This is a genomic window from Pseudoxanthobacter soli DSM 19599 (genome assembly GCF_900148505.1).
Lineage (GTDB): Bacteria > Pseudomonadota > Alphaproteobacteria > Rhizobiales > Segnochrobactraceae > Pseudoxanthobacter > Pseudoxanthobacter soli.
The window spans coordinates 1-56,346 of the sequence record NZ_FRXO01000016.1 but is presented as its reverse complement, the minus strand read 5'-3'; the positions used below and the strand labels follow the sequence as shown (position 1 = coordinate 56,346).

Sequence of the window (56,346 nt, the reverse complement as noted above, 5' to 3'; positions counted from 1 at the left end):
GGCGGATTTCCCCTTCGAGGCGGTCGGCGAGCTCCACCTCGGCGGCCATGATTCCGACACGGACGAGACCGGCGCGCCGCTCCTCATCGACGCCCACGGCAGCCCTGTCGCCGATCCGGTGTGGGCGCTGTTCGAGGAGGTGATCGGCCGTACCGGCCCGCTTCCGAGCCTGATCGAATGGGACAACGACGTGCCGGAGTGGCCGGTTCTGAGCGCCGAGGTCGCGCGCGCCGGCGCCGTGCTCGCCCGTCATTCCCGCAGCCGGGCGGCCTGAAGCATGACCCGGGCTTCGACCCAGACGGGCTCAAGCGATGATGGGGCGCGATCGATGACCGGGCTCGCGACGTTCGCCGCCGGGCTGACCGCGCCGGACCGCCGTCTGCCGGACGGTCTCGCTGGCCCCTCGGAACGCCGCTTCGCCGTTTATCGCAACAATGTCGCCGTCGGCCTGATCCGCGCGCTGGAGACCCGCTTCCCGGCGGTGCGCGCCCTGGTGGGAGAGGAGTTCTTCCGCGCGACCGCACGCGATTTCATTCGCCGCCATCCACCCGCCTCGCCGCTGCTGGCGCAGTTCGGCGACGCCCTGCCCGGCTTCCTCGCCAGCTTCGGGCCGGCGGCCGAATTGCCCTATCTGGCCGATATCGCCCGCATCGAGGCGGCCAGAACCCGCGCCTATCACGCCGCCGATCTGCCGCGGCTGCAAGGCGAAGCCTTCGCCGGGCTGCCGCCGGGGGCACTCGAACGGCTGCGCATCCGGCTGCACCCGGCGGTGACCGTGATCGGCTCGCCCCATCCGGTGTGGGACATTCTCGCCGCGGCGAACGGCGCGGAAGCGGAGGTGACCGGTTGGAGACCGCAGGCGGTGCTGATCGACCGGCCGGGCCTCGATGTCGTTCTCCGCCCCCTCCCGACCAGCACGGCGACGTTTCTCCTGGCCCTCGCCGGCGGCGATCCGCTCCCGGATGCCGCCGCGGCGGCCGGCGCCGACGATCCGGATTTCGACCTCACCGCAGCGCTGGCCGAACTGATCGGCGGGCGGCTGGCGATCCATCTCGACCCCACGGAAGGAGACCTGCCGTGACCGCCGATCTGACGACCCCGCACCAAGCGTCGTCCTCCCGCACCCGCGACCCCGGCCTCGTCGCGATCGCGCTGCATCTGCGCGACCGGCTCGACGCGATCCCGCTGTCGCTGCTCACTTTGTGCGCCCGCGTCTTCCCGGCGGCCGTGTTCTGGCAATCCGGCCAGACCAAGGTGGAGGGCTGGCATGTCACCGATGGCGCGGTCGCTTTGTTCAGGGAGGAATATCGGCTGCCCCTGGTCGATCCGTGGCTCGCCGCCCATCTCGCGGCCTTTGCGGAGCACGCCTTCCCGGTTCTGCTGGTTCTGGGTCTCGCCAGCCGCCTTTCCGCCGCTGCGCTTCTGGGCATGACGCTGGTGATCGAAGTGCTGGTCTATCCCGATGCCTGGCCGACCCACGGCGTGTGGGCGACCTGCTTCCTCATGGTGATCGCCCGAGGACCGGGCATCCTGTCCATCGACGCCCTTATCGCCCGCCGCTACCGGCACCTGCGCGGATGGCCTGCCGGGAGATGAACGGGCGGCGTCCGGCACGTCACCGGGTGCCGCGCACCGTCGCCGCCGGGGGGGCGGGCAGCGTCCGCAAGGGATCGTCGAGGGCGTGATCTTTGTCGATCGGATGGGGTTACGATCGGAAGGCGCTTCAGCCGGAGATGTCGCGCGCGCCGGCGATGAGTTTTGCGGCGATTTCGGGAATGGTGGCCTCGTTCAGTTCCGTGCGGGGCACGACGAGGACGAGGCACCCGAGGGCGCGCTTTTCCGGGCTCAGGATCGGCGCGGCGATGCCGGCGTTGCGCTCGTCCACCTCGCCGACGCTGACGGAATAGCCGCGCTTGCGGATGGCCTTCAGCGTCTTGCGGAACTCCGCCCAGTCGCGGCCGAGGCCGGCGGCGGCGATCTCGGCGGCATTGGCGAGCATCAGGCTGCGCAGGCGGTGGTCCGGCAGGTGGGCGAGGATCGCCTTGCCGGCGGCGCCGCGCAAAAGCGGCATCGGCCGTCCGCGGTCGTAGCTCGTCAGCACCGTGCGGTCGGGCCAGGCCTGCGCGATGCAGACGACGTTCTTGCCGTAGGACGCGCAGACCATGAGGTTGCCGTGCACCTCGCGCACCAGCCGGTCCATCACGTCGCCGGCGCGGTGCAGCAGAGGGTCGTTGAGGCGGATCTGCCGGTCGAGCTGGATGATGCGGGCGCCGAGCCCGAAGCCGCCCTCGATGCCCGGCGCGATGAGACCGGCCGAACTCAGCGTCTTCAGATAGCGGTAGGCGGTCGGGACCGAGCAGTCGAGCGCGGACGCCACCTCCTCGACAGTGACGACCGTGCGGTCCCCGTCGAAGAGATCGAAGATCCCGATCATCCGGCTCAGGCTGTCCATCAGCCGCTATTCCTTCGACAAACCATCAGAAGACCCTGCGCCGGAACCGTTGAAGAGTTGGGCCCCGGCGCGGCGATGGTCAAGCGACACCCCGTCAATGGATGTGCATACCGCCGTTGATGTCGATCGCGGTACCGGTCAGGTACCCCGATTGCGGCGACGCGAGGAACAGGCAGACATCGGCGACGTCCTTCGGCGTGCCGAAGCGGCCGAGCGGAATCTGGTCGAGCAGGCGCCGCTTGGTCGCCTCGTCGAACGCGGTGGCGTTCATGCCGGTGATGATCACGCCGGGATTGACGCAGTTGACGCGGATGCCGCGGGGGCCGAACTCGCGCGCCATGCTCTTCGCCAGCGAGAGGACGCCGCCCTTCGAAGCCGCATAATGCGGGCCACCGAGCAGGCCGCCGCCGCGCTGCGCCGCGATCGAGGCGATGGCGACGATCCGCCCTCCGTCGGAGAGATGCGGCAGCGCGGCCTGGGTGAGGTTGAGCATCCCGCGCAGATTGACGTCGAGCGTCGCCGACCAGTCGTCGGCGCTGATGTCCATCACCTTGCGCGGCTGGGCGATGCCCGCATTGCTGACGAGGATGTCGAGCCGGCCGAACCGGGCGAGCGTCGCCGCCACGACCCGCTCCAGCGCGTCGCGGTCGCGCACGTCTGCGGCCAACGCGAGCGGCGCGACGTGTTCCGTCCCCTCCCCGGCGAGCGCGGATGAAAGCCGGTCGGCGGCCGCCTCGCACGCGTCCTGCCCGAGGTCGACGATCGTCACCGCCGCACCGGCCGCGAGCAGGGCACGCGCGATGGCAAATCCGATCCCCGCGGGATGAGCGGCGCCGGTGATGAGCGCGACCTGACCGTCAAGCTGTTTCATATTTTCCTCCAATTTATCATAATGAGAGAACTCATTGAAATATCGGATTGTCAAGCGCCCGTTCACAAAGGGCACGACAGAGCGACCTGTGGTGGAATGCTGCACCACAACAACACGAATCCGGTGAATTTCCGCCTGAGACCGCGATGCGTGCGCCAGCTGCCCGGGAGGCGACAGGGCTGCGCTGAGCCGCCGCCCATACCCCCCACTTGACAGATTGATAATCGTCAAATTTATTGGATTACAATAATTCGTCGAAATATGACGGGAGGAAACCCATGGACGATCAAGAACGCAACATCGTTGCGACGGCTCTCGCGCTGCCGTCCGGCCTGAGCCGGCGCGTGTTCATGCAACTGGCCGGCGTCGCCGGCATCTCGCTGGCGATGACGCCCGCGATCACCCGCATGGCCGAGGCGGCGGAGATCGTCCGCGGCAAGATCGCCAATCAGGTCTCGACGCCTGCCAACGATTACTGGGCGGTGTGGACGCGCGCCTTCGACGAGGCCGCCAAGGCGCTCGGGCTCGAAACCCAGGAGCTGTTCCATCAGAACGACACGGCGCGGCAGCTCGCCCAGGTGCGCAGCCTGCCGGCGAGCCAGGCCAGGATGCTGATCGGCTGCGTCGAGCCGGCCGGCTCGCTGCCGACGGTCGCGCGCTTCTGTGAGGACAACAAGATCTTCTATGTGCCGAGCTGGGAATCGCCGGCCTGGTTCACCCCGCCGGACGTCGGCGACTACTACGTCTCGTTCGTGACGCCGAACTCGATCGAGGGCGCCTACGAGGTCGCCAAGGCCCTGTTCGAAAGCATCGGCGGCGAGGGCAAGGTCGTCCACATCGCCGGCATGGCGACGCCGACCGACACCTACCGCACGCTCGGCCTGATGCAGGCGGCCAAGGAATATCCAGGCATCCAGATCGTCGGCGGCCTGCGCGCCAACTGGGACCGCGAGCAGGCCCGCAAGGTCATGCTGTCGATGGTCACCGCCCACCCGGACATGAAGGCCGTGTTCGCCCAGAACGACAACATGGCGCTCGGCGTGCTCAGCGTGCTGCGCGAGCGCAAGCTGACCAACGTGAAGGTGTCGGGCGTCGACGGCCTGCCGGAAGGCCTGAAGGAGGTCGCCAAGGGCGGCCAGATGGTGGCGACCCACACCTCGCTGCCGCCCTACGGCGCCGGCTTCACCACCGTGCTCGCCTTCGATGCGCTGAACGGCTGGAAGCCGACGCTGGGCGAGCGGCTGCTCTTCACCGGCTCGGCGCTGGCAACGGCAGAGAACGCGGCGAAGATCGAGGAAGCGATCTACGGCAAGGGCTCGAAGCCGTTCGACTGGGCGCTGATGAGCCGCGCGCTCAATCCGGAGACCTGGGATCCCCAGAACAAGATCACCGCGATAGACCCCGACATCTATTGGGGCCCCTTCCCCGACGGCAAGGACCGCCTCAACCCGATCTACAAGGGCGCGGCGGAACGCGGCGAATTCTCCAAGGTCGACGCCCTCTATGCGGCGCACTACAAGACCGGCCCGGTCAAGGCCTGACGCGTCCCGGCGATGACCATCTCTCCCCCTGCCCTTGAACTGAAAGCCGTCACCAAACGCTACGGCCCGGTGACGGCGCTCGACGGCGTCGACCTCGTTCTGCCCCGTCACGGCGTGCTGGGGCTGGTGGGGGAGAACGGCGCCGGCAAGTCGACGCTGATTTCCGTCATCAACGGCACCGCGCGACCCACGGACGGGCAGTTGCTCGTCAATGGCCGCGCGGTCCATCTCGGCAGCCCCGCGGAGGCGGCGCGCGCGGGCATCGCGACCGTGTTCCAGGAACAGGGGCTGGTTGCCAATCTCCGCGTCTACGAGAACATGCTGCTCGGCCGCGAGCGCCAGTTCACCCGCGCGGGCGTTCTCGGCGCGGGCGCGATGCGGCGGTTCGCACGCCGCGTGCTCGACGAACTCGGCATCGCCATCGACCCGCAGGCGGTGACCGGCACGCTGACCTTCGGCGAGCGCCAGCTCGTCGAGATCGCGAAGGCCTTCGCCCTCGGGCATCTCTACCCGGTCGAGCCGATCGTGCTTCTCGACGAGCCGACCAGCGCGCTCTCCGATCGCGAGACGGAGATCCTGTTCGATTCGATCCGCCGCTGGCGCGGCAAGGCGTCGATCGTTCTCGTCTCGCACCGCCTCGCGGACGTGTTCGCCGTCTGCGATGCGGTCACGACGCTCAAGGACGGCCGCGTCAGCGGCCATTGGTCGATCGGCGAGGCCACCGCCGACCTGCTGCACGAGGCCATCGTCGGGCGGCCGCGCTCGGCCGGCTACTACAAGGAGCACGAGCAGCGCGACACGCCCGGCGACGTGGTGCTCGAACTCGCCGGCATCGAGGTGCCCGGGCAGCTTCGTTCCGTCTCGCTCTCGGTGCGGGCGGGCGAGATCGTCGGCGTCGCCGGCGTGCTCGGCTCGGGCAAGACGACGCTCGGCCACGTCATCACCGGCGCGCTCAGGCCGAGCCGCGGCGACATCCGCGTCCACGGCCGGCCGCTCGCGCCGGGCTCGCGCGCGGCGGCGCTCGCGGCCGATATCGGCTCCGTGCCGGCCGAGCGCAACCTCGCCGGCGTGATCGGCATGCACTCCGTGCAGTCGAACCTCGTGCTGCCGAGCATCAGGACCTTTCGCCTGCCGCGGTTGCCCATGCTCTCGGCGCGCCGGCAGGCGGAGACGACCGACCGCTGGATCGGGCGCCTGCGCATCAAGACCGCCGGACGAGGCCAGCAGATCCGCAATCTCTCCGGCGGCAATGCCCAGAAGGTGGTGTTCGCGAAGTGGCTGGCGCGCGGCGTCCGCGTCTTCGTGCTCGACGATCCCGGCCGCGGCCTCGATGTCGGCGCGAAGGAGGAGATCTACACCCTCCTGCGCAGTCTCGCCCGGGAGGGCGTCGCCATCGTGCTGATCTCCGACAACCTGCCCGAGATCATCGGCCTCTCGAACCGGATCGTCACGTTCCGCGGCGGCGCGATCTCCGCCGAGGTCCCCGCCCCGGCCGACGGCAAGCCGTCTGAAACGGCCGTCGTCACCAACATGGTCTGAAGGCCGAACCGGAGCCTCGCATGTCCTCAACCGTCCCCCACACGGCATCAGGCGCCAACACCATGCAAACCTTCCTCGCGAGGCATGCGGTCTCGCTCTACCCGCTTCTGGTGATCCTGGCGCTCATCGTGTTCTTCGCGGTGCAGAACCCCTATTTCGCGACCTTCGACAATGCCATGAACATCGGCCGGCAGTCGTCGGTGCTGCTGCTCGTCGCCCTCGCCGGCACGATGGTGATCATGATCGGCTCCATCGACCTTTCGGTCGGCTCGATCGTGACGCTCGCCGGCATCGTCACCGCGCTCGCCATCGACCCGTTCGGGCCGGCTGTCGCGATCGCCGCCGGCATCGGGATCGGCATCGCCGTCGGCCTCGTCAACGGGCTCACGCTGATCGCGCTCAAGGTGCCCTCGTTCCTCGTCACGCTCGGCATGCTCTCGGTGCTGTCCGGCATTGCCAACATGATCTGCGGCGGCTCGTCGATCATGTTCATGGACCAGAGCCTGAGCGAGTTCGTGAACTCCGAACTCGTTCCCGGGCTGCCGAACATCATCCTGATCGCGCTTCTGACGGCCGCGGTGCTGAGCTTCGTCGCGTTCAAGACCGTGCTCGGCCGCTATCTCTACGCCATCGGCGGCGGCGAGGTCGTGGCAGCCAACACCGGCGTGCCCGTCAACCGCTACAAGGTCTACGCCTTCATGCTGTCGGGCGGGCTCTGCGGGCTTGCCGGGGTGCTGCTCACCGCACAGGTCGGCGCAGGAACGCCGGCCGCCGGCGCCAACATGCTGCTCGATTCCATCGCGGCCATTGTCATGGGCGGCACCGCGCTCTCGGGCGGCATCGGCGGCCCCCAGCGCACCATCCTCGGCGTGCTCGTCATCGCCATCCTCTCGAACGGCATGGACGTGACCGAGGTGTCGAGCTTCACCCAGGAGGTCGTGAAGGGCCTCGTCATCATCCTCGCGGTCGCCTCCACCATCGACCGCAAGAAATATCTCTTCATCAAGTGAAGGCCGGCGCGCGGCGCCGTCCCACAGGGAGCAAGATCATGTCGGAGAAAGTCGTGCCCGTCGTCACCCGCGCGGGCAAGGAGCACACGGGAACCGGGCAGTCGGGCGGCGCGGTTCGCGTCTCCGGCGTCAGCCCGCAGCATACGCCGGCCACGAAGATCTGGTTCGGCCGCGTCTCCAACGAGCCGGGCTACCGCTCGTTCCCGCATCATCACGGCGCGGCCGAGACCGGCGGCTACGTGCTCAAGGGCCACGGCCGCATCTATTACGGCGAGAACTATGGCGAGTTCATCGACATGACCGAAGGCGACTTCGTGTTCGTGCCGCCGTTCATGCCGCATGTCGAGGTGAACATGAGCACGACCGAGGAACTCGTCTGGCTCACGGCCCGCACGCCGGACAACATCGTCGTCAACCTGCCGGACGTGGACGACGAGATCCTGGTCGGCTATTCGCCCGCCTGAGACCAAGAAAGCCGGGCGGGACCCAAAAAGACCGCCCGAGACCAAGAAAACACGCGGGAGGAAAGATGACCGACGTTCGCCTCTACATGTTCGATACGGGCATTCTCAAGTGCAAGTATCACGACATCTACCTGAACCAGGGCGGGGATTCCGATCTCGACATCCCCGTCCCGTTCTTCGTGATCACCCATCCGAAGGGCAACGTCGTCATCGACGGCGGAACGCCGGTCGAATGCGCCACCGACGCCATGGGCCACTGGGGCAAGGTCGCCGAGTTCTTCACGCCGGTCATGACCGCCGATCAGGGCTGCGTCGCACAGATCGAGGCCGCCGGCATCGCGCCCGAGAGCGTGCGCTATGTCGTGCTGTCGCATCTCCACCTCGACCATGTCGGGGCGGTGGGCCGCTTCCCGAACGCGACCCACGTCGTGCAGCGCACCGAATACGAATACGCCTTCGCGCCGGACTGGTTCGCCGTTCTCGCCTATGTCCGCAAGGACTTCGACAATCCGGCGCTGACGTGGCTGCTGCTCGAGGATAGCTGGGGCGACTTCTACGACCTCTATGGCGACGGCTCGATCATCCTGATCCGCTCGCCCGGCCACACCTGCGGCCATCAGTCGATCCTGGTGCGCACCTCCGCGGGGCAGCACGTGCTGCTCGCCGTCGATGCCGCCGACACCATGGACCACTGGGAGGAGCGCGCCCTGCCCGGCGCCCTGCATTCGGCGATCGATGCCGTGCGCTCCGTCCGCAAGCTGCGCGCGGTCGCCGCGAAGACGGACGCCCTCGTCGTCGCCGGTCACGACGGGCCGCAATGGGCGGCACTGCGCAAGGCGCCCGAGTTCTACTGAAGCCGCGAAGGAACCGACGCGATGAAACTGCTGCGCTACGGCGCCCCCGGCGCCGAGAAGCCGGGCCTTCGCCATGACGACGGCACCCTGCGCGACCTGTCCGGCATCGTTCCCGACATCGCCGGCGCGGTGCTGGGCGAGGCTGGCCTCGCCGCGCTTCGCGCCGTCGATCCGTCGGGCCTGCCGGTCGTATCCGGCGAGCCGCGCATCGGCGCCTGCGTCGGGGCGGTCGGCAAGTTCATATGCGTCGGCCTCAACTATGCCGACCACGCGCGCGAGACCGGCAAGGCGCCGCCGGAGGAGCCGATCCTGTTCATGAAGGCGACGAGCGCCATCTCAGGCCCGTTCGACGACGTCGAGATTCCCGCGGGATCGGCGAAGACGGACTGGGAGGTGGAGCTCGGTGTCGTCATCGGCACGCGGGCGAAATATGTCGCCGAGGCCGACGCGCTCGCCCATGTCGCCGGCTACTGCCTCATCAACGACGTCTCCGAGCGGGCGTTCCAGTCCGAGCGCGGCGGGCAGTGGACCAAGGGCAAGAGCCACGACACCTTCGGCCCGATCGGCCCGTGGCTCGTCACCCGCGACGAGATCGCCGATCCACAGGACCTCGCGCTCTGGCTCGATGTCGACGGCATCCGCCGCCAGACCGGGTCGACGCGAACCATGATCTTCGGCGTGGCCACCCTCGTCAGCTACATCTCGCGGTTCATGACGCTTCAGCCCGGCGACATCATCGCCACGGGCACCCCGCCCGGCGTCGGCCTCGGCCACAAGCCGCCGCTCTTCCTCCGGCCCGGCCAGACGATGCGCCTCGGCATCGACGGGCTCGGCATCCAGAACCAGCGCACCATCGAGGCCCGTCCGTGATCGCGCCCCCCGCAACCGCCGCCGCCATGACCGATCTTTCCGGCCGCCTCGCCATCATCACCGGCGGCAGCCGCGGCCAGGGCGAGGCGGAGGCCCGCCTGCTCGCCCGCGCCGGCGCCGCCGTGCTGATCGCAGACGTGCTCGATTCCGAGGGAACCGCCCTCGCCGATGCGCTCGCCGCAGACGGTCACGAGGCGCGGTTCGCGCATCTCGACGTCGCCAGCCCGGAAGACTGGGCGGCGGTCATCGACGAGGCCCGCGGCTGGAAAGGCCGCCTCGACGTGCTCGTCAACAATGCCGGCATCATCAACCGCAAATCGACCAGCGACACCACGCTCGACGGCTGGAACCGGCTGATCGGCATCAATCTCACCGGCACGTTTCTCGGAATCCAGTCGGCGGCGCCGCTGATGCGCGCGGGCGGCGGCGGCAGCATCGTCAACATCGCCTCCAACAGCGCCTTTTCCGGGCACTACGACCCGGCCTACACGGCAAGCAAGTGGGGCGTACGCGGCCTGACGCGCAGCGCGGCGATGGAATATGTCACCTGGGGCATCCGCGTGAACAGCGTCTGCCCGGGCCTGATCGTGACCGGCCTGAACGCCAACGCCAGCCACCTCCAGCCGATGATCGGGCTGACGCCGATGGCGCGCAGCGGCACGCCGGACGAGGTCGCGCAGCTTGTGCTGTTCCTCGCCTCGGACGCCTCATCCTTCATCACGGGCGAGGACTTCACCATCGACGGCGGCTTCACCGCCGGCGCCGCCTACCGCCGAGTCGCCGTCGAAAGCGGGCTGCTGCCGACGGCGGGCGGGGGCGGCTGAGGTGCGCACCGCCCCGACGTGCCGCCGGGAAGCGAACCCAGTCAGACTTGCGATGTGCAGAGGCGCTCTTCTGCCTCCGCCCCCGGCTCGGTTTCCTGTGCCGCCCTGCGCCCGAGGAAGGCGAAGACGACGACAGCGGTGACGATCGTGATGGCGCAGAGCATCAGGAGCAGGGTCGCGAAGGCGTCGCCATAGCTCTGGACGAGCGCGGCGCGGCTCATCTGAGGCAAGGCAGCCGCCGCGCTCCCGATATCGCCGGTGACGAGCCGCTGGGCAGCCGGACCTGCATGCGCCGCCGGGCCGCCGGCCGCGAGATGGTTCGCCGTGAGCGCGGACAGCACGGCGCTGACCACGGCGAGCGCCACCCCTTCGCCGGCCACCCGCGTCGTGCTGAAGATGCCGGTCGCCATGCCGGCGCGCTCCTTGGGCACGACACTGACGGCAAGCCCGTCCATCAGCCCCCAGGGCAGGCTGATGCCGATGCCGATCAACGCCATGGGCAGGGCGACGCCCATCGCCTCGCTCCCGAGCGGAACGCGGCTCAGCCAGAACAGGCCGGCGGCGCAGATCAGCAGGCCCGCACCACAGATCGCCGCCGGTGCCAGACGGCGCGTCAGCAGTCCGGCCGCGATCGGCAGGACCAGCAGCGGCGCAGAAAGCGCGATCATCAATCGGCCGGCGGCAATCTCGCCCATCCCCTCGACGCCGATGAAACGCACCGGCAGCAGGATCAGCAGCACGACGAAGGCATAGGCCGGCGCCGCCGCCAGCAGTTGCACCCCGACGAACCGGGGGTAACGGAACAAGGTGAGATCGAGCATCGGCCGCGTGACATGCCGCTCGATCACGCCGAAGGCGATGAAGAGCACGACGGAGCCCGCCAGCACGCCGAGCACGGTCCGGTCGGTCCAGCCGCGCTCGGGCGCCAGCAGGATGCCGTAGGTGAAGAGCGCCAGGGCCAGCGTGAAGCTGAGCGCGCCCGGCCAGTCGAGGCCGGCGGCGTTGGGATCGCGTGTCTCGCGCAGGAAGCGAGCGCCCAATGCCAGGGCGAGCACGGCCAGACCGACCACGAGCGCAAAGATGCTGCGCCAGCCGAAAGCGTCGATCATCAGCCCCGACGCGATCGGCCCCAGGGCGAGGCCGACGCCGAAACTCGTGCCGACGATGCTGAAGGCACGGGTGCGCGCGGCGCCCTCGAACTCCTGCGCGAGCGCCGCCATGCCACTGGAAAAGGCGGCGGCCGCCGCGCCGCCCTGCGCCGCCCGCCCCAGATCGAGCCAGAGGAGGTCGGGAGCAAGGGCCAATGCCAGCGAGAGCAGGGCGAACGCACCGACGCCGGCGAGGAAGACGCGCTTGCGGCCGTAAGCATCCGCCAGTCCCCCCATTGCCATCAGGCTCGACCCGAATGTCAGCATGAAAGCGTTGGTGACCCAGTTGAGCCCGATCGGACTGCCGCCCAGCACCTTGCCGATGGCGGGAAGCGCCACTGCCGGCCCGGTGAAGGTCAGCGGCATCGCGGCAGCCGCGAGGCAGACGGACAGGAGCACGAGCGCCTGTTCGGCCGCACGCGGCCGGGAGGTGGTTTGCGTCATGAATCAAGGCCCTGTTCCGGCGGCGCCGCTACCTCAGCCCGCGCTCGCCTTTCTGTGGAAACAGGATAATCTGGAGGGAATATCTGCCAATGAGCCGCCTATTCCGGTCTTATCGGAACAGAACGCTCGAATATCCCGGCGTCGAGAGGGCTTGAATGGACTCGCTCAGCGGCTTGATGGCCTTCGTCCGGACCGCCGATCTCGGCAGCTTCGTCGCAGCCGGGCGCATGCTCGGCCTCTCCGCGTCCGCGGTCGGCAAGGCCGTCACCAAGCTCGAACAGCAACTCGGCATCCGCCTGTTCCAGCGCTCCACCCGCAGTCTGCGGCTGACCGAAGAGGGCCGTGCCTTTCACGAGCGCTGCCGGCGCATCCTCGATGATCTCGACGACGCCCGCGCCATGCTGGCCAGCACGACGGACGCGCCGCGCGGGCGCCTGCGCGTCAGCACCCCGATCGTGAGCTATCACCTGCTCCTGCCGGTCCTGCCGGAGTTCATGACGCGTTATCCCGAAATCGATGTCGATCTCGACTTCAATGACCGCCTCGTCGATCTGATCGACGAGGGCGTCGATGTCGCGATCCGCAGCGGCGACCTTCCGGATTCGCGGCTGATGGCACGGACCCTGCGCCCCTTCCAGATGCTGCTCTGCGCCGCGCCCTCCTACCTTGAACGGCACGGCACGCCGGAATGTCCGCGCGACCTCGACGGGCATCACGGCATCCGCTTTCGCTATCCCAACAGCGGCAAGATACAGGACTGGCCGCTCACGCTTGCCGCCGGCGAACCGGATCTGCGCACGCGCACGGTGTTGACGTGCAACAATATGGAGGCGCTGCGCGGCGCCACCATCGCCGGGCTCGGCATCGGCTGCATGCCGGATTTCCTGGCGCGCGATCCCCTCGCGAAAGGCGCGCTTCGCACATTGCTCGACGACCGCATCGATGCTCCCGGCCATTTCAGCCTGATCTGGCCGTCCAACCGCAACCTCTCGCCGAAGGTCAGAGTGTTCGTCGACTTCATCGGGGAGCGCCTGTTCTCTACCCGTTGCGAAACGCCTGGTGAGACGGCCGCCCCGACGGATTGAGCCGGCCTTCACGCGCCGCGCTTTCCGCGGTGCGCGGACGCGCGTTCGATCGCCGGTCCCGCGAGACAATCCCCCCGTTCGGCCTCCATCGCCGCGCCGTTCGTTGGCGGTGCGAGCAGCTTCTTCGGCAGCCTGTCAGACCGGGCTCGCTCGCGATCCGACAAAGACGATGTCGGCCGGAGCCAATTCCGGGGAAACATATTTTTCGCGAACGCGCGCCGCTCTCTGCCCCGCATCTGTCGGTCGGCATCGGGAGACTTATAGTAACGTGATCGGCGAGCCGGCCGGCGTGCGCGCGCCGCGCCCTCTCCGCTTCCTTCCCGCCACGCAAGGATGAGGCAGGCCCATGGATATCCGGCTTCTTACCGGCTTCGTCACCACGGCGGAACTTGGCAATGTCACGCTGGCAGCGGAGAAGCTGCATATCACCCAATCGGCTCTGTCGCGCCAGATCAAGGCGCTGGAGGACATGCTGGGCGTGTCGCTGTTCCAGCGGGTGGGCAAGCGGATGCGGCTGTCGGCGGAGGGCGCGGCACTGCTGCCGCGCATGAACGCCGTGCTGCAGGCGAGCCGCACCCTGCAGGCCAGCGCCGGACAACTGCGCAAGGGCGAAAGCGGGCTTTTGCGCGTGGGGGCCTGCTCGCAGGTCATCGAACGCTTCCTGCCCGATTTTCTCGCTCGCTGGCAGCGAGACAACCCCTCGATCGCCGTGCAGATCGTGGAAGGCGGCGGCGCCGACCTCAACGCGCGCCTTGGCGAAGGCGCCATTCAGATCGCGATCAACGCAGCCAGCTTTCTGGAAGACCATTATGAGGCCACCACTCTGGGGACGCTTTCTCTGACCGCCGTTGCCACACCGGAACTAATCGGCGACGGCGACGGACTGATCGAGATCGCCGACATCGCTCGCCATCCCCTGCTTCTGCTGAACCACCGCCATGCGTCGCGAGAGATGCTGGACGCCGCCTGCCGGCTGGCGGGCGTCAGTCCGCAGGTGGCGCTGGAGAGCAACGCCCCGCATACGCTGCTGGCATTGGCCGAGGCCGGCAGCGGCATCGCCGTGGTACCGGCGGCGGCCCCGCCGGCCACAGGGCGATTGCGCGCCCGCCCGCTCGGCTATGGCGGCCGGGTGCTGTCGTTCGATATCTGCGCGATGTGGCGCATCAGCGAGGGATTGCCGCCCTATGGCCTGCGGTTCGTCGACCTGTTGCGCCGGCACATAGCGGACGCCGCCGAACCGGCAACCGGCAGTGAGAAAGTGGTGCTGATGCGCCGCGTCGGCGCTTGAGGCCGCCGGATCCCGAAGCCGGCATATTCACGATCGGCATGAATTTCGATCGCAAATCGGCATTGGACCTGCGGCCATCCGTTCACCCATCATGAGGCTGGATTTTCAGGCTCGTGAGGTGTCTGCGCCGGAGGGCTCGTCCGCGCGCACCGTTCCGCGCCCCCATTCGCCTCAAACCGAGGGTCCCGCTCCATGGTGGCCAAGCCGTTCCGCGTTGCCGCGCTTCCCGCACTGTCGCAGGAACGTATCGTGCTGGTGTTCGCGGTGGCGCTGTTCGCTCTCTATGCGCTCATCCTGCCGGGCTTTCTGGCGCCGGGAAACCTTGTCGCCATCGTCCGCTCGGTCGCCGTGCTCGGCATTCTGGCCGTCGGCATGGGTATCGTCGTCATCGGGCGCGGCATCGACCTCTCGATGATCGCCGTCATGGCGATGGCTACCGCGTGGCAGCTCCAGCTCATGACAGACGGCACCGGCGCGCTGGCCGCGACCGTGCTCGTGGGAGCGGCCGTGGTGGGGATCGGGCTGTTCAACGGCCTGCTGATCGCCTACGGCAACGTTCCGGCGGTTTTCGCCACCATCGCCTCGGCGGCAATGGTGTTCGGCGTGATACGCTCCCAGCTCATCACTCAAGATACCATTCCGGTACCGGCGGAGGGTGGCTTTCTCCTCGCGTTCGGCCAGTGGCGCCCGGCCGGCCTCCCGGCGGAGGTGGTGACGTTCGCCGTCGTCGCCCTGCTGGCGCTGCTGCTGCTGCGCTTCACCCGCGCCGGCCGGTACATCTACTACAGCGGCGACAATGCCGAAGCCGCGCGCATCACCGGCCTGCCGGTGCGCCCGCTGGTGATGCTGCAATATGTGCTCTCCAGCCTCGCCGGCTGGCTCGCGGGCCTCGTCACAGCGGCGGGCCTGCAGACCATCAACACCCGCATCGTCAATTCCACCCTTCTCTACGATGTCATCCTCGTGGTGGTGATCGGCGGTATCGGCCTTTCCGGGGGCCGCGGAGGGGTGCGCAACGTGGTGGTCGGGGCGCTGTTCATCGGCATCCTGCTGAACGGCATGATCATCCTCGACCTGCCGCACATCTGGCAAAACCTCATCAAGGCCCTGATCCTGCTTGCCGCCCTCATCGTCGACGGCCAGCTCAACCCGCGCGACGAGCAGGTGGGCCAGCAAGGCGATATCTGAAACCCGATTTCCGCCGGCCGCCCGCACGGTCCTCCCCGTCCCGCTCCGCGTGGCACGCCCCTCGCCAACCTTCTCGCAAACAATCAGGAAACGGAGACGCCATGACCCTTATCCCCGCACAGCAGACCCCGACCGCCACGCGCGGCAGCCTCAACCGAGCCCTGCGCCGGACCGGCGCGCTGCTGGCAGGCGGCCTTCTCGCCGCCGGCCTGCTGGCGGGCCAGGTCGCCGCCGAGGAAACCGGCGATCCGGGACCGGCGGCCTACAAGTCCGCGCTTGAAGGCAAGCGCGTGGTGCTGGTGCCGATGTCGATGGGCTTCGATCTTGCGCAAGGGTGGGCGCATTATATCGGCAACGAAGTGAAGGGCTTCGGCGGCGTGTTCGAAACCCGCGATCCCAACTGGGACGTGGCCGCCGGCGCGCAGGCCATCACCGACCTCATCTCCTCGTCCAACAAGCCCGACGTGCTGATCGTGCAGCCGCCGGACCTGCAGTCCTATACCCGCCTGTTCAAGCGCGCGCAGGAAGCCGGCATCTTCGTCATTCAGGTCGACAACCGCACCAACTATCCCACCGATGCCTTCGTCGGGTCCGACTGGGAGCGGCTGGGCGAGCTCGAGGCCGAAGCCGTGATCAAGGGCTGCGGGCCCGACTCCTCGAAGAAGATCGGCCTCATTCAGGGCGATCAGGTCAACGCATCCAGCCTCGACCAGTATGCCGGCATCGCCAAGGTGCTGAAGGCCAACCCTGACTTCAAGATCGTCGGCGAGCCGGATTCCAACTGGGATGCCACCACCGCCCGCAACGTGGCCACCACGCTGCTGCAACAGCACCCGGACGTGTGCGGCATCATCGATTTCTGGGACAGCACCGCCAAGGGCACGGCCGCGGCCATCCGCGATGCCGGCAAGACCGGCAACGTGTTTCTCGTCACCACCGGTGGCGGCGAGGAGACGGATTGCACCGCGCTTGAAGACGGCACCTTCGGCGCCGTGGTCATGACGGAAGTGAAGAACCAGTCGCGCGATGTTTCCGCCCTGATCAAGTTCCTGCTGCAGAGCGGGCTGAAGCCGGGGCAGTCGAAGACCTGGATCTACACCCTGGAGACCGCCGCCACGAAGGCAGACGTGAAGCCCGGCACCTGCTGGAGCCTGAAAGAAACCCAGGCCGCCAAGTAAGCCGGCCGAACGGCTCAGGCGAAGCCCGCCTCCGTCCGCGGCGGTGGGCTTCTCACCCTTTTTTTCCTTAAGCCCTATGCCGTGAAAGCCCGCCCCATGCGCCTTACCGAAGCGGTGCAGCGCCTGCGCTACAATCTCGTTCCCGACCATCTCGTCGGCGAACTGCTGACCAAGCGCTGGGCCGACAATCTGGTGCCGTTCCTGTTCGTGGGCGCGGTGGTCGCCATTTTCGGCACGGCCATCGACGGCTTCTTCACGCCCGCGAGCCTGATCGACACCCTGCGCCAGCTCGGCGAGTTCCTCGTGGTCGTGGTCGGGCTGACGGTTGTCATGCTCGGCGGCGGCATCGACCTTTCGGTCGGCTCCATCTATGCGCTGGCGGTGTTCTCCGCGATCTGGGTCATCTATGTGGGCGAGGGACCGGCGTGGCTGGCGTTCGCGGCGGCGGTCGCTACGGGGGCGGCGTTCGGGGCCCTGAACGGCTTTCTCGTCGGCTACCTGCGCCTGCGCGCCTTTCTCACCACGCTCGTCACGCTCATCATCGGCCGCTCGCTCTACGACATCCTCATCATCGCCTGGGGCAAGGCATTCCAGCGCTCGACGGTGATGAACGACAACTTCGACTGGATCGGCACCGGCGCCTTTCACGGCGTGCCGGTCAGCGTAATCGCCGCAACGCTGTTCGCGGTTCTCGCCCATGTCGCACTGTCACGCTCGCGGGCCGGCTGGCATGTGGCGGCGGTCGGCGGTTCGCGCCGCGCGGCCTACAATGCCGGCATCGCGGTCAGGCGCACGGTGTTTCTTACCTACGTGTTCTCCGGTTTCGCCTGCGGCGTGGCGGGCTTTCTGTTCGCCGCCCGCCTCTCCGGCACGGGGCCCGGCACTGGGGCGGGGCTGGAACTGATGGCGGTGACGGCGGCGGTGGTGGGCGGCGTGGCGCTCGGCGGCGGGCGCGGCTCGGTCGCCAAGGGGCTGATGGGCGCCGTGGTGGTGCTGATCCTCGTCAACGGCCTCATCCGCCTCGGCTTCGGTACCGGCTATAACCAAATGGTGCTCGGCGCGCTGCTGGCTGTGGCGGTGCTGCTCGACATCCGCTGGCTGAGAAATCGCCACAAGGTGCTGGCGGAAGTCTACGTTTCGCCGGTGTTCCACCTCATGGGCGAAACGCCGCCGGCCACCCCCGGCTCCAGCTCGCCTTACGCCTTGGACAACCGCCTGTCCGCCGCCGCTCCGATCGCACTCGGCGAGGTGGAAGGGCCGGAGGACGTCATCCTCGACCGCGACGACAACCTCTATGCCGGCACACGCCACGGCGAAATCGTGCGCTGGCTCGCCCCGGACTATTCGCGGCAGGAGGTATTCGCCCACATCGGCGGGTTCCCGCTCGGGCTGGCGCTCGACCGCGACGGCAGCATCGTGACCTGCGTGGGCGCCATGGGGCTCTATTCCATCGCTCCCGACCGCACGGTGCGGGCGCTTTCCACCGAAACCCGCCGATCGCTGACCTCCGTCACCGACGACGCCCGCCTGCGCGACCCGAACGACTGCGATATCGGCCCCGACGGGCGTGTTTGGTTCACCGATTCCACCACGCGCTACGATGCCCATGACTGGGCGCTCGATTCCATCGAGAGCCGGCCGACCGGGCGCCTTCTGGTCTATGACCCGAAGACCGGGCGCACCCGCACCGTGCTGGAGGGTCTGCGCTATGCCAACGGCGTCTGCCTCGCCCACGATGCGAAATCCATCTTCATCGCGGAATCGTGGGCCTGCCGCATCCATCGCTACTGGCTGGAAGGGCCGAAGGCCGGCCGGCTGGAATGCGTCATCCGTGACATGCCGGGCTACCCCGACAACATCAATCGCGCCTCCGATGGCCGCTACTGGATGGCCTGGCTGGGCATGCGCACCCCGAGCTTCGACCTGGCGCTGCGCTATCCCGCCTTCCGCAAGCGCATGACGCGCCGCCTGCCCAAGGACGAGTGGCTGTTTCCCAACATCAACACCGGCGGTGTGGTCAAATTCGACGAGACCGGCGCCATCGCCGACACGCTGGGCGACCTGACCGGCGAAAGCCATCCGATGGTCACCTCGATGCGCGAGCACAAGGGCTGGCTCTATATCGGCGGCATCCTCAACAACCGCATCGGGCGCTATCGCATTCCCGGTGCCGATCCCGACTGGACGGGCTGGAACTCGTACTGGGGAGGAACGCGCTGATGTGGTGGGACCGCTTTCTCGATCCCCTTCGCGGCCGGGCCATCACCATTCCTCCGCTCGACGGCGGACTTCGGCCAAACACCGCGCTGGAGACCGCCCCCGTTGTGGCCGCCGTACCGCGCCCGGCGGCGCTGGCCGTCGCCGACGGCCGGCTGCTTGTGGCGACGGGCAACGAGGTGCGCGAGATCGGACCGGGCGATGATGTCCCTGTGTTCGGGTTCGCCCGGCCGGTCAGCGCGCTTGCAGGCCTCGCAGACGGTGGCTTCGCGGCTGCTCTGGAAGACGGCACCATTGCATTCTGCGGCGGACGGCACGACGGGCGCACACTGGCCGGAATCGGGCCGGACCGCCTCACCTGCCCCACGGCGCTTGCCGAGGTTCCGGATGGCAGCGGCCACCTTCTCGTCACTCAGGGCGCGCCCGGCAAGGCGCCGTCCGATTGGGTCGCCGACCTGATGGAGCACGGCGCCGCCGGCAGCCTGTGGCGGCTCGATCCCGCCAGCGGCGAGGCGCAGTGTCTGGCCGGCGGACTGGCGTGGCCGGCCGGGGTCCTGCCGCTGGCTGATGGCGGGGCCATCGTGGCGGAAAGCTGGCGTCACCGGCTCGTGCGCGTCGCAGCCGGCCGTGCGCCGGCTCCGGTTCTGGAAAAGCTGCCTGCCTATCCCGGACGCCTCGTGTCCATCGCTTCTGGCGGCGCCTTGATGGCGCTGTTCGCCCCGCGCAACCGCCTGGTGGAACTGGTGCTTCAGGAACACGGCTATCGCCGCGCCATGATGGCGGAAGTCCCCCGCCCGCTGTGGATCGCGCCCGCACTCGATCCACCCGCGAGTTTTCTGGAGCCGCTGCAATGCGGCGGCGTCCGCACCATGGGCGTGTTCAAGCCGTGGGCACCCAGCCGCTCCTGCGGGCTGGTGGTGGAACTCGATGCCACCTTCCGCCCGCTCAGGAGCTGGCACAGTCGCGCCGACGGCCGCCGCCACGGCATCGTCGATGTCGCGGTCCACGGCAGCCAGGCCATTGCAGCCAGCCGGGGCGGTGACGCGGTCGTGGTGCTGGAACCGGAGGACCACCCGTGAGCACGCCCGCACAGAGCTCACCTCCGCTTCTGGAAACCCGCGGCCTTGCGAAGGCCTATCGTGGCAACGTGGCGGTGGCGGCGGTGGATTTCCGCCTTGCCGCCGGCGAGATTCACGCATTGCTGGGCGAGAACGGTGCCGGCAAGTCGACCCTGGTGAAGATGATCGCCGGGGCGGTCGCCCCCTCCGCGGGCGAGATCCACTTCGAGGGTGCGCCCGTCGCATGGTCCGGACCGGCCGATGCGCTGCGCAACGGCATCGCCATGGTCTTTCAGGAGACCAGCCTCGTGCCGTCCATGACGGTGGCGCAGAACCTGTTCCTCGGCGACGAGAAGCCGTTCAACCGCCTGCGCGGAGTGGCCATCGCCGCTCAACAGTTCCTGCAATCGCTGAATTTCACGGTCGATCCGGGCGCGCTCGTCTCCAGCCTCGGCGCAGCCAGACGGCAGATGGTGGAAATTGCCCGCGCGGTGCGGCTCAACGCCCGCATCATCATCTTCGACGAGCCCACCGCGACCCTGACGCCGGAGGAAAAGCGCCATTTCTTCGCCCTCGTTCGCCGGCTGAAGGCACGCGGGGTGGCGATCGTGTTCATCTCCCACGCCCTTGAGGAAGCGTTGATGCTGGCCGACCGCATCACCGTGATGCGCGATGGCGCGGTGACGGCGGAGGGGCCGGCGGCGGGCTTCACCCGCGAAAGCATCGTCCGGGCCATGGTCGGGCGCACCACCGATGTGGAAGGCGGTCCGCGACGGGCGCCACGGCCGGCCGGTGCGCGCATTCTGACCGTTGAAGACGTGTCCATGGGCGCCATGGTCAAGAACACCGCTTTCTCGGTCTTTTCGGGTCAGGTGACCGGTCTGTTCGGTCTCGTGGGTTCCGGACGCACGGAGACCGCCAAGATCATCGCCGGCGTCATGAAGCGCGATTTTCGCCTCGGCGGCACCATTACCCTCGATGGTCGGCCGGTGCGCTACAACACGCCTCGCCCCGCCATGCTGGACGGCATCGTCTATGTCACCGAGGACCGCAAGACCGAGGGCTTCTTCGAGACCATGTCGGTGGCGGAAAATCTCTATGCCGGCTTTCTGGCCGGCGGGCAGGCGAGAAGCCCGCTGCTGGTCAGCCGTGCCGAGATGAGCGAACTGGCCGCCGGCTGGCGCGACAGGCTGGCGATCCGCTCCATCAGCGACGACGCCCGCGTGATCGAGCTTTCCGGCGGCAACCAGCAAAAGGTCGTCATCGGCAAGACGCTGGTGCAGAAGCCGCGCCTCGTCATCTTCGACGAGCCGACGCGAGGCGTGGACGTGGTCGCGATCGCCGAGATCCACCGCCTCATCAACCAGCTCGCGGACGACGGGCTGGCGGTGATTGTCATCTCCTCCTATCTGCCTGAAATCCTGACTCTTTCCGACCGTATCCTGGTCTACCGGCAGGGCCGCATGGTGGAGGAGTTCTCACCCTTCGAGGCCAGCGAGGAACGCATTCTCTACGCTGCCGTGCACTAGAGCATATCCCGTTCAGATCGAACCGATCTGAACGACAAGGATAGGCTCAAGCTCTTGAATCGAGAGCGATTTCTAGTCGATCTGATGAGTCCGTCAGATCGGAAAGCGCTCTAACCGAAGGATAGCCCGCCATGACCACCGTGAAGCTCTGGAACGACGCGGAAGCCGAAGCCGATCCGCGCGTGAAGGCCGTGTTCGACGACATCCGCGCGACCCGCAAATCGGATTTCGTCAACAATTTCTGGCGCGGCCTCGCCGGCCAGCCTGAGTTGCTCGCTGCGACATGGAACCGCCTGAAGGCGGTGATGGTGGCGCCCGGCAGCCTCGATCCTCTGACCAAGGAGCTGATCTATGTCGCGGTTTCCACCGCCAATGGCTGCTCCTACTGCGTCCATTCCCACACCGCCGCCGCCCGCGCCAAAGGAATGACCGAAGACCAATATGCGGAGTTCCTCGCCGTCGTCGGCATGGCCTTCCAGACCAACGGGCTGGTGACGGCGCTGCAGATTCCCGTCGATCCCGCATTCGACGCCAGCACCGGGGCATCGTGACGAGCCAAGAAAATGAGCGTGCAGGAAAAGCCAAGAACGGAACAGATTTCGGGCGCACGCGATCGCGCCGTCGTCGCGCGCGTAGCGGGCGGGCCGGACGTGCTGGAGGAGATCGAGGTGCCGGCCGCCATCGCCGGCCCCGGTGAAGTGCTGGTCCGCCACGAGGCGATCGGCGTCAACTTCATCGACACCTATTTCCGCTCAGGCCTCTATCCCTGGCCGCAGACGCCGCTCATCCCCGGCGCCGAGGCGGCGGGCGTCGTGGAGGCGATCGGCCCCGGCGTGACAGGTTTCGCCGTCGGCGACCGCGTCGCCGCCGTCACCCCGACGGGAGCCTATCGCACCCGGCGGGCGCTGCCGGCGGACCGCCTGGTGAAGCTGCCGGACGCACTCGACCCCGCCACCGCCGCCGCCGCGTTGCTCAAGGGCCTGACCGCCCACTACCTGCTGCACGACAGCTACCCCGTGAAGTCCGGCGACATCGTGCTCGTTCATGCGGCCGCTGGCGGCATGGGTCAGCTTCTCGGGCCATGGTTGGCCGATCTCGGCGCCATCGCCATCGGCACCGCCGGCGGCCCGCAAAAGGTGGCCGTTGCGAAGGCCTGCGGCTATGCCCACGTCATCGACTATCGCAGCGAGGATTTCGTCGCCCACGTCGGCGCGATCACAGGCGGACGTGGATGCGATGCGGTCTATGACAGCGTCGGCGCAGATACGTGGCGCGGCTCGCTGGCCTGCCTGCACACGCGGGGCACCTTCGTCAGCTTCGGGCAGTCCTCGGGGCCGATCGAAGGATTCCGTTTCGCCGATCTGGCGCGCGGGTCGCTGACCGCCACAAGGCCGATGCTGTTCGACTTCATCGCCGATCCGGCGGAACTGGCCCGCCGCAGCGCCGCCCTGTTCGCCCGCCTCTCCGTCCACCCGGCGACGGCAGACGGGCAGATCCGCCTGCTGCCGCTCAGCGACGCCGCTGCCGCCCATGCGGCGCTGGAACGCCGCCAGACCGCCGGCCCGACCGTTCTGGTCCCGTGAACGGCAGAGCTGGCGGCTTGCCGGCCGGTCGGATTGCCGATGAGCCCGTGAGCCCCTTGGGACAGGCCGTCGAGGCGGCCGGCATCGGGCACCGGTTTCCGCGGCTCCGTTCGTCAGACCTGAACCCGATGAAGGAGACCGTCCCGGGGTCGAGGAAGGTCTGCAACGGATCGCCCCCCGCAAACGCAAAGGGCGCCCGCAGGGGCGCCCTTGGTCGTTCTGGAATGGTCCTGCCAGTCGGCGCCGTCGGATCAAGCGATCTTGAGGCGGACGTCGAGGTTCTTGCGGGTGGCTTCCGAATAGGGGCACACGATGTGGGCCTTCGAGACCAGGTCCTGGGCGACGGCCGGGTCGACGCCCGGCAGCTTCACGGTCAGTTCCACATCGAGCCCGAACCCGGTGCCGTCGTCGCGCGGGCCGATGCCGACATCAGCGGTGACGGTGGCGTCCGCAGGAATCTGCACCTTCTCCTTGCCGGCCACGAACTTCAGGGCGCCGAGGAAGCAGGCGGAGTAGCCCGAGGCGAACAGCTGCTCGGGGTTGGAGCCCTCGCCGCCGGGGCCACCGAGTTCCTTCGGAACCGAAAGCTTGACCGAGAACTTACCGTCGGCGCTGGTCGCGGAGCCGTCGCGGCCGCCGGTGGCGGTGGACTGGGTGCGGTAGAGAATGGCCATCGTGGCCTCCTGTCGGTGTGCTGGAGCGACCACATTCCGGCAAGGCCGGGCACGGGCGACCGCTCGCGGTGAAATTTCGTCAACTCATCGGCCCAGGCACGCGCCGCCCCGGCGGATTCCCGCTCCGGCAAGCCCGCGCCAGCATCGAAGCCGGCTCAAGCGCCTTCCCGCCGGATGCATCACCCGACCGAAGGCCATCGCTTCGGCGGACACTGGCCGCCGCCGCTTCGACAGGAATTCATATCGCACACGATTTAATCGTTTGCAATCATTTTCTGCGATGCCAGCCATGCAATCTTGGCGCTGGCGATTCAGTCGCGCGATAAATATCATCGCCACTGTGGCGCTTGTGTCCGCTGCCGACCGAACCTGCCCCTCGGGGAACCCCCGCCAAATGGCGATCCTTTGTCCGGTGCGGGTAACCGGCATGGCGGTTGCCGTTGCACAGGTGGGCATGCGCTCCCGTCGGAAGACACATCGCTCCGGAGTTTCACCAATGGCTGCGTCAGGAAAGTCCGCGTCCGTGAAGTCCCCCTCCCCGCGCAACGCGGTGCCCGGTGCCCGTGCCGGGGAAGCAGCCGAAGACCGCGCCGCCGATCTCCTGCGACTCGACAACCAGCTCTGCTTCGCGATCTATTCCGCGGGCCATGCGCTGACGCGCACCTACAAGCCGCTGCTCGACGCGCTCGGACTGACCTATCCGCAATATCTCGTGATGCTTGTGCTGTGGGAGGAGGACGACCAGACCGTCGGGCGGATCGGAGAGCGGCTGTTTCTGGAATCGAGCACGCTGACGCCGCTGCTCAAGCGGCTGGAGGCGACCGGCAAGATCCGCCGCACGCGCGATCCCGAGGACGAGCGGCAGGTGCGCATCCGCCTCACCGAGGCCGGCCGGGCGTTGCGCGAGGAGGCGAAGGCGCTGCCGAAGGCGATCCTGAAGGCGAGCGGCCGCACGCCGGCGGCGATCGAGGTTCTGAAGAAGGATGCCGCCACCCTGCGCGACGCGCTCTCCGGCACGCCGAAATAACGGCTGCGGAAAGACCGGCGCGCAGGCGGTGCGGCGGTCGCAGCCCGTTGCCCGCCGCACTGTGCCGGCGAGGATGATCGGCTGACCGATGATCGGCCGCTTCACGTCGCGGCGTGCTTGGCCAAGTTGGCTTCCGGATCTCCCGGCTTGCTGATCTCCCGGCTTCGGGGTGTACCGGCTTGCGGGTTCGGCGGCGGCCGCAGCGGGGTCCCGGACGAGCCTCAGTCCGCCAGACGGGCCACGGCGTCTAGCGCCAGCGGGTCGAGCCCCGCTCCGCCGGCCGCGAGGTGGGCGCGGATCTGGCGCCGCATCCGAGGATCCCAGAACTTCACCAGATGATCGGCGATCGCGGCGACCGCCTGCTCCCGAGCTTCGGCATCCTCCCCGCCCTGATGGGCGAAGAAGGTCGCGATCTGGTTCGCCATGCGGGTCAACTTCACCGCCGGATCGAAGGCGTGCGCCGCCGCATCCGCCGCTTCTCCCGCCGTCGCCTCAGCCGGCATCGCCCGTCTCCCGTTCACGTGTGGCACCGTCGTCCGCCGTGTCGCCATCGCCGAGGCCGTGGATGCGGCGGGAATGGGTGAACACCTCGAACCCGTCCGCGCGCGCCACGGCGACGAGCGTCAGCCCCGCCGCTTCCGCCGCCTCGATCGCGAGGCTCGTCGGCGCGGAAACGGCGACGAGGATCGGCGCGCCGATCGCGGCGGTCTTCTGCACCATCTCGATGGAAACCCGGCTGGTGACGATCACTATTCCGGCGCGGCCGGACTCTCCCGCCCGCGCGAGTGCGCCGCCGAGCTTGTCGAGCGCGTTATGGCGGCCGACATCCTCGCGCAGCGCCACGAGCCCGCGCCCGGGCACCACGAAGCCGGCGGCATGAACCGCCCGCGTCAGCGCGCCGAGACGCTGCGCGGGGGCGAGAGCGGCGGCCGCGGCGGCAATATCCTCCGGCGCGACCTTCAGCACCGTGCCGCCCACCGAGGCGACCGGCCGCACCGCCTCCTCCAGGCTCTCGATGCCGCAGAGCCCGCAGCCGGTTGGCCCGGCGATGCGGCGGCGTCGGGCGGAAAGCGCCGCGGCCGGTTCATCGCCGATCCACATCCGCGCCTCGAAGCCCCGGCCGGAAACCCCGATCTCCGTCTCGATGATCTCGATGTCGAGAATCTCCGCCCGCGCCGCGACGAGCCCCTCCGACAGGGCGAAGCCGACGGCGAAATCCTCCAGATCCGACGGGCTCGCCATCATCACCGCGTGGGATGAACCGTTGAAGGTAAACGCGACCGGCACTTCCTGCGGCACGATGCGGGCCGACCCGTCGTGGCCGGCGGGCCATCGGATGCGCTTCGCCCGCGCCGCTGGCAGGCCTGCCAACGGCCCGGAAACCGGGTCGGCGCCCGCGCCATCTATCGCCTCGCCATGCCGTACCATGCCACCTCGCCTCGAAGCCGCCTCGCCGCCCGCGTTGCTCTACAGGCTGGCGGATGGGCCGGATCCTACAGCCTCATTCCGCCGCTTCGTTTCCAATGCGCCGGCTCGCCTGCGAATGGGCGCGATATTCCGTCTGCCATTCGCTCGGCCCGTTGGAGGCGCCGACCTGCACCGCCGTCACCTTGTATTCCGGGCAGTTGGTCGCCCAGTCCGAGAAATCGGTGGTGATGACGTTGGCCTGGGTCTCCGGGTGGTGGAAGGTGGTGTAGACCACGCCCGGCGCCACGCGGTCGGTGATCCGCGCCCGCAGCGTGGTCGCGCCGGCGCGGCTTTCGAGCTTGACCCAGTCGCCGTCGCGGATGCCGCGGTTCTCGGCGTCGTGGGGATGGATCTCCAGCACGTCTTCCGGATGCCACACCACGTTCGCCGTGCGGCGCGTCTGGGCGCCGACATTGTATTGCGACAGGATGCGGCCGGTGGTGAGCAGCAGCGGGAAGCGGCCGGTGGAGCGCTCCTCCGTCGCCACATATTCGGTGATCATGAACTGGCCGCGGCCGCGCACGAAGCCATCGACGTGCATGATCGGCGTGCCGTGGGGCGCGGCTTCGTTGCACGGCCACTGCACCGATCCCTCGGCCTCCAGCCGGGCATAGGAGACGCCGGCGAACGAGGGCGTCGTCGCCGCGATCTCGTCCATGATCTCCGAGGGATGGGCATAGGGCATCGGCCGGCCCATGGCGGCGGCGATGGCGAGCGTGATCTCCCAGTCCGCCATGCCGGAGCGCGACGGCATCACCCGCCGCACGCGGTTGATCCGCCGCTCGGCATTGGTGAAGGTGCCGTCCTTCTCGAGGAAGGTGGAGCCCGGCAGGAAGACGTGGGCGTAGTTCGCGGTCTCGTTCAGGAAGATGTCCTGCACCACGACGCATTCCATCGCTTCGAGACCGGCGACGACGTGGTGGGTGTCGGGGTCGGACTGGGCGATGTCCTCGCCCTGGACGTAGAGGCCTTTGAAGCTGCCTTCGACGGCCGCATCCAGCATGTTGGGGATGCGCAGCCCCGGCTCGTCGTCGAGGGCGACGCCCCAGAGCTTCTCGAACACCGTGCGGGTGGCGTCGTCGGACACGTGGCGGTAGCCCGGGAACTCGTGGGGGAACGAGCCCATGTCGCACGAGCCCTGCACATTGTTCTGGCCGCGCAGCGGGTTCACGCCGACGCCCGGCCGGCCGAGATTGCCGGTCGCCATGGCGAGGTTCGCCATCGCCATCACCGTGGTGGTGCCCTGGCTGTGTTCCGTGACGCCGAGCCCGTAATAGATCGCCGCGTTGCCGCCGGTGGCGTAGAGCCGGGCGGCGCCACGGATCGCCTCCGGGTCGAGGCCCGCGATCGGACCGATCGCCTCGGGGCTGTTGCGCGGCTCGGCGACGAAGGCGGCCCAGCCCTCGAACGCGGAAAGCTCGCAGCGCTCACGCACGAAGCGCTCGTCGATCAGCCCCTCGGTGACGATGACGTGGGCGATGGCGTTCATCACCGCGACGTTGGTGCCGGGCCGCAGCGGCAGGTGGAATGCCGCCTCCACATGGGGCGAGCGGACGATGTCGGTGCGCCGCGGGTCGATCACGATCAGCTTCGCGCCGGCCCGGATGCGCCGCTTCATCCGCGCGCCGAATACAGGGTGGCCGTCGGTCGGGTTGGCGCCGATCACCACGATCACGTCGGCCTCGTCGACGGAATCGAAATCCTGTGTGCCGGCGGAGGTGCCGAACGCGGTCTTGAGGCCGTAGCCGGTTGGCGAGTGGCAGACGCGCGCGCAGGTATCGACATTGTTGTTGCCGAACACCGAGCGGATCAGCTTCTGGACGAGATAGGTCTCCTCGTTGGTGCAGCGCGACGAGGTGATGCCGCCGATGGCACCCCTGCCATATGTCTTCTGGATGCGCGCGAACTCGGAGGCGACACGGGCGAGCGCTTCATCCCATGAAACCTCGCGCCAGGGATCGGTGATCCTCTCGCGCACCATCGGATTCAGGATTCGGTCGCCATGGTTGGCGTAGCCCCACGCGAACCGGCCCTTGACGCAGGAATGGCCGTGGTTGGCCTTGCCGTCCTTCCACGGCACCATGCGCACCAGTTCGGTTCCGCGCATTTCCGCCTTGAAGGAACATCCGACGCCGCAATAGGCGCAGGTGGTGACGACGGCGTGCTCCGGCTGCCCGATCTCGACCACCGACTTCTCGATCAGCGTCGCCGTCGGGCAGGCCTGCACGCAGGCGCCACAGGAGACGCACTCGGAATCGAGGAAGAGTTCGTGCGCGCCCGGCGATACATGGGATGAGAATCCGCGCCCCTCGATGGTGAGAGCGAAGGTGCCCTGCACCTCCTCGCAGGCCCGAACGCAGCGCGAGCACACGATGCACTTCGAGGGATCGAACTGGAAATAGGGGTTGGAAACGTCCTTCGGTTGGCCGAGGTGGTTTTCGCCGTCGTCGCCGTAGCGCACCTCGCGCAGGCCGACCGCGCCGGCCATGTCCTGCAGCTCGCAGTCGCCATTCGCCCCGCAAGTGAGGCAGTCGAGCGGATGGTCGGAGATGTAGAGTTCCATCACCCCCTTGCGCAGCCGCTTCAGCCGCTCGGTCTGGGTCCTGACCGAGATGCCCGGCGCCACCGGCGTGGTACAGGAGGCCGGCGTGCCGTTGCGGCCCTCGATCTCGACGAGACAGAGCCGGCAGGAGCCGAACGCATTGAGCGTGTCCGTCGCACACAGCTTCGGCACGCCTATACCGGCTTCCCGCGCCGCCCGCATGATCGAGGTGCCTTCGGGAACGGTGACCGGAAAGCCGTCGATGGTGAGCGTCACCGTCGCGGTCGCGCCGGAGGCAGGCGTGCCGTAATCGGGTTCCTCGATGGCGCCCCCCGGGCCGGCTTCGAAGCCGCGTTCGTGGAAGGTGTCCATGGCGGGCCTCCTCATTCCGCGGCCGCCGGCAGCGCCGGGCGGTCGAAATCATCGGGGAAGTGGCGCACGGCGCTCATCACCGGATAGGGCGTGAAGCCACCCAGCGCGCACAGCGAGCCGAACTTCATGGTGTGGCAGAGATCCTCGACCAGCATCAGGTTCTCCGCGCGGTCGATATCGGCGACGATGCGGTCGATCACCTCGACGCCGCGGGTGGAGCCGATGCGGCAGGGCGTGCACTTGCCGCAGCTCTCGTGGGCGCAGAACTCGAAGGCGAACCGAGCCTGCGCAGCCATGTCGACGCGGTCGTCGAACACCACCACGCCGCCGTGCCCGATCAGCCCGTCGCGAGCGGCGAAGGCCTCGTAGTCGAACGGCGTATCGAACAGGGCCGGCGGGAAATAGGCGCCGAGCGGCCCGCCGACCTGCACCGCCTTCACCGGGCGGCCGGTCGCGGTGCCGCCGCCGATCTCGTCGACGAGCGCGCCGAGGGTGATGCCGAACGCCGTCTCGTAGAGCCCGCCGTGACGCACGTTGCCGGCGAGTTGCACCGGCATGGTGCCGCGCGAGCGCCCCATGCCGAAATCGCGATAGAACGCCGCTCCCCGCGCCAGGATCACCGGCACGGTGGCGAGCGAGATCAGGTTGTTGATGACCGTCGGGCAGCCGAACAGCCCCTTGTGCGCCGGCAGCGGCGGCTTCGGCCGCACGGTGCCGCGCCGGCCCTCAAGGCTTTCGAGCAGCGCGGTCTCCTCGCCGCAGACATAGGCGCCCGCACCGACGCGCACCTCGATGTCGAAGGCCGGGCCGCGGCCCATCAGCGCCGCACCGATCAGCCCGGCCGTCCGCGCGATCTCGATCGCCCGGTTGGTCATGGCGATGGCGACGGGATATTCCGAACGGCAATAGATGTAGCCCTGCGTCGCGCCGACCGCGAAGCCGGCGATCGCCATGCCCTCGATCAGCGCGATCGGGTCGCCTTCCATCAGCATCCGGTCGGCGAAGGTGCCGGAATCGCCCTCGTCGGCATTGCAGACGATATATTTCCGCTCGCCCGCGGCGTCGGCCACCGTCTTCCACTTCACGCCGGTCGGGAAGCCCGCACCGCCGCGCCCGCGTAGGCCGGACTCCGTCACCGCCTGCACCACGGCAGCCGGGCCGATCTCGAGCGCATGCCTCAGGCCCGCGAGACCGCCGTTCGCCTCGTAGTCCGCGAGCGAGACGGGATCGATGATGCCGCAGCGCGCGAAGGTCAGCCGCTGCTGGCTCTTCAGCCAGGCGATGTCCGCGGTCGGTCCGTGGAACAGGCCGGCGAGCGCGCCGGCCGGCGCCAGTCCGTCGAACAGTCCGTCGGCCGCAAGCGCCTCGACGTCCCCCTGCGCAACCGGTCCGTAGGCGACGCGGCCGGCCGGGGTCTCGACCTCCACCAGCGGTTCCAGCCAGAACAGGCCGCGCGAACCGTTGCGGACGATCTCGACCGACCGGCCGAGGCGCGCCGCCGCCGTCGCGAGCGCGGCGGCCACCTCGTCAGCGCCGACGGCGACGGCCGCGGAATCGAGGGGCACGAACACGCGGACGACATCACCGGCGGCGCTCATGGTACGTCGCTCCGAACGGCGGCGACGGCCCGGTCGAGCCCGGCGGCGGTGGCGCGCCCGATCAGCCGGCCGTCCAGCATCGCGGCCGGGGCCGTGGCGCAGAGCCCGAGACAATAGATGGGTTCGATCGTCAGAGAGCCATCCGGCGTGGTTCCACCCCAGTCGAGCCCATGACGGGCGAGCACATCGGCGTGCAGGGCATCGCAGCCGACCGACTGACAGGCTTCGGCCCGGCAGAGCTTCAGCACATGCCGGCCGGCGGGCTCGGCGCGGAAGTCGTGATAGAACGTCACGACGCCGTGGACCTCGGCACGCGACAGGTTCAGCGCCTCGGCGATCATGCGCACGGTGCCGGCGGGAACGTAGCCGAACGCCTCCTGCAGTGCGTGCAGGATCGGCAGGGTCGCGCCAGGAACGGCCTTCAGTCCTTCGATGATCTCGGCCGCACGGGCGACATCGAAGCCGGCCTCACGCGGGGCCGCAGCGGTGCCGGCGGGTGCGTCGCGGCCCCGCATGTCCCTCGCCACGGTTTCGATAGCGGTGCTCATGGCGGCGCCAGTTCCCTCCGGCCGCGCTTCCAGAAGCGTGCGCGGCGCTACTTACTGGAGCATACCTGCCGTCTGATCGCTCGATCCGAACGGACATTGCTCACGGATCGCTGTTTCGATCCTTTCCAATTAAAGCCTCCGCTTGCAGCGCCATCAAGGCGAGCGCGCCGTGTTGCGATAGAACATTTCTATCGGAAACCGGGTGGCGCGCATGGATGTCGGCGTTTTTCGTTCGGCAAGCCTGGCGATGGATCGCAAGTCGGCGGCATTGCCGCCAGCAGGGCTTCGCGGTCATCGCGCGGCCGAACCAGCCACGGCGAACGCGCGGGCGAAGCCGTCCGAGGAGAGATGGTCCAGCGTCGCGCGCAAGGCCTCCGCCTCCTCCTTGCCGAACACCGCATCGAAGCGGTCCTGGGCGTCCTGCCAGAGGGCCAGCGCCTCCACCTGCCGTGCCTTGCCGGCCTCGGTCAGCCGAACACGCTTCGCCCGGCGGTCCTTCTCGTCCGGCACCAGCTCCACCAGCCCGTCGCGCAGCAGCGGCCGCAGCGTATGGCCGAGCGCCGACTGGTCCATGACCATCATCGTCGCCAGCGCCTTCAATGTCGGCGCCATGTGGTAGGCGATCTGCGTCAGCAGCGTGAATTGGGTGGTGCGCAGGCCGGACGGTTCGAGGACATCGTCATAGAGGCGGCCAAGCCGGCGCGATGCCCGCTTCACCGCGGCGTTGGAGCAGAAGTTCCAGGTGTTCAGGCTGTCGATCTCGGTCTCGTTCATCTCATCCTCGGTGCGTCGGGGGCCGGCTCATCCGTCGGCCCGCGCCTTCCTATGTAGGCCGCCGGTCCGGCGCGTCATGTTCGGACGGCCCCGTGACGGGGGCGGCGCGTCCGGAAAGAACACCCTCCGCACCCTGACGTCGGCACGAGGCGCTCGTTCGCACTGACCGCGTCGCGGGCCGCCGTTCGGCATATGACCTTCGGCCCCTTGTCGTCATCCCAGTTGCATCCATATAGTGGCATATACCGATATTTTCCATTGCGAAGCCATGCGGCGACGCGACCGACTGCTCCCGGAACGGAGCCAGATCAGGAGACCACGATGACCAACCCCATCAAGGCCGGAACGGCCCTCGTCACCGGCGCCTCGTCCGGCATCGGTGCCACCTACGCGGAGCGGCTCGCGCGGCGCGGGCACGACCTCGTTCTGGTCGCCCGCGACAAGGCGCGGCTGGAGACGCTGGCGGAACGCCTCGCCGCCGAGACCGGCGTCAAAGTCGCGATCCTTCCGGCCGATCTGGGCAGCGAGGCCGGCGTGCGAACCGTCGTGGACCGCATCGTCGCCGATACATCGATTTCGCTGATCGTGAACAATGCCGGCATCGGTCCGGACGGCCCGGCCTTGAGTTCGCCGCCGGACTATCTCGATAAGATGGTCAGCCTCAACGTCACGGCCGTGAACACCCTGACGGTGGCGGCGGCGAACGCCTTCCAGGCGCGCGGCGGCGGCACCATCGTCAATATCGCCTCCGTGGTCGCCCTCATCCCGGAACGGGTCCACGCCACCTATGCCGCCAGCAAGGCATTCGTGCTCGCCCTCACCCAGTCGCTCGCTGCGCAGACGCCGGACAGCCGCCTGCGCTTCCAGGCCGTGCTGCCGGGATTGACGCGCACCGAGATTTTCGAGCGCGCGGGCGTCGACATCAACGGGCTCGATCCGTCGATGGTGATGGAGGTCGGCGATATGGTGGACGCTGCGCTCGCCGGGCTCGACCAGGGCGAGACCGTCACCATTCCCTCCCTGCCCGACCCGGCCAAGTGGGATGCGATCGGCGGCGCCCGCGCGGCCATCGGCCACGATCTGTCGAAGAACAAGCCGGCGGCGCGCTACGGCGTCGGCACGGCCTGACGGCGTCGAACGCCGCTCAGTCCTCTTCGTCGGCAAGCCGCCGCGCTTCGTTCACCAGCGCGGCGGTCAGCGGCGCCATCGGCTCGCGATGCGGCACCACGAGGCCGATTGTCGGCGTGACCGGTGCGCCGAGGATCGGGATCGCCCGGATCTCGCCCTCTAGGCCCACGGTCTCCGCCAGCCTCTCCGGCAGGATGGTGCACCAGTGGCTGGTGCGGACGTGACTGATGAGGACGACGATGGAATTCGACTCAAGTTGCGGATCAGACTTCAGCCCGGCGCCGCGCAGCAGCCGGTCGACGATGCGCCGGTTCTGCATGTCGGGCGTCAGCAGGCACAGCGGCACGTCCGCGAAATCCGCCCACGACACGCTCTCCCGCTCGGCCATCGGCCCGTTCCTCGCCGCGGTGAGGAAGCGATAACGCTCGCGATAGAGCGGGATGGTGCGGGCGCGGCCGACCGGCTCGTTGTCGACATAGGTCAGCCCGGCATCGATCTCCAGATTCTCCAGAAGATCGAGAATGTCGGCGGATGGACGCGACTGCACGGAGATGCGGACGTGGGGATGCCGGGTGCGGTAGGGCGTGGTCAGCGCGGTCATCAGGCCGAGGGCGGTCGGCACCGCCGCGATGCGCAGGTGCCCGGCAAGGCCGTGGCGCAGCGCGTTGACCTCCTGGCGCATGGCGCGCGCGTCACCAACGATGCGCCGCGCCCATTCGAGCACCCGCTCGCCTTCCGGTGTGAAGCCGATGAAGCGGCTGCCGCGGTTGACGAGCACGGCGCCGAGTTGTTCCTCCAGCGCGCGGATACCAGCGGAAAGCGTAGGCTGGGTGACGCCGCAGGCTTCCGCCGCGCGGCCGAAATGCTTCTCGCGGGCGAGCGCGATCAGGAAATCGAGCTTGTCGATCACGCGGCCGCCCTCCCGGCGCCGGAAGCGCCCCGTTTTCTCCGGGGTAGCCGGCCGTAAGGCCGGCCGGCACCGCCCCGTCTCCGCGCGTCAGCCAGCGGAACGCCCCGCGCGCGTTAGTTTGTCCCGTCCGTCCGGCCGGTACGTCCGGTTCGGCTCAGGCCGCGCCGTAGACCTCGTCCGCCCGGCTCTCGAACGCCTCGGCGAAGCGGCGGAACGCCTGCTCGAACACCGCGCCCATCAGCGCGCCGAGCGCGCGGCTCTTGAACTCGTAGGAGATGAAGAAGCCGACCTCGCAGGTCTCCTCGCCCGTCTCCCGGAAGGTCCACTTGTTCTCAAGCGACCGGAACGGCCCGTCGAGATAGGAGACCTGGATTTCCCCCTTCGCGCGGTCGAGTACGACCTGCGAGGTGAAGGTCTCGCGGAACATCTTGTAGGCGACCGTCATGTCGGCGACGAGCACCTCGCGACCGTCGGCCAGCGCGCGGCGGCCGCGCACGGCGAGGCCCTGGCACAGCGGCACGAAGCGCGGATATTTCTCCACGTCCGCCACGAGATCGAACATCGAGGCGGCCGAATGGCGCACGCGCCGCGACGTCTGGAAAGAAGGCATCCGAAATCCGCCGGTCAGTTGCCGAGGCGGGCGAGGCGCGCCGCCTTCAGCCGCTCGAAGTCCTCGCCGGCATGGTGCGAGGATCGGGTCAGCGGGCTCGACGAAACCATCAGGAAGCCCTTGGCGTAGGCCACCGTCTCGTAGCCCTTGAACTCGTCGGGCGTAACGAAGCGCATGACTTCGTGATGTTTGCGCGTCGGCTGCAGGTACTGGCCGATGGTGATGAAGTCGACGTCGCCCGAGCGCAGGTCGTCCATCAGCTGGAGCACCTCGTTGCGCTCCTCCCCGAGGCCGACCATGATGCCGGACTTGGTGAAGATGGTCGGATCGAGTTCCTTCACCCGCTGCAGCAGGCGGATGGAGTGAAAGTAGCGCGCCCCCGGCCGCACCTTCAGATATTTCGACGGCACGGTTTCGAGGTTGTGGTTGAACACGTCCGGCCGTGCAGCGACGACCACCTCCAAGGCGCCGTCCTTGCGGAGGAAGTCCGGCGTCAGGATCTCGATGGTGGTCTTCGGCGCAGCGTGGCGGATCGCCTCGATCACCTCGGCGAAATGGCGTGCACCGCCGTCGGCGAGATCGTCACGGTCGACCGAGGTGATGACGACATGGGTGAGGCCCAGCTTCGCGACCGCCTCGGCCACCTTCTGCGGCTCGTCGCGGTCCAGCGGACCGGGCATTCCCGTGCGCACGTTGCAGAACGCGCAGGCGCGGGTGCAGGTGTCGCCCATGATCATGAAGGTGGCGTGCTTCTTGGACCAGCACTCGCCGATATTGGGGCAGCCGGCCTCCTCGCACACGGTGACGAGGCCGTTCTTCTTCACGATGTCCTGGGTCTCGCGATAGACCGGCGAGCCCGGCGCGCGCACGCGGATCCATTCCGGCTTGCGCAGCATCGGCGTATCGGGCCGGCCGGCCTTCTCCGGATGACGGGGACGGGCTTTGGTGGTGTCGAGAACCGTGACCATGAACGGCTTCATTCCAAGGGTTGCAGGCCAACATCACGTTGCAGGCCAACTTCGGGCTGCCGGCCAACTTCCAGGCCATGCCCGAAGGCCGGAAACGCGGTCTGTTCTTCGCGCGCACTGTTCTTCGAACGAGTCTTAACCCTGTCGCCCGGCCGCGTCGAGGGGCGCCGGCCGCATGGCCGCTCCGTCGTCGGCGCCGGTCATCGCCGCTGGAACAGCCCCAGCACGAACAGGAGCACGACGGCGCCGATGGAGGAGACGATCAGGCTCGTCCAGAAGCCGGGCAGCACCGAAATCTGGAAATTCCGCACCAGCCAGCCGCCGATCAGCGAGCCGATCAGGCCGACGATGAGGTTGGTGATCAGGCCGTGATTGCGGTTGAACACCCGCTCGGCGATCCATCCGGCGAGAATGCCGATCAGGATCGCCCCGAAGAAGCCGACGCCGTTCATGGATGGTCCCCCTCACCCGCCACACCCGGCGGCCGGCACTCGCGGCGCGGTGCGCCATTCGGTCGGTCAAATCGGCTGGCCGAACAAAGGCCTGCACCGCACAAAGGTGGCGACTGGCGGCGCGTTCGTCAACCGGCAAGCCGGCGCGGATGCGGTCGCATCCAAGCCGGCCGCCGATCGCGTCGTCAGGTGTGGATCACCCGGCCGTAGGCGTCGAGCACGCTCTCGTGCATCGTCTCCGACAGGGTCGGATGCGGGAACACGGTGTGCATCAGGTCTTCCTCGGTGGTCTCCAGGTTCATGGCGACCACGAAGCCCTGGATGAGTTCCGTCACCTCGGCTCCGACCATGTGGGCACCGATCAGTTCGCCCGTCTCGGCGTCGAAGATCGTCTTGACCAGGCCTTCCGGCTCGCCGAGCGCGATCGCCTTGCCGTTGCCGATGAACGGGAAGCGGCCGACGCGGATCTTGCGGCCGGCTTCCTTGGCCTTGTTCTCGGTGAGGCCGACGGAGGCGACCTGCGGGTTGCAATAGGTGCAGCCCGGGATCTTGGCCTTGTCCATCGGGTGGACGTGCAGGCCCTTGATGCCTTCGACGCAGATCACGCCCTCATGCTCGGCCTTGTGGGCGAGCATCGGCGGGCCGGCGACGTCGCCGATGGCATAGAGGCCGGGCACGTTGGTGCGGCCGAGGCCGTCGGTCACGATGCAGCCGCGGTCGGTCTTCACGCCGAGCGCTTCGAGGCCGAGACCCTCGATGTTGCCCTGCACGCCCACCGCCGAGATCATCCGATCGGCCGTGATCTCCTGCGACTTGCCGTCCTTGGTGACGACGGTCGCGGTCACGGAATCCGCGTTCTTCTTCACGCCGGCGACCTTGGCGTCGGTCAGGATCTTCATGCCCTGCTTCTCGAGCCGCTTGCGGACGTGGGCGGCGATCTCGTGGTCTTCCACCGGCAGGATCTGCGGCATCACCTCGACGACGGTCACCTCGGCGCCAAGGGTGCGGTAGAACGAGGCGAACTCGATGCCGATGGCGCCCGAGCCCATCACCAGCAGCGACTTCGGCATCCGGTCGGGCTTCAGCGCCTCGAAATAGGTCCAGATCAGCTTCTTGTCCGGCTCGATGCCGGGCAGCGCGCGCGGACGGGCACCGGTGGCGATGATGATGTTCTTGGCCGCGTAGTCGCCGCCGCCGAGCGCGCCCTTCGGCGCGTTCTCCGCAGCCTCGACCTTCAGCTTGCCGGGGGCGGAAAGCGTCGCCTTGCCCCAGATCACGTCGATCTTGTTCTTCTTCATCAGGAAGCCGACGCCGGTCGAAAGCTGGCTGGCGACGCCGCGCGAACGCTGGATCACGGCATTGATGTCGAAGCCGACGCCCGAGGCCGACAGGCCGTAGTCCTTGGCGTGCTCCATGTAGTGGTAGATCTCGGCCGAGCGCAGCAGCGCCTTGGTCGGGATGCAGCCCCAGTTGAGGCAGATGCCGCCGAGATGGGACTTCTCGACCACCGCGGTCTTGAAGCCGAGCTGGGCCGCGCGGATCGCCGCGACATAGCCGCCCGGGCCACCGCCGATGATGATGATGTCGTAGGAAGTGTCGCTCATGTCCGTGCGGCCCCTTGGGCCCCCCTTGATGTTTCGCGCCCGGCTTTTCCGCGGCAGGACGGCCTGTCGAGGCCTCCCGCCGGCCGCATCAGCGGCAGACCGGCTCGCCGAGCTTCAGGGCGAATGTGCGCGGCCCGACCGCCGGCGCACCGACCGGCTTGGGCGCATCGACGACCGTGACGCGCAGGCGGCATGTTGCGGTCGCAACCTCGTAGCCGTCGCCGGCGCCGGCCGTCACCGATATGATGGGGCCGCTCGCCTGGAGCGCGGCGGCGACGCCCTCGTCAGCCATGATGGCCTTCATCTCCGTTACGCGCTGCCAATAGGGCGACAGCACCGCGAACGCCGGGGTGCAGGCAAGGCCGAACATCGTCGCCGAAACCGCCGCGGCAACGGTCGCCCGCCTCGCGGCCCCTCCCCGCGACCAGCGCGGGAAACCCTGGAGATCGGTGTCGCCCAAGCCTTCCTCCCGAGATCATGTTCCGTTTCGGCCGGAATGCGCTCCGGCCGTCCGCCAGCCCCCAGCCGAAGCCCGATGCCGGAACGTCCGGCAGCGGGCCTGGGCCGGACCGTCGTCACACCAAGAGTGACAGCGGCTTCTCGATGGCGCCCTTCAGGGCCTGACCGAGCTCGGCACCGAGCGCGCCGTCGACGGCGCGGTGATCGGTCGAGAGCGTGAGGGTCATCTGGGTCGCGATCGCGAGCTGGCCGCCGCGCACCACGGCCCGCTGCTCGCCCGCGCCCACCGCCAGGATGGTGGCGTGCGGCGGGTTGACGATCGCCGCGAAGTCCTTGACCCCGAACATGCCGAGATTGGAGATCGCGGTGGTGCCGCCCTGATATTCCTCGGGCTTCAGCTTCTTGGCACGGGCGCGGCCGGCGAGGTCCTTCATCTCGTTGGAGATGGCCGACAGCGACTTCTGGTCGGCATTGCGCACCACCGGCGTGATCAGGCCGCCCGGCAGCGACACGGCGACGCCGATATCGACCACCTTGTGCTTCAGCATCCCGCCTTCGGTCCACGTCACGTTGGCTTCCGGCACCGCCTTCAGCGCAACCGCCATCGCCTTGATGACGAAGTCGTTGACCGACACCTTGTAGGCCGGCTTGCCGTCGACCGAGGGCGCAGCCTCGTTGATCTCGGCACGCAGCTTGAGGAGCGCGTCGAGGTCGACGTCGAGGCTGAGATAGAAGTGCGGCACCGTCAGCTTGGATTCGAGCAGGCGGCGGGCGATGACCTTGCGCATGCCATCGTGAGGCACGACGTCATAGCTGCCCGGCTGGAACAGCTTCAGCACCGCCTCGTCCGAGGCACCGGCCGGCAGGCTCGGCGCCGGGGCCGGCGCGGCGGCGGGGGCCGGAGCGGCGGCGGCCGGCTTGGCGGCTCCGCCGGCGGCGGCAGCCTCCACGTCGGTCTTCACGATGCGGCCGTGCGGACCGGAGCCCTTGATGGCGGCGAGATCGAGGCCCTTTTCCTTGGCGATGCGGCGGGCCAACGGCGAGGCGAACAGACGCTCGCCTGCGGACGCCGCGGCGGGGGCCGCAGGCGCGGCCGGGGCCGGAGCAGCGGCGGCGGCAGGAGCAGCGGCGGCGGCAGGAGCGGCCGCTGTGGGAGCAGCCGCCGGCGCGGGGGCCGCGGCGGGCGCGGCCTGGACCGGCGCCGCGGCGGAGATCGCCGAAGCGTCCTCGCCCTCGCCCAGAAGAACCGCGATGCGGGCGTTGACCGCCACGTCCTGGGTGCCTTCCGGCACCAGGATCTCGCCGACGGTCCCCTCGTCGACCGCCTCGACCTCCATGGTCGCCTTGTCGGTCTCGATCTCGGCGATCACGTCGCCGGATTTCACCGTGTCGCCCTTCTTCACATGCCACTTGGCAAGGTTGCCCTTTTCCATCGTGGGCGAGAGGGCCGGCATCAGAATGTCGATGGGCATCGTCTTCCCCCTCAGGCTCCTGAGAGCCGAGCTGTCGACCCGTGGCGAACGCGCCGTGCGGAAGGCGGGACGAGCGCCCCGGCATCGGCGCCGCGCCGCGCGCCGGCGGCGCGGGCGGGTCTCATTGATTCATCCATGGCCTCGTCCCGGCCATCGCCCGGGCCTCCCCCGTCGTGCCTGACGCACCGCGGGGAGAGAGCCGGCGGGCCGTGGAACGGCGACCTCTCGTCGTCTCGCATCCGGCAACGGATGCGCGGAAACGAAGGCGGGCCGGAACCGGCCCGCCTCGTGTTCGATCAGCGGTAGGTGACGGCCTTGGCCGCCTCGATCACGTCGGCGACGGTCGGCAGTGCCAGCTTCTCGAGGTTCGCGGCATAGGGCATCGGAACGTCCTTGCCCGTGACCTTCAGAACCGGCGCATCGAGCCAGTCGAACGCCTTGACCATGATCTGGGAGGCGAGCTCCGAACCGATCGAGCACACCGGCCAACCCTCTTCCACCGTCACCGCGCGGCCGGTCTTCTTGACCGAGGCGAGCACGGTGTCGATGTCGAGCGGACGGATGGTGCGCAGATCGATCACTTCCGCGTCGATGCCCAGACCCTTCAGCTCTTCCGCCGCCTTCAGGGCATAGGTCATGCCGATGCCGAACGAGACGATGGTGAGGTCGGTGCCGGACTTCGCGACCCGCGCCTTGCCGATCGGCAGCACGAAATCGTCGAGCTTCGGAACCTCGAAGGCATGGCCGTAGAGAATCTCGTTCTCCAGGAACACCACCGGGTTCGGATCGCGGATCGCCGCCTTCAGCAGGCCCTTGGCGTCGGCGGCCGAATAGGGCTGCACGACGCGAAGGCCCGGGATCTGGGCGTACCAGGCCGCATAATCCTGGCTGTGCTGGGCCGCCACGCGCGCCGCCGCCCCGTTCGGGCCGCGGAACACGATCGGACAGGTCACCTGGCCACCGGACATGTAGTGCGTCTTGGCGGCGGAGTTGATGATCTGGTCGATCGCCTGCATGGCGAAGTTGAACGTCATGAATTCGACGATCGGCTTCAGCCCGTTGAACGCGGCACCGACGGCGACGCCGGTGAAGCCGTGCTCGGTGATCGGCGTATCGATCACGCGGCGCGGGCCGAATTCCTGCAGCAGGCCCTGGGTGATCTTGTAGGCGCCCTGATACTCGGCGACCTCCTCACCCATGACGAAGACGTCCTCGTCGCGGCGCATCTCCTCGGCCATCGCGTCGCGCAGGGCTTCGCGCACGGTCTGCGAGACGAACTCCGTGCCGGCGGGAATCTCCGGGTCGGAGGCGACGGCGGGAGCTTTCGGCGCGGCCGGAACGCTCGCAGGCGCCTGGGCAGGCTCGGCGACCGAAGCCGGCGCGGGCGCCGGGGCGGGTTCGGCAGGCTTCGAGGCGGCGCTCGCGGCAGCCGCGCCGGCATCCTCGCCCTCGCCCGCCAGGATCGCGATCGCCGTGTTCACCTTCACGCCCTCGGTACCCGCGGGGATCAGGATCTTGGCGATGGTGCCCTCGTCGACAGCCTCGACCTCCATGGTCGCCTTGTCGGTCTCGATCTCGGCGATGACGTCACCGGACTTGACCGTGTCGCCTTCCTGCTTGAGCCACTTGGCGAGCTTGCCCTCCTCCATCGTCGGGGAGAGGGCGGGCATCAGAATATCAATCGGCATGTCCGTCCCCGTCCTCAGCGATAGATGTCGGTCCAGAGTTCGGACGCATCCGGCTCGGGATTGGACTGGGCGAATTCGGCCGCCTCGTTGACGATGTCGCGGATTTCCTTGTCGATCGCCTTGAGATCGTCCTCGGTCGCCCACTTGGCCTCGATCAGGCGGTTGCGGACCTGCTCGATCGGATCGTGCTCGGTCCGCATCTTCTGGACCTCTTCCTTCGAGCGGTACTTCGCCGGGTCCGACATCGAATGGCCGCGATAGCGGTAGGTCAGCATCTCGAGGATGTAGGGCCCCTCGCCGTCGCGGGCATGGGCCACTGCACGGTCGGCCGCAGCCTTGACGGCGCGCACGTCCATGCCGTCCACGGCCTCGCCGGGAATGTCGAACGAACGGCCGCGATGGGCGAGATCGGTCGTCGACGACGCCCGCTGCACGCTCGTGCCCATGCCGTAGTGGTTGTTCTCGATGATGTAGACGACCGGCAGCTTCCACAGCTTCGCGATGTTGAAGCTCTCGTAGACCTGGCCCTGGTTGGACGCGCCGTCACCGAAATAGGCGAGCGAGACCTTGCCGTCGTTGCGGTAGTGATTGGCGAAGGCGAGACCGGTGCCGAGCGAGACCTGCGCGCCGACGATGCCGTGGCCGCCGAAGAAGCCCTTCTCGACCGAGAACATGTGCATCGAGCCGCCCTTGCCCTTGGAGTAGCCTCCGCGGCGGCCGGTCAGCTCGGCCATGACGCCCTTCGGATCCATCCGGCAGGCGAGCATGTGCCCGTGGTCGCGATAGCCTGTGATGACCTGATCACCCGGCTTCAGCGCGAGCTGCATGCCGACGACCACGGCCTCCTGGCCGATATAGAGATGGCAGAAGCCGCCGATGAAGCCCATGCCGTAGAGCTGGCCGGCCTTTTCCTCGAAGCGGCGAATGAGGAGCATGTCGCGATACGCGCCGAGCTCCGTCTCCTTGTCGAACTCCGCGATCCGGGGCGGATCGTTCGGAATCGCGGAGGTTGTGGACGAGTCCGGCGCAGGGGCCGATTTCTTCGTCGATTTGACTACGTCTTCCTTGGCGGCGGCTGGCTTCGCGGGGGATTTACCAGCACCGCGGCCACGGTGGGGCGGGGTCGCCCCTGCCCGCGTCGTCGTCTTGGCTACGGCCATGAACTACCTCTCCGAGCGTCCCTCCCGAGGGCGCCCGGCCACATTAACGGAGCCGCCCGAGCAATCAAGGCCGCTGCCGCGCATAGCTGCTTCGCCTATTCGACATTATTCCAGGATGCCGCAGTGCAGCGCGAATGATAGGCTTAAAGGCCGGCCGTATTGGCCGCGCCCGCGACTTTGCCGACGCTCGGCCGAAGAATCACGATTTCGTCGGGCTGGACCATGTTGAGCTGCGCGCGGGCACGCTCGTCTACGAGATCGGGATCGATCGCATCGGCGCGCATCAGCTTGACGCGCTGCTCAAGCCGCTCGCGCTCTCCGCGCACTTCGGCCAACTGCTCCCTCAGATGTCCCGCTTCCACCTCGATCTGCTCGCGGGCGCGGATGCCGAGATCGCCGGTGACCGTGTGATAGGCGAAGTAGCACCCGATCGCGATCGAAAGGGCGGGAACCATCAGATGCCGCAGAAAGGACCGCTTGCGATGACGGGTGGTCATGGGATGAACAATCCGGGAGCCGCATTGGCTGGCAACGCACCGATTCGGCGACCATAGGGAGCGACCGCTTAACGTTTCGTTGCGGCCGCCGGTCCGCCGGTCCGTGCGACCGCGTCGATCGCCACCGTACCGTTCGGGACATCCGGCCCAGAACGCGAAAGGCGGCCACGAGGGCCGCCTTTCTCTTTTATGTCCATCGGGCCGCTGTGTCGGCGCCGGTCCGCAAGAGGGGCCGCGCCGGCCGGGGGCCGGCGCCTCAGCCGAGCTTCGCCAGCGCCTTCAGGGCGCCGATGCCGGCATATTCGCCCTGGGGCCCAAGTTCGCCCTCGATGCGCAGCAGCTGGTTGTACTTGGCGAGCCGGTCGGAACGGGCGAGCGAGCCGGTCTTGATCTGACCGCAGTTGGTGGCGACCGCCAGGTCAGCGATGGTCGCGTCCTCGGTCTCGCCGGAGCGATGGGACATCACGGCCCGGTAGCCGGCCTTGTGGGCGGTTTCCACCGCGTCGAGCGTCTCGGTCAGGGTGCCGATCTGGTTGACCTTCACGAGGATGGCGTTCGCCGTGTCGGTGGCGATGCCCCGCTTCAGGCGCTCGGTATTGGTGACGAACAGGTCGTCGCCGACGAGCTGGATCTTGGACCCGAGCCGGTCGGTCAGGAGCTTCCAGCCCTCCCAGTCGTCCTCGGCCATGCCGTCCTCGATGGTGACGATCGGATAGGCGGCGACGAGCTCTGCGAGGTAATCCACCATCTTGGCCGAGTCGAGGGTGCGGCCCTCGCCCTCCAGAACGTAGGCGCCGTTCTTGTAGAACTCCGTCGACGCCGAATCGAGGCCGATGAACACCTCGCTGCCGGGCTTGTAGCCGGCCTTCTCGATCGCCTTCGCGATGAAGTCGAGCGCGGCGGTGGCCGACGGCAGGTTCGGGGCGAAGCCGCCCTCGTCGCCGACATTGGTGTTGTGGCCGGCGTCCTTGAGGGCCTTCTTCAGGGTGTGGAAGATCTCGGTGCCCGCCCGCAGCGCGTCGGTGAACGACGGCAGGCCGGCCGGCAGGATCATGAATTCCTGGAAGTCGATCGGGTTGTCGGCGTGCACGCCGCCGTTGATAATGTTCATCATCGGGGTCGGCAGCACCCGGGCATTGGCGCCGCCCACATAGCGGTAGAGCGGCAGGCCGGCGGCCTCGGCGGCGGCCTTGGCGACCGCGAGCGAGACGCCGAGGATGGCGTTGGCGCCGAGCCGGCTCTTGTTCGGCGTGCCGTCGAGCTCGATCATGGTGCGGTCGAGCGCGATCTGGTCCTCGGCCTCGCGGCCGCCGATCGCGTCGAAGATCTCGCCGTTCACGGCCTCGACCGCCTTGGAAACGCCCTTGCCGAGCCACTCCGAACCGCCGTCGCGCAGTTCCACCGCCTCGTGGGCACCGGTCGAGGCGCCGGAGGGCACGGCGGCCCGGCCGAACGAGCCGTCCTCGAGCACGACATCCACTTCCACGGTGGGATTGCCGCGGCTGTCCAGGATCTGACGGCCGATGATATCGACGATGGCGGTCATGGAGTTCTCCTCAGGGACGCCTTCCGGCGTCGGGCGGGGCGCTTGAAAGGCCTGCGGCCTCATGAAACCGGGACCGCCGGCGGGCGGCGGCACGCCATCCATTAGCCGATCGCACGGGGCGACGCCAGAACCCCGCCGCCGTGTCGCGTCTTACATGCGGGGCGGCGGAGAATGCCGACGGACGTTGCGATGCCGCCGGAACGATCCGCCGCCCGGCCCGTTGTCGGGAGCCGTCCGGCCGGGATAACGGCGCTGCCGTCGGCCCCCCGTCGTGTGCGCGGGAGCCCGCCGCCCGCCTTGAAGGGGAAACGGGGCTAAGGTAGTGGTCACGCGAACGAGGCCGCCGATCCTGTCCACGGTCCGCCCGGCAACGCACGTCGACATAACCCGAATTCTGGGAGAAGCCGCCATGACACCGACGCCGACGACACCGACGCCGATCCGCAAGGCGATCATTCCGGTCGCCGGCCTCGGTACGCGCTTCCTGCCGGCGACGAAGTCGATGCCGAAGGAAATGCTGACCGTGGTCGACCGGCCGGTCATCCAATACGTGTTCGACGAGGCGCGCGCGGCCGGCATCGAGCACATCGTGTTCGTCACCGGGCGCAACAAGGGCGTGATCGAGGACCATTTCGACATCGCCTACGAACTCGAGGAAACCCTCCAGCGCCGCCGCAAGACCGACGTGCTGCGCACCGTCGTCGCCGCCCGCCCGAAGCCGGGCGAGACCAGCTTCACCCGCCAGCAGGAGCCCCTCGGCCTCGGTCACGCCGTGTGGTGCGCGCGCGACATCGTCGGCCACGAGCCGTTCGCCCTGCTGCTGCCGGACGTGCTGATCAAGGGTGAGCGCGGCTGCCTGTCGCAGATGATGGACGTCTACAACCGCCATGGCGGCAACGTCATCGCCGTCGAGGAAGTCCCGCACGACAAGGTCGACCAGTACGGCGTCGTCGAGATCGGCGAAGGCACCGATCCCGTCTATACGGTGACCGGAATGGTGGAGAAGCCGAAGGCGAGCGAGGCCCCCTCCAACCTCATCATCACCGGCCGCTATATTCTCCAGCCGGAAATCTTCGATCTCCTGTCGCGCGGCGGCGTCGGTGCCGGCGGTGAAATCCAGCTCACCGATTCCATGCGCCCCCTGATGAACCTCCAGCCGTTCCGCGCCCTGCGCTTTACCGGCAAGACCTACGATTGCGGCTCGAAGGTCGGCTTCCTCGCCGCCAACGTCGCCTACGCGCTCGACCGGCCGGATATCGCCGGCGAATTCCGCACCGCGGTGCAGTCCCTGCTCGGCGAGCTCGCGGAAAGCTGATCCCACCTTCGCGGGCAGAGGGCCGGCTCGCGCCGTGGACAGCGGCGCGCGCTTGGGCCATCCTCCCGCCGGACACCAACTGCGGCCGCTATGCCCGAGATGCCGTCAACCGGAATTCTTCGACCATGATCATGCTGCCCTTCGCGCGCCGTTGCGTCATCGCAGCCGCGCTTCTGTCGATGGCCCCCGCCGCCTGGGCGCAGGAAGCTCCGGCGCCGGCCGCTCCAGCGGCGGAAAGCCAGGGCCAGGCAGCTCCGCCGCCGGCAGCGGCGCCCGCGCAGCCTGCTCCGGCTGAACCTGCTCCCGCGCAGCCCGCTCCGGCTCCCGCCGCGGCGGCGCCCGCGCCCGAGAAGCCGAAGGCCCCGCCCTCGCCCGCGGCGCGCGCCGAATGCGCCTGGGCCGGCGAACGCATCATCGGCCTGCTGTGGCGCGACGATATCCGCACCGCCAACGACTTCCTGTCGCTCTATGACCGGTTCGAATGCCCGAGCGAGCACGTGCCGGTGGCGTTCGCCTGCCTCATCCGCGTCGGCGTCTCCAGCGAGCAGGGCGATCCCGGCCTGCCCCTGCGCTCCCGCGCCTGCTGGGCCGATCCGGCGCTCGATCCCGCCACGCTGAAGGTTCCGGCCGCCCCCGCCGAGGGCCAGAAGGCCGAGGAACAGAAGCCGGCGGAGCCGGGCGCGAGCGCGCCGAAGCCGGAACAGCCGGCCGAGCAGAAGGCCCAGTAAGCCTGAAGCCGCCGGCCGGGACCGGCGACGAGATCACAACAGGCGCTCCGGCATCCGCCGGGGCGCTTTTTTGTTGGCCTGCGTGCAACCGTTCCCGTTCATCTTTGTTCATATGCCGTTCAGGCGGAAAGTGGCATCAAGGCGCCGCATGGTTTTCTGCCCTCGTGCCGAGATCCGTGCGTCGTTGATCGGAGCGTCGCAATGCGGCCCTGACGTCTACCGGAAGTGGACGGAATGTCGCAATTTTCGGGTTCTGATTTACGGCGGCCAAACAAAGTTCCATCATAATACGTGCTCATCTGAATTGCCTGCCGCGCTCCTCCCGACATTCGACGCGCCGACGTGGTTCCCAAGCCGCGGACGGCGCCGGTGTGGGCGGCACGGGGGTGTCGTGAGCAGGCTGGTCGTGGCTCAAGGAGCGCTTTGCCGATGTCGATCGTCCGGACGATCCGGCGCACGGTACCCGTTGTTGCGGCGGCGGTGGTGTTGGCTGCCGCCGTGCACGCCGCAATATGGCTGGTCGGGGAGCAGAAGGTTTCCGCGCCCGACGTGAACGGCAAGCTCGAAAGCCTGTCTTTCGCGCCCTACAACGCTTCCGAGAATCCGGAAAAGGGAACCATCCTGTCCAAGGCGCGGCTGCGCGAGGACATGGAGGTGGTGGCGCCCTACACCAAGGCGATCCGCACCTACGCCGCCACCGGCGGCCTGGAGCAGGTGCCGGAGATCGCCAACGAATACGGCATCAAGGTCACCCAGGGCGCCTGGATATCGCCCGACGAGACCCGTAACGCGCTTGAGATCAAGAACGCACTCGATCTCGCGCGGCGCTACAACAACGTCCAAGCCCTCGTGATCGGTAACGAGACGGTGCTGCGCGGCGAGAAGACCGGCAAGGAGATGGCCGAGATCCTCCGCAAGGTGCGCGCCGAGAGCCCGGTTCCCGTCACCACCGGCGAAATCTGGTCGACCTGGCTCGAGCATCCCGAACTGGCCGCGAACGTCGATTTCATCGCGGCCCACATCCTGAGCTACTGGGAAGGCGTGCCCCGCGAGAAGGCGGTGCAGACCGCCATCGACGTCTACGAGAAGCTGCGCGCGGCCTTCCCCGGCAAGCACATCGTCGTCGCCGAGTTCGGCTGGCCCTCGGGCGGCTACAACATGAAGGGTGCCGATCCCGGCCCGGTCGCCCAAGCGGAAATCCTGCGCGACTTCGTCGCCCGCGCCCGCGACCACGGCATCGACTACAACATCATCGAGGCGTTCGATCAGGTCTGGAAGACCAACGAAGGCTCCGTAGGCGCCTACTGGGGCCTGTTCGATGCCGACCGCAAGCTGAAGTTCGACCTCGCCGGCGTCATCCGCGAGCCCAACAAGGAACGCATCGTCGGCGCCGCCCTGCTGGTCGGCACACTCCTCTCGCTGTTCGCGTTCGCACTGCGCCATCCGACGTTCTGGCAGGCGTTCCTCGTCGCCGGCGCGGCCCAGGGCATCGGCGCCTGGCTTGCCGTCACCATCGCCCACCCGCTGTCGCACTATCTCGTCGTCGGCAGCGCGATCATGTGGGTGGCCGGTCTGATCCTGCTGGTGCCGCTGGCCTTGCTGTCGCTCTCGCGCATCGAGGAAATCGCCGCCATCGCGCTCGGCCGCGGACCGGTGCGCCTGCTGCCCGACAAGATCAGCGCCCGCGCCTTCTCAGCGAGCCCGGTGCCGGATGCCTCCTCCCTCGCCGAGCTCGGCCTCACCGCCCAGCCCATGGTCTCGATCCACATCCCGGCCTATCGCGAGCCGCCGGAGATGCTGAAGCAGACGCTCGATTCAATCGCCAAGCTCGATTATCCGAACTTCGAGTGCGTCGTCGTCATCAACAACACCCCCGATCCGGCTTTCGTGACGCCGGTCGAGGAACACTGCCGCGCGCTCGGTTCCCGCTTCAAGTTCGTCAATGTCGAGAAGCTCACGGGCTTCAAGGCCGGCGCGCTGCGGGTGGCGCTGGAGCACACCGCCCCCCAGGCGGAAGTCATCGCCCTGCTCGATGCCGACTATGTCGTCGAGCCCGACTGGCTGAAGGATCTGGCGCCGCTGTTCTCCGATCCGCGGGTCGGCATCGTCCAGGCTCCGCAGGACCATCGTGACGGCGAACGCAGCCCGTTCCATGCGGTGCTCAACGCCGAATATGCCGGCTTCTTCGATATCGGCATGGTCGAGCGCAACGAAGCCAACGCCATCGTCGTCCACGGCACCATGTGCCTCATCCGGCGCCTCGCGCTGGAGGAAGCCGGCGGCTGGTCGAGCGACACCATCACCGAGGACACCGATCTCGGCCTCTCCATCATGGAGCACGGCTGGTCGGCGCACTATACCCGCCGCCGGTACGGCCAGGGCATGCTGCCGGACGACTACCGCTCGTTCATGGTGCAGCGTCACCGCTGGGCCTATGGCGGCTTCCAGATCGCCAGGAAGCACTGGCTGCGCTTCCGCCCGGGCAGGACCGCGCTCACCGCCACCCAGCGCACTCAGTTCATGCTGGGCTGGCTGAACTGGATGGGCGCGGAAACCCTCGGCGTCGCCGCAGCCTTCCTCAACCTGCTCTGGGTGCCCGTGGTCGCGTTTGCCGGCATCGCGCTGCCGGATTCGGTGCTGACGCTGCCGGTCGTGGTGGTGTTCCTTATCAACATCATCCACTTCTCGCTGCTCTACCGGCTGCGTGTGCGGCTGCCGTTCCGCCATGCGCTCGGCGCCGGCGTCGCGGCCATGAGCCTGCAGTTCACCATCGCCCGGGCCGTCACGCTCGGCATGTTCAAGGACTCGCTGCCGTTCCTGCGCACCGACAAGGGCGCGGGCGGCAAGAAGCCGGTCGGCGCCTTCCCCGCGAAGTGGGAGGCCGTCATCGGCAGCCTGCTCGTGCTCGGTTCCGCGCTCCTGATCGCCACCAACAAGGACCAGGTCCGCGAGATCTACGTGTTCGCGGCGGTGCTTATCGTCCAGGCGCTGCCGTTCCTTGCGACCGTCGGCATGGCTCTGTTCGAGCGGCGCGTCATGGTTTCGCTCGCCGGCTCCGCCGCCCCGGCTGCGCCGGAGGTCGCCGCCACGGTGGAAATGCCGGTGACCGTCCAGACCGGATCGACGCCCGCCCTGCCCTCGATCACCGCCTCGCCCTCCGCCTGAGGGCCGGCACGGCCTGAATTTGAAAAGCCGGCGGCGCCCGCGCCCGCCGGCTTTTTCACGTCCGGCCCGCGCGCCGCACGGGCATCGCGCCTTTACGTTGCAGCGCGGTAAAGCACGGCGAATATTCGCTTTCCACCATCCCGGCGCGAACGCTGCGGACGTTCCTGACGCGGCTCTCACATCAGTTTGAAGCCATCCGGCAGCGTCTCCGGCGAAGTGCTCGCCGTCTCACGGCATGGAACAGCGCCGCCAAATCCGATTGACCAACAGTTCAAGAGAAGAAACCGAAGCAATCGCGCGCTGACGGACGCTGCCCGACGGCGGCGCCGGCTACGGCCGAGGTCTGTTGACTTGACCGCAAAGGATCGTCATTTGTTCTAGTCGCGATTGTGTTTTCGGCCATGCCTTGTTCCACTCCCTGCGGAGAAACGGTCCAAGCCAACCGCAGAAATCGCAGACCCGCCGGTCTCGGCCGCAAGGCAGGGCCGGCATCAGGACGACCCGACCAGGAGACGACGATGGCTACCGGGACCGTAAAGTGGTTCAACGCCCAGAAGGGATACGGCTTCATTCAGCCGAGCGACGGCTCGCGCGATGTTTTCGTGCATATCACGGCTTTGCAGCGGGCCGGATTGGCGAACCTCATCGAGGGCCAGAAAGTAACCTACGAACTGGTGACCGAGCGCGGCAAGACTTCGGCCGGTAATCTGCGCGTCGGCTGATTTCCGCCGCGCTTGCCGGATCGAGAGGGGGGCGCGACCGTGAGGTTGCGTACCGACAAGATATCGCATTCGGAATTCTGATCTGACGTCTTGGATCGCCGGCCGGCCTTCTCGTCACGGGACGAGAGCCGGCCGTTTTTATGGCGCGGCCGTGCGATGTGGCGACGCACGCCGAGGACGATCCGCAGCTTGACGGCGGGACCGCCGCCTGAAGCAAATCCCGTTCAGATTGAACCCGATCTGAACGACAAGGACAGGCTCAAGCTTTTGAAATTGAAGCGATTTCTTGTTGATCTGACGATTTGATCAGATCGGAAAGCGCTCTGGCCACGTCCCGTCAGATCCAGACGGCTTCGCCGGCCTGGAAGCGGAAGATGCGGTCCTGCGGCACGGGCCGGACCGGAATGTCGGCCGACGGCATCGGGAACAGCAACCCTTCGAGCACGCGCTGGACCCCGCCGTGGGCAACTACCACGGCATCGCGGTCGATGCCGGCGAGCCAGCCCCTGATGCGGTCGGACAGCATGGCGTAGCTTTCGCCCTCAGGCGGCACGAACCCCCACTTGTCGGCCTTGCGCGCGGCATGGCCTGCCGGATCGCGCACCTTGATCTCGTCGAGGGTGTGGCCTTCCCACTGCCCGAAGGTGACTTCGCGCAGCCTGTCGTCGACCGCGTAGTCGAGGGGATCGAGGCCGAGCCCGCGTCGCACGATCTCCATGGTCTCGCGCGAGCGCCCGAGCGGCGAGGCGATCCAGACGAAGGCCGCCGGATCGAGACCCGCCGTCGCGAAGTGCTCCGCGAGCGCCTGCCCGTTGCGCGCCGCCTGGGTGCGGCCGAAATCGTTCAGCGGAATGTCGCGCTGGCCCTGAAGACGGCCCTCCGCGTTCCAGTCCGTCTGGCCGTGGCGGATGTGATAGAGCGTCGTGACAAGCATGGGATCTCCCGGCCCGAAGCGCCCATCCGCCAGAGCGAGCCCTCTGGCGGCCGGAAGGGCCATCCCGGGTTCCGTCATTCAGGCGTCTCATGCCGTCCGCAGCCCGCGACCCGGGGATAAGCTCCCGACCGGCGGCGGGCGCGAGACCGCGAGGCGCCGGGGATTATTCCTTCACGACCGAGATATCGGGCGCATCGACCGCCTTCATGCCGACGACGTGATAGCCCGCATCGACATGATGGATCTCGCCGGTGACGCCGCGGCCGAGGGGCGACAGCAGGTAGAGCGCGGAATCGCCCACGTCTTCGATGGTCACCGTCCGCCGAAGCGGCGCGTTGTACTCGTTCCACTTGAGGATATAGCGGAAATCGCCGATGCCGGAGGCCGCGAGCGTCTTGATCGGGCCGGCCGACAGCGCGTTGACGCGGATCGCCTTCGGGCCGAGATCGGCGGCGAGATAGCGCACGCTCGCCTCGAGGCCGGCCTTGGCGACGCCCATCACGTTGTAGTGGGGCATCACCTTCTCGGCACCGTAATAGGTGAGCGTCAGGATCGAGCCGCCCTCGGTCATCAGCTTCTCGGCGCGCTGGGTCACGGCGACCAGCGAATAGACCGAGATCTGCATGGTACGGGCGAAGTTGTCGGCCGAGGTGTCGACATAGCGGCCGTCGAGTTCTTCCTTGTCGGAGAAAGCGATGGCGTGGACGAGGAAGTCGAGCCGGCCCCAGGTCTTCTCGAGATCGGCGAACACCGCATCGATGGAGGCCGCGTCGGTGACGTCGCAATGGCCGGCCACATGGGCGCCGAGTTCCGCGGCCAGCGGCTCGACGCGCTTGCGCAGCGCATCGCCCTGATAGGTCAACGCGAGTTCGGCGCCGTGGGCACGCACCGCCTTCGCGATGCCCCAGGCGATCGAGCGGTTGTTCGCGACGCCCATGATCAGGCCGCGCTTGCCGCTCATCAGCCCCTGCGTTTCAACCATCGTCACACTCTATCCCAATTTCGTATCCGCAGCGGATCGGCCTCCTATGGCACAGCGCCGGATGCCCTTCAAGCCATTGCGCCGATTGAGGGGACGAACGCGGCCATCGGAGCCGCAGGGTGTCATAAAAGCCGCGGCTGCCGGTCGTCCTCCTCCACGGCCCTGCGCGGCGTCGGCGCGGGTCCCGCCGGGGTCGTCAGGTCGGCATCGTCGTTCTTCACGGCGTTGACGCGGGTATCGACCGCGATGGCCGTGAAGAAGTCGTCGTTGACTGGACGCACCAGCCCGGCAGCCTCGCGGCCGTCGACGTGGCGGCAGTCGAGCCAGGCGGCGAAGCGGTCGGGCGGGATCACCGCGGGCATCCGGTCGTGGATCGCCGACATCATGGCGTTGGCGGCCGTCGTCAGGATCACACCGGTCTCGTGAATGCCGCCATCCGGATCGACCCATTCCTCCCACAACCCGGCGAGACCGACCACGCCGCCGGCGGAAGGGCGGATCAGGAACGGCTGCCGGGCACCGCCGGCCTGCCGCGCCCATTCATAGAACCCGCTCGCGGGGATAAGGCAGCGACGATGGCGCATGGCGCCGCGGAAGGTCGGCTTCTCCAGGACCGTCTCGGAGCGGGCATTGATCGGCTTCGGGAACGCAGACGGATCCTTGACCCAGCCGGGGACAAGACCCCAGCGCACCAGTTCGAGCCGGCGGCGGCCGTGCTCCTCGCGGACGACGGCGATCGGCTGGCCGGGGGCAATGTTGTAGCGCGGCGGGAACGGCGCGAAGCCGTCGACGTCGAACATCCGCGCGACATCGTCGGGGGTCACATCAAGCACGAAGCGGCCGCACATGGTCCCGCTTCCCGCTGTTCCATCGCGCGCTCATGCGCGCCCGGTGCGCGCCCCGTGCGCGCCTCAAGTCAGCCGAAGAGCGCCCAGAGCGCGCGTCCGAGCACCGCGAGACCGAACACGAACAGAAGACCGCCAGCCACCCGGTTGATGCGCTCCAGCCAGGCATCGTTCATGCGGCCGCGCAGCATGGTGACGAGCCCGGCGATCAGAAGCCACCACGACGACGAACCGATGATGAGCCCGGCGACCAGCGTCAGCGCGCCGAGCCAGTCGCCCGGCGCCGGGGCGAGATCGCCGAGGCCGCCGAACAGGGCGATGAAGCCCAGCACCGCCCCGGGATTGGTGATGGTCATCACGAACGCGGTGGCGAGGCCGGAGATGAAACCGGATTGCCCGCCGTTGGCACCCTCGTCGAGATGGGGATGGGCCCGCATGATGCGCCAGCCGAACCAGAACAGCACCACCGCGCCGATCATCTGCACGGTGACGGCATGGGACGACACGAAGTCCGAGACCGCGGTCACGCCGAAGGCGGCCATCGAGGCGTAGAGCGCATCGGCAACAACGGCGCCCAGTCCCGCCAGCCAGCCCGCGAACAGACCGCGGCGGAAGGTGCGCTGAATCACCATGATGTTGACGGGGCCGACGGGAGCCGTCGTCGCGACCCCGATCGCTGCGCCAATGCCGAGCAAGCCGAAATCGGTCAAGTCACCATCCCTGCACGATCGTCAGCCGAGCCTGCGCCGTGCCCGCCGGGGCGGAATTCTGCCATCCGCGCCTCCGATTCCCGACGAAGTTCCCCCAATCCCGCTGGATGCCATAAGCGATGGCTTGGAGGATCACAACGGCCCACCGCAAAAAATCGGGCTTCTCGCGCGCGGTCGCGACGATAAAATAGGCCGAGTCCCATGCCGCCCGATGCGGCTCCGGCCATCCCGGGGGCGAGCGCGCCGAGCCGTCCGGGCTTGACGACAACGCCCTCCTCGCAATCAGGCTCCATCATGCTTTCATTCTCCGTCGGCCGTGTTGTCGGTCTCGCGCTGGCGCTGGGAATGGTGCCTGCCTCTGCCCTCGCCGATCCCGCCGCGGCCCGGATGGTGCCGGACACTGCGCTGGTGCGCGTCGCCGCGGTCGATTCCGCCGCCCCGGCGACGCTGCCCGGATCGAGCCTCGACCCCATGCCGAGCGTGGACCACCCCGGCCTGACCGGCGGGCCGCAGCCCCCGGCTTCCGAGCCTTCCGCCCTGCCGGAGACCAGCCCGCCGACAGCGCCGCAGGGCGACAAGGCCACGCCGGACGCCTCGTCGGCACCCCAAGGCGAGACGGCGCCGGCCTCGCCCGGCACCTCGGAGCCCCCCTCGGATGGGACGTCGCCTGCCGGCGCCCAGCCGCCCGTCGCGACTCCGCCCACGACGGACGCGCCATCGGCCGATGCCCCCGCCGGAGGCACACCCGCTCCGGCCGGATCGAGCCCGGACGCTTCGGACCCGGGCGCTTCGGCTCCCACCTCCCCTGCCCCGGCTTCGCCTTCCTCCGTGTCGCCCTCTCCGGCGACGCCGGACGCCACGCAGCCGTCGCCGGCACCCGACACCGCGCCGCAGGATCCGGGGGGCGAGACCGACGCGCCGCCGCCGCCCGCCCCGCCGGCCGATTCCGGCGCGGACAACGGGCCGCTGCCGGAAATCCACTATGGCGTCGAGGGCCTTCCCGAGCCGGTGCGGAAGATGCGGCAGGCGATCATCGACGCCGCGCGCACCGGAGACATCGAGAAGCTGCGGCCGGTGTTCGCCATGAGCAAGACGCCGCCGGAACTGTCGAAGGAGCCCTACAAGGACCCGATCACCTATCTGAAGGAAACTTCCGGCGACGAGAACGGCCGCGAGATCCTCGCCATTCTGCTCGATCTGCTCGACGCGGGCTGGGTGCACGACGGCGCCGGCACGCCGGACGAGATGTATGTCTGGCCCTATTTCTCGGAGATTCCGGTCGACCGGCTTACGCCGCCGCAGGAGGTGGAGTTGCTGCGCGTGCTGACGGCCTCGGATGTCGACGAAATGCGCGCCTACGCCGCCTATCTGTTCTACAAGATCGGCATCGCGCCCGACGGCACCTGGCGCTTCTTCATGATCGCCGACGACGGGAATTGAGCGGCGGGCACGCCGGCCCGGCCTGAACTGGGCTTCGTTCTAAGGCTTGTGGGGATTCACCGCGAGTTGATGACGGCAGCGGCGAGGTAGATCATGGCCTCGAAGCTGCGGTCGGTTTTGCAAGCGCGCATGGCGATGCGCTTGAATTCCTTGAGTTTGCAGAAGAAGTTTTCGATGAGGTGACGCCATTTGTACATCTCGGTGTCGAGCGGGATGGGAATGGCGCGGCGGGGGTGCTGTGAGATCACGATCTTTGCGCCACGCTCGTTGAGTTCGGCGATGATCTCGTTGCTGTCGAAGGCCTTGTCCGCAAGCAAGGCACCGAACTCGACGCCCTTGATTAGCGGGGCGACACCGACGGTGTCGAAACGATGACCGGGCATGAGCTGAAACCGCACGAGGTTGCCCAAGGCGTCGGTCAGCGCCAGGATCTTGGTCGTCATGCCGCCTTTGGAACGGCCAATGGCCTGGCTCTGAGTCCCCCTTTTGCGCCCTGGCCGTGCCGGTGAACCTTGACGATGGTGGCGTCGACCATGGCGTATTCCATGTCGGGCTCCTCCGTCAGCGCATCGAAAATCCGCTTGAAAACATCGGCTTCTCGCCAATCGCGGAACCGCCGGAACGCCGTGCTCCAGTTGCCGAACGTGGCTGGAAGGTCACGCCACGGACTGCCCGTGCGGACAATCCACAGCACCGCCTCCAGGAACAGCCGGTTGTTTGCGCCGCTACGCCCAGGGTCCGTCGGCTTGCCCAGACAATGCGGTTCCATCTTCGCCCATTGGGCGTCCGTCAGTACGAAGCGATCCATCCAAAGCGTGAATCACATCTACGCCAAATTGGGAATCCCAAATCCCCACAAGCCTTAG

51 protein-coding genes and 1 pseudogene (1 of these 52 only partly in view) are annotated in these 56,346 nt (G+C 68.2%); 26 read left to right on the top strand and 26 right to left on the bottom strand.

What is annotated here, in order from left to right:
• The 3 genes from bufB to BUF17_RS21490 form a co-directional block, all read left to right on the top strand.
• A protein-coding gene (bufB, locus tag BUF17_RS21500) for an MNIO family bufferin maturase (RefSeq protein ID WP_073632650.1) crosses the window boundary here: on the top strand, positions 1-274 show its end. 593 nt of this gene lie to the left of the window's left edge; only the last 274 of its 867 coding nucleotides appear in the window; the start codon falls outside the window, past its left edge; its stop codon occupies positions 272-274.
• Positions 275-328: 54 nt separating this feature from the next.
• On the top strand, positions 329-1,081 hold the full coding sequence (locus BUF17_RS21495; RefSeq protein ID WP_073632648.1) for an HvfC/BufC N-terminal domain-containing protein: 753 nt from the start codon (positions 329-331) through the stop codon (positions 1,079-1,081).
• Between the two features lie 65 nt (positions 1,082-1,146).
• Positions 1,147-1,596: a DoxX family protein gene (locus BUF17_RS21490; protein WP_073632695.1), complete on the top strand. Its 450-nt coding sequence runs from the start codon at positions 1,147-1,149 to the stop codon at positions 1,594-1,596.
• Between the two features lie 127 nt (positions 1,597-1,723).
• Here the strand turns inward: BUF17_RS21490 and BUF17_RS21485 are convergent, their stop codons facing one another.
• The gene (locus BUF17_RS21485; RefSeq protein WP_073632646.1) at positions 1,724-2,452 is read right to left on the bottom strand and encodes an IclR family transcriptional regulator; all 729 of its coding nucleotides are present in this window, start codon (positions 2,450-2,452) and stop codon (positions 1,724-1,726) included.
• A gap of 94 nt (positions 2,453-2,546) precedes the next feature.
• The gene (locus BUF17_RS21480; protein WP_073632644.1) at positions 2,547-3,323 is read right to left on the bottom strand and encodes an SDR family NAD(P)-dependent oxidoreductase; all 777 of its coding nucleotides are present in this window, start codon (positions 3,321-3,323) and stop codon (positions 2,547-2,549) included.
• Positions 3,324-3,601: 278 nt separating this feature from the next.
• Between BUF17_RS21480 and BUF17_RS21475 the strand changes: the two genes are divergently transcribed.
• The 7 genes from BUF17_RS21475 (at position 3,602) to BUF17_RS21445 (ending at position 10,425) form a co-directional block, all read left to right on the top strand.
• Complete coding sequence (locus tag BUF17_RS21475) at positions 3,602-4,864, top strand: sugar ABC transporter substrate-binding protein (protein WP_073632642.1); 1,263 nt, start codon at positions 3,602-3,604, stop codon at positions 4,862-4,864.
• A gap of 12 nt (positions 4,865-4,876) precedes the next feature.
• Complete coding sequence (locus BUF17_RS21470; RefSeq protein WP_073632640.1) at positions 4,877-6,403, top strand: sugar ABC transporter ATP-binding protein; 1,527 nt, start codon at positions 4,877-4,879, stop codon at positions 6,401-6,403.
• A gap of 20 nt (positions 6,404-6,423) precedes the next feature.
• On the top strand, positions 6,424-7,413 hold the full coding sequence (locus tag BUF17_RS21465; protein ID WP_244530985.1) for an ABC transporter permease: 990 nt from the start codon (positions 6,424-6,426) through the stop codon (positions 7,411-7,413).
• A gap of 38 nt (positions 7,414-7,451) precedes the next feature.
• Positions 7,452-7,877: a cupin domain-containing protein gene (locus BUF17_RS21460; protein WP_073632638.1), complete on the top strand. Its 426-nt coding sequence runs from the start codon at positions 7,452-7,454 to the stop codon at positions 7,875-7,877.
• A 65-nt stretch (positions 7,878-7,942) separates the two neighbouring features.
• The gene (gene attM, locus BUF17_RS21455) at positions 7,943-8,731 is read left to right on the top strand and encodes an AttM family quorum-quenching N-acyl homoserine lactonase (protein WP_073632636.1); all 789 of its coding nucleotides are present in this window, start codon (positions 7,943-7,945) and stop codon (positions 8,729-8,731) included.
• A gap of 21 nt (positions 8,732-8,752) precedes the next feature.
• Positions 8,753-9,601 carry a fumarylacetoacetate hydrolase family protein gene (locus BUF17_RS21450; RefSeq protein ID WP_073632634.1) on the top strand — a complete coding sequence of 283 codons (849 nt, stop codon included), beginning with the start codon at positions 8,753-8,755 and terminating at the stop codon, positions 9,599-9,601.
• On the top strand, positions 9,598-10,425 hold the full coding sequence (locus BUF17_RS21445; RefSeq protein WP_244530984.1) for an SDR family NAD(P)-dependent oxidoreductase: 828 nt from the start codon (positions 9,598-9,600) through the stop codon (positions 10,423-10,425). Before BUF17_RS21450 ends, BUF17_RS21445 begins: the two co-directional genes overlap by 4 nt.
• Before the next feature lie 41 nt (positions 10,426-10,466).
• Here BUF17_RS21445 and BUF17_RS21440 read toward each other — a convergent pair whose 3' ends face one another.
• A complete protein-coding gene (locus tag BUF17_RS21440) occupies positions 10,467-12,017 on the bottom strand; it encodes an MFS transporter (protein WP_073632632.1) in 1,551 nt (516 codons plus the stop codon).
• 155 nt (positions 12,018-12,172) lie between these two features.
• Here BUF17_RS21440 and BUF17_RS21435 point away from each other — a divergent pair, with 155 nt between their 5' ends.
• The 9 genes from BUF17_RS21435 (at position 12,173) to BUF17_RS21395 (ending at position 23,143) form a co-directional block, all read left to right on the top strand.
• Entirely contained in the window at positions 12,173-13,102 is a 930-nt protein-coding gene (locus tag BUF17_RS21435) for a LysR family transcriptional regulator (protein WP_073632630.1), read from the top strand.
• A 346-nt stretch (positions 13,103-13,448) separates the two neighbouring features.
• Positions 13,449-14,390: a LysR family transcriptional regulator gene (locus BUF17_RS21430; protein WP_073632628.1), complete on the top strand. Its 942-nt coding sequence runs from the start codon at positions 13,449-13,451 to the stop codon at positions 14,388-14,390.
• A gap of 192 nt (positions 14,391-14,582) precedes the next feature.
• Positions 14,583-15,578 (top strand): ABC transporter permease, encoded by a 996-nt coding sequence (locus tag BUF17_RS21425; protein WP_073632626.1) that lies wholly within the window; start codon positions 14,583-14,585, stop codon positions 15,576-15,578.
• Between the two features lie 101 nt (positions 15,579-15,679).
• Positions 15,680-16,756: a sugar ABC transporter substrate-binding protein gene (locus BUF17_RS21420; protein ID WP_084565081.1), complete on the top strand. Its 1,077-nt coding sequence runs from the start codon at positions 15,680-15,682 to the stop codon at positions 16,754-16,756.
• A gap of 96 nt (positions 16,757-16,852) precedes the next feature.
• A complete protein-coding gene (locus tag BUF17_RS21415) occupies positions 16,853-18,976 on the top strand; it encodes an ABC transporter permease (RefSeq protein WP_073632623.1) in 2,124 nt (707 codons plus the stop codon).
• The gene (locus tag BUF17_RS21410) at positions 18,976-20,052 is read left to right on the top strand and encodes an SMP-30/gluconolactonase/LRE family protein (RefSeq protein WP_073632621.1); all 1,077 of its coding nucleotides are present in this window, start codon (positions 18,976-18,978) and stop codon (positions 20,050-20,052) included. Before BUF17_RS21415 ends, BUF17_RS21410 begins: the two co-directional genes overlap by 1 nt.
• Positions 20,049-21,560, top strand: a complete 1,512-nt coding sequence (locus BUF17_RS21405; RefSeq protein WP_073632619.1) for a sugar ABC transporter ATP-binding protein — start codon at positions 20,049-20,051, stop codon at positions 21,558-21,560. Before BUF17_RS21410 ends, BUF17_RS21405 begins: the two co-directional genes overlap by 4 nt.
• Before the next feature lie 131 nt (positions 21,561-21,691).
• The gene (locus BUF17_RS21400) at positions 21,692-22,111 is read left to right on the top strand and encodes a carboxymuconolactone decarboxylase family protein (RefSeq protein ID WP_073632617.1); all 420 of its coding nucleotides are present in this window, start codon (positions 21,692-21,694) and stop codon (positions 22,109-22,111) included.
• 12 nt (positions 22,112-22,123) lie between these two features.
• The gene (locus BUF17_RS21395; protein ID WP_073632615.1) at positions 22,124-23,143 is read left to right on the top strand and encodes a quinone oxidoreductase family protein; all 1,020 of its coding nucleotides are present in this window, start codon (positions 22,124-22,126) and stop codon (positions 23,141-23,143) included.
• Between the two features lie 251 nt (positions 23,144-23,394).
• On the opposite strand, the gene BUF17_RS21390 is transcribed toward BUF17_RS21395, so the two are convergent.
• Complete coding sequence (locus BUF17_RS21390; RefSeq protein ID WP_073632613.1) at positions 23,395-23,817, bottom strand: organic hydroperoxide resistance protein; 423 nt, start codon at positions 23,815-23,817, stop codon at positions 23,395-23,397.
• Between the two features lie 601 nt (positions 23,818-24,418).
• Here BUF17_RS21390 and BUF17_RS21385 point away from each other — a divergent pair.
• Complete coding sequence (locus tag BUF17_RS21385; protein WP_073632687.1) at positions 24,419-24,844, top strand: transcriptional regulator, SarA/Rot family; 426 nt, start codon at positions 24,419-24,421, stop codon at positions 24,842-24,844.
• A 221-nt stretch (positions 24,845-25,065) separates the two neighbouring features.
• On the opposite strand, the gene BUF17_RS21380 is transcribed toward BUF17_RS21385, so the two are convergent.
• The 6 genes from BUF17_RS21380 to BUF17_RS21355 all read right to left on the bottom strand — a co-directional run bounded on the left by BUF17_RS21380 (position 25,066) and on the right by BUF17_RS21355 (position 32,145).
• Positions 25,066-25,347, bottom strand: a complete 282-nt coding sequence (locus BUF17_RS21380; protein ID WP_210215485.1) for a formate dehydrogenase subunit delta — start codon at positions 25,345-25,347, stop codon at positions 25,066-25,068.
• Positions 25,337-26,272 (bottom strand): formate dehydrogenase accessory sulfurtransferase FdhD, encoded by a 936-nt coding sequence (fdhD, locus tag BUF17_RS21375; RefSeq protein WP_084565077.1) that lies wholly within the window; start codon positions 26,270-26,272, stop codon positions 25,337-25,339. Before fdhD ends, BUF17_RS21380 begins: the two co-directional genes overlap by 11 nt.
• Before the next feature lie 73 nt (positions 26,273-26,345).
• The gene (gene fdhF, locus BUF17_RS21370; RefSeq protein ID WP_073632609.1) at positions 26,346-29,225 is read right to left on the bottom strand and encodes a formate dehydrogenase subunit alpha; all 2,880 of its coding nucleotides are present in this window, start codon (positions 29,223-29,225) and stop codon (positions 26,346-26,348) included.
• Between the two features lie 11 nt (positions 29,226-29,236).
• Complete coding sequence (locus tag BUF17_RS21365; RefSeq protein WP_073632607.1) at positions 29,237-30,823, bottom strand: formate dehydrogenase beta subunit; 1,587 nt, start codon at positions 30,821-30,823, stop codon at positions 29,237-29,239.
• Positions 30,820-31,338 carry a formate dehydrogenase subunit gamma gene (locus tag BUF17_RS21360; protein ID WP_073632683.1) on the bottom strand — a complete coding sequence of 173 codons (519 nt, stop codon included), beginning with the start codon at positions 31,336-31,338 and terminating at the stop codon, positions 30,820-30,822. Before BUF17_RS21360 ends, BUF17_RS21365 begins: the two co-directional genes overlap by 4 nt.
• Positions 31,339-31,662: 324 nt before the next feature.
• Positions 31,663-32,145, bottom strand: a complete 483-nt coding sequence (locus BUF17_RS21355; RefSeq protein ID WP_073632605.1) for a MarR family winged helix-turn-helix transcriptional regulator — start codon at positions 32,143-32,145, stop codon at positions 31,663-31,665.
• Between the two features lie 321 nt (positions 32,146-32,466).
• On the opposite strand from BUF17_RS21355, the gene BUF17_RS21350 reads away from it, so the two are divergent.
• On the top strand, positions 32,467-33,273 hold the full coding sequence (locus BUF17_RS21350) for an SDR family NAD(P)-dependent oxidoreductase (protein WP_073632603.1): 807 nt from the start codon (positions 32,467-32,469) through the stop codon (positions 33,271-33,273).
• 16 nt (positions 33,274-33,289) lie between these two features.
• Here BUF17_RS21350 and BUF17_RS21345 read toward each other — a convergent pair whose 3' ends face one another.
• From BUF17_RS21345 to eno, 11 genes are all read right to left on the bottom strand, one after another.
• On the bottom strand, positions 33,290-34,183 hold the full coding sequence (locus tag BUF17_RS21345; RefSeq protein ID WP_073632601.1) for a LysR family transcriptional regulator: 894 nt from the start codon (positions 34,181-34,183) through the stop codon (positions 33,290-33,292).
• Between the two features lie 154 nt (positions 34,184-34,337).
• Positions 34,338-34,793, bottom strand: a complete 456-nt coding sequence (locus tag BUF17_RS21340) for a type II toxin-antitoxin system RatA family toxin (RefSeq protein WP_073632599.1) — start codon at positions 34,791-34,793, stop codon at positions 34,338-34,340.
• Between the two features lie 14 nt (positions 34,794-34,807).
• Positions 34,808-35,761, bottom strand: a complete 954-nt coding sequence (gene lipA / locus BUF17_RS21335) for a lipoyl synthase (RefSeq protein WP_073632681.1) — start codon at positions 35,759-35,761, stop codon at positions 34,808-34,810.
• Between the two features lie 200 nt (positions 35,762-35,961).
• Positions 35,962-36,213, bottom strand: coding sequence for a GlsB/YeaQ/YmgE family stress response membrane protein (locus BUF17_RS21330; protein WP_073632597.1), 252 nt, complete (start codon positions 36,211-36,213; stop codon positions 35,962-35,964).
• 185 nt (positions 36,214-36,398) lie between these two features.
• Positions 36,399-37,817: a dihydrolipoyl dehydrogenase gene (gene lpdA, locus BUF17_RS21325; RefSeq protein WP_073632595.1), complete on the bottom strand. Its 1,419-nt coding sequence runs from the start codon at positions 37,815-37,817 to the stop codon at positions 36,399-36,401.
• 88 nt (positions 37,818-37,905) lie between these two features.
• A complete protein-coding gene (locus BUF17_RS21320; protein ID WP_073632593.1) occupies positions 37,906-38,277 on the bottom strand; it encodes a hypothetical protein in 372 nt (123 codons plus the stop codon).
• 115 nt (positions 38,278-38,392) lie between these two features.
• Positions 38,393-39,748, bottom strand: coding sequence for a pyruvate dehydrogenase complex dihydrolipoamide acetyltransferase (locus tag BUF17_RS21315; protein ID WP_073632591.1), 1,356 nt, complete (start codon positions 39,746-39,748; stop codon positions 38,393-38,395).
• Positions 39,749-40,044: 296 nt separating this feature from the next.
• Positions 40,045-41,436, bottom strand: coding sequence for a pyruvate dehydrogenase complex E1 component subunit beta (locus tag BUF17_RS21310; protein WP_073632588.1), 1,392 nt, complete (start codon positions 41,434-41,436; stop codon positions 40,045-40,047).
• Positions 41,437-41,450: 14 nt separating this feature from the next.
• Complete coding sequence (gene pdhA, locus BUF17_RS21305; protein WP_084565075.1) at positions 41,451-42,596, bottom strand: pyruvate dehydrogenase (acetyl-transferring) E1 component subunit alpha; 1,146 nt, start codon at positions 42,594-42,596, stop codon at positions 41,451-41,453.
• Positions 42,597-42,739: 143 nt separating this feature from the next.
• Positions 42,740-43,093 carry an FtsB family cell division protein gene (locus BUF17_RS21300; RefSeq protein ID WP_073632586.1) on the bottom strand — a complete coding sequence of 118 codons (354 nt, stop codon included), beginning with the start codon at positions 43,091-43,093 and terminating at the stop codon, positions 42,740-42,742.
• A 256-nt stretch (positions 43,094-43,349) separates the two neighbouring features.
• Complete coding sequence (gene eno, locus BUF17_RS21295) at positions 43,350-44,639, bottom strand: phosphopyruvate hydratase (protein ID WP_073632584.1); 1,290 nt, start codon at positions 44,637-44,639, stop codon at positions 43,350-43,352.
• 409 nt (positions 44,640-45,048) lie between these two features.
• Between eno and galU the strand changes: the two genes are divergently transcribed.
• The 4 genes from galU (at position 45,049) to BUF17_RS21275 (ending at position 50,569) form a co-directional block, all read left to right on the top strand.
• Positions 45,049-45,954 carry a UTP--glucose-1-phosphate uridylyltransferase GalU gene (galU, locus tag BUF17_RS21290; protein WP_073632581.1) on the top strand — a complete coding sequence of 302 codons (906 nt, stop codon included), beginning with the start codon at positions 45,049-45,051 and terminating at the stop codon, positions 45,952-45,954.
• A gap of 125 nt (positions 45,955-46,079) precedes the next feature.
• Positions 46,080-46,682: a hypothetical protein gene (locus BUF17_RS23050; RefSeq protein ID WP_073632579.1), complete on the top strand. Its 603-nt coding sequence runs from the start codon at positions 46,080-46,082 to the stop codon at positions 46,680-46,682.
• A gap of 429 nt (positions 46,683-47,111) precedes the next feature.
• Positions 47,112-49,847, top strand: coding sequence for a glycosyltransferase (locus BUF17_RS21280; RefSeq protein WP_073632577.1), 2,736 nt, complete (start codon positions 47,112-47,114; stop codon positions 49,845-49,847).
• 518 nt (positions 49,848-50,365) lie between these two features.
• Positions 50,366-50,569: a cold-shock protein gene (locus BUF17_RS21275; RefSeq protein WP_073632575.1), complete on the top strand. Its 204-nt coding sequence runs from the start codon at positions 50,366-50,368 to the stop codon at positions 50,567-50,569.
• Between the two features lie 337 nt (positions 50,570-50,906).
• Here the strand turns inward: BUF17_RS21275 and BUF17_RS21270 are convergent, their stop codons facing one another.
• The 4 genes from BUF17_RS21270 to BUF17_RS21255 all read right to left on the bottom strand — a co-directional run bounded on the left by BUF17_RS21270 (position 50,907) and on the right by BUF17_RS21255 (position 54,040).
• Positions 50,907-51,503, bottom strand: coding sequence for a histidine phosphatase family protein (locus tag BUF17_RS21270; RefSeq protein WP_073632574.1), 597 nt, complete (start codon positions 51,501-51,503; stop codon positions 50,907-50,909).
• A 163-nt stretch (positions 51,504-51,666) separates the two neighbouring features.
• On the bottom strand, positions 51,667-52,485 hold the full coding sequence (fabI, locus tag BUF17_RS21265) for an enoyl-ACP reductase FabI (protein ID WP_073632572.1): 819 nt from the start codon (positions 52,483-52,485) through the stop codon (positions 51,667-51,669).
• 122 nt (positions 52,486-52,607) lie between these two features.
• A complete protein-coding gene (locus tag BUF17_RS21260) occupies positions 52,608-53,333 on the bottom strand; it encodes an SOS response-associated peptidase (RefSeq protein WP_073632570.1) in 726 nt (241 codons plus the stop codon).
• Positions 53,334-53,401: 68 nt separating this feature from the next.
• The gene (locus tag BUF17_RS21255; protein ID WP_073632568.1) at positions 53,402-54,040 is read right to left on the bottom strand and encodes a LysE family translocator; all 639 of its coding nucleotides are present in this window, start codon (positions 54,038-54,040) and stop codon (positions 53,402-53,404) included.
• 294 nt (positions 54,041-54,334) lie between these two features.
• On the opposite strand from BUF17_RS21255, the gene BUF17_RS22780 reads away from it, so the two are divergent.
• Positions 54,335-55,480 carry a hypothetical protein gene (locus BUF17_RS22780; protein WP_139282636.1) on the top strand — a complete coding sequence of 382 codons (1,146 nt, stop codon included), beginning with the start codon at positions 54,335-54,337 and terminating at the stop codon, positions 55,478-55,480.
• 56 nt (positions 55,481-55,536) lie between these two features.
• Here the strand turns inward: BUF17_RS22780 and BUF17_RS22335 are convergent.
• Positions 55,537-56,249: pseudogene (locus BUF17_RS22335) on the bottom strand (IS5 family transposase).
• Positions 56,250-56,346: the final 97 nt, after the last annotated feature.

Excerpts from the sequence above, each read along its gene's own strand:
- BUF17_RS21495 (WP_073632648.1), top strand. The coding sequence starts at position 329 with ATGACCGGGCTCGCGACGTTCGCCGCCGGGCTGACCGCGCCGGACCGC.
- BUF17_RS21485 (WP_073632646.1), bottom strand. The coding sequence starts at position 2,452 with ATGGACAGCCTGAGCCGGATGATCGGGATCTTCGATCTCTTCGACGGG.
- BUF17_RS21480 (WP_073632644.1), bottom strand. The coding sequence starts at position 3,323 with ATGAAACAGCTTGACGGTCAGGTCGCGCTCATCACCGGCGCCGCTCAT.
- BUF17_RS21475 (WP_073632642.1), top strand. The coding sequence starts at position 3,602 with ATGGACGATCAAGAACGCAACATCGTTGCGACGGCTCTCGCGCTGCCG.
- BUF17_RS21470 (WP_073632640.1), top strand. The coding sequence starts at position 4,877 with ATGACCATCTCTCCCCCTGCCCTTGAACTGAAAGCCGTCACCAAACGC.
- BUF17_RS21465 (WP_244530985.1), top strand. The coding sequence starts at position 6,424 with ATGTCCTCAACCGTCCCCCACACGGCATCAGGCGCCAACACCATGCAA.
- BUF17_RS21460 (WP_073632638.1), top strand. The coding sequence starts at position 7,452 with ATGTCGGAGAAAGTCGTGCCCGTCGTCACCCGCGCGGGCAAGGAGCAC.
- attM (WP_073632636.1), top strand. The coding sequence starts at position 7,943 with ATGACCGACGTTCGCCTCTACATGTTCGATACGGGCATTCTCAAGTGC.
- BUF17_RS21450 (WP_073632634.1), top strand. The coding sequence starts at position 8,753 with ATGAAACTGCTGCGCTACGGCGCCCCCGGCGCCGAGAAGCCGGGCCTT.
- BUF17_RS21440 (WP_073632632.1), bottom strand. The coding sequence starts at position 12,017 with ATGACGCAAACCACCTCCCGGCCGCGTGCGGCCGAACAGGCGCTCGTG.
- BUF17_RS21435 (WP_073632630.1), top strand. The coding sequence starts at position 12,173 with ATGGACTCGCTCAGCGGCTTGATGGCCTTCGTCCGGACCGCCGATCTC.
- BUF17_RS21430 (WP_073632628.1), top strand. The coding sequence starts at position 13,449 with ATGGATATCCGGCTTCTTACCGGCTTCGTCACCACGGCGGAACTTGGC.
- BUF17_RS21425 (WP_073632626.1), top strand. The coding sequence starts at position 14,583 with ATGGTGGCCAAGCCGTTCCGCGTTGCCGCGCTTCCCGCACTGTCGCAG.
- BUF17_RS21420 (WP_084565081.1), top strand. The coding sequence starts at position 15,680 with ATGACCCTTATCCCCGCACAGCAGACCCCGACCGCCACGCGCGGCAGC.
- BUF17_RS21415 (WP_073632623.1), top strand. The coding sequence starts at position 16,853 with ATGCGCCTTACCGAAGCGGTGCAGCGCCTGCGCTACAATCTCGTTCCC.
- BUF17_RS21410 (WP_073632621.1), top strand. The coding sequence starts at position 18,976 with ATGTGGTGGGACCGCTTTCTCGATCCCCTTCGCGGCCGGGCCATCACC.
- BUF17_RS21400 (WP_073632617.1), top strand. The coding sequence starts at position 21,692 with ATGACCACCGTGAAGCTCTGGAACGACGCGGAAGCCGAAGCCGATCCG.
- BUF17_RS21395 (WP_073632615.1), top strand. The coding sequence starts at position 22,124 with ATGAGCGTGCAGGAAAAGCCAAGAACGGAACAGATTTCGGGCGCACGC.
- BUF17_RS21390 (WP_073632613.1), bottom strand. The coding sequence starts at position 23,817 with ATGGCCATTCTCTACCGCACCCAGTCCACCGCCACCGGCGGCCGCGAC.
- BUF17_RS21380 (WP_210215485.1), bottom strand. The coding sequence starts at position 25,347 with ATGCCGGCTGAGGCGACGGCGGGAGAAGCGGCGGATGCGGCGGCGCAC.
- fdhD (WP_084565077.1), bottom strand. The coding sequence starts at position 26,272 with ATGGTACGGCATGGCGAGGCGATAGATGGCGCGGGCGCCGACCCGGTT.
- fdhF (WP_073632609.1), bottom strand. The coding sequence starts at position 29,225 with ATGGACACCTTCCACGAACGCGGCTTCGAAGCCGGCCCGGGGGGCGCC.
- BUF17_RS21365 (WP_073632607.1), bottom strand. The coding sequence starts at position 30,823 with ATGAGCGCCGCCGGTGATGTCGTCCGCGTGTTCGTGCCCCTCGATTCC.
- BUF17_RS21360 (WP_073632683.1), bottom strand. The coding sequence starts at position 31,338 with ATGCGGGGCCGCGACGCACCCGCCGGCACCGCTGCGGCCCCGCGTGAG.
- BUF17_RS21355 (WP_073632605.1), bottom strand. The coding sequence starts at position 32,145 with ATGAACGAGACCGAGATCGACAGCCTGAACACCTGGAACTTCTGCTCC.
- BUF17_RS21350 (WP_073632603.1), top strand. The coding sequence starts at position 32,467 with ATGACCAACCCCATCAAGGCCGGAACGGCCCTCGTCACCGGCGCCTCG.
- BUF17_RS21340 (WP_073632599.1), bottom strand. The coding sequence starts at position 34,793 with ATGCCTTCTTTCCAGACGTCGCGGCGCGTGCGCCATTCGGCCGCCTCG.
- lipA (WP_073632681.1), bottom strand. The coding sequence starts at position 35,761 with ATGGTCACGGTTCTCGACACCACCAAAGCCCGTCCCCGTCATCCGGAG.
- BUF17_RS21330 (WP_073632597.1), bottom strand. The coding sequence starts at position 36,213 with ATGAACGGCGTCGGCTTCTTCGGGGCGATCCTGATCGGCATTCTCGCC.
- lpdA (WP_073632595.1), bottom strand. The coding sequence starts at position 37,817 with ATGAGCGACACTTCCTACGACATCATCATCATCGGCGGTGGCCCGGGC.
- BUF17_RS21315 (WP_073632591.1), bottom strand. The coding sequence starts at position 39,748 with ATGCCCATCGACATTCTGATGCCGGCCCTCTCGCCCACGATGGAAAAG.
- BUF17_RS21310 (WP_073632588.1), bottom strand. The coding sequence starts at position 41,436 with ATGCCGATTGATATTCTGATGCCCGCCCTCTCCCCGACGATGGAGGAG.
- pdhA (WP_084565075.1), bottom strand. The coding sequence starts at position 42,596 with ATGGCCGTAGCCAAGACGACGACGCGGGCAGGGGCGACCCCGCCCCAC.
- BUF17_RS21300 (WP_073632586.1), bottom strand. The coding sequence starts at position 43,093 with ATGACCACCCGTCATCGCAAGCGGTCCTTTCTGCGGCATCTGATGGTT.
- eno (WP_073632584.1), bottom strand. The coding sequence starts at position 44,639 with ATGACCGCCATCGTCGATATCATCGGCCGTCAGATCCTGGACAGCCGC.
- galU (WP_073632581.1), top strand. The coding sequence starts at position 45,049 with ATGACACCGACGCCGACGACACCGACGCCGATCCGCAAGGCGATCATT.
- BUF17_RS23050 (WP_073632579.1), top strand. The coding sequence starts at position 46,080 with ATGATCATGCTGCCCTTCGCGCGCCGTTGCGTCATCGCAGCCGCGCTT.
- BUF17_RS21280 (WP_073632577.1), top strand. The coding sequence starts at position 47,112 with ATGTCGATCGTCCGGACGATCCGGCGCACGGTACCCGTTGTTGCGGCG.
- BUF17_RS21275 (WP_073632575.1), top strand. The coding sequence starts at position 50,366 with ATGGCTACCGGGACCGTAAAGTGGTTCAACGCCCAGAAGGGATACGGC.
- BUF17_RS21270 (WP_073632574.1), bottom strand. The coding sequence starts at position 51,503 with ATGCTTGTCACGACGCTCTATCACATCCGCCACGGCCAGACGGACTGG.
- fabI (WP_073632572.1), bottom strand. The coding sequence starts at position 52,485 with ATGGTTGAAACGCAGGGGCTGATGAGCGGCAAGCGCGGCCTGATCATG.
- BUF17_RS21260 (WP_073632570.1), bottom strand. The coding sequence starts at position 53,333 with ATGTGCGGCCGCTTCGTGCTTGATGTGACCCCCGACGATGTCGCGCGG.
- BUF17_RS22780 (WP_139282636.1), top strand. The coding sequence starts at position 54,335 with ATGCTTTCATTCTCCGTCGGCCGTGTTGTCGGTCTCGCGCTGGCGCTG.